The organism is Thermosynechococcus sp. (genome assembly GCF_025999095.1).
In the GTDB taxonomy this organism is placed as follows: domain Bacteria; phylum Cyanobacteriota; class Cyanobacteriia; order Thermosynechococcales; family Thermosynechococcaceae; genus Thermosynechococcus.
Genome location: NZ_AP024678.1, coordinates 1,308,855 through 1,364,560 on the forward strand (window position 1 = coordinate 1,308,855; position 55,706 = coordinate 1,364,560).

Annotated in this window: 55 protein-coding genes, 3 tRNA genes, 3 pseudogenes and 1 riboswitch (2 of these 62 cut by a window edge); of the genes and pseudogenes, 32 read left to right on the forward strand and 29 right to left on the reverse strand. The window is 53.6% G+C overall.

The window, feature by feature from the left end; genetic code table 11:
* Positions 1 to 190: pseudogene (locus tag Q0W94_RS12280) on the reverse strand (META domain-containing protein); its annotated part reaches 704 nt to the left of the window's first position; the annotation flags it as partial.
* A 77-nt stretch (positions 191 to 267) separates the two neighbouring features.
* Positions 268 to 1,827, reverse strand: a complete 1,560-nt coding sequence (locus Q0W94_RS06400; RefSeq protein ID WP_297756853.1) for a glycoside hydrolase family 3 N-terminal domain-containing protein — start codon at positions 1,825 to 1,827, stop codon at positions 268 to 270.
* Positions 1,828 to 2,178: 351 nt separating this feature from the next.
* Here Q0W94_RS06400 and Q0W94_RS06405 point away from each other — a divergent pair, with 351 nt between their 5' ends.
* Positions 2,179 to 2,322: a hypothetical protein gene (locus Q0W94_RS06405; RefSeq protein ID WP_297756855.1), complete on the forward strand. Its 144-nt coding sequence runs from the start codon at positions 2,179 to 2,181 to the stop codon at positions 2,320 to 2,322.
* A 750-nt stretch (positions 2,323 to 3,072) separates the two neighbouring features.
* Here Q0W94_RS06405 and sat read toward each other — a convergent pair.
* Positions 3,073 to 4,269: a sulfate adenylyltransferase gene (gene sat, locus Q0W94_RS06410; protein ID WP_297756857.1), complete on the reverse strand. Its 1,197-nt coding sequence runs from the start codon at positions 4,267 to 4,269 to the stop codon at positions 3,073 to 3,075.
* Positions 4,270 to 4,335: 66 nt separating this feature from the next.
* Here sat and Q0W94_RS06415 point away from each other — a divergent pair, with 66 nt between their 5' ends.
* The 3 genes from Q0W94_RS06415 (at position 4,336) to Q0W94_RS06425 (ending at position 9,257) form a co-directional block, all read left to right on the forward strand.
* Positions 4,336 to 5,262 carry an alpha/beta fold hydrolase gene (locus Q0W94_RS06415; protein WP_297756859.1) on the forward strand — a complete coding sequence of 309 codons (927 nt, stop codon included), beginning with the start codon at positions 4,336 to 4,338 and terminating at the stop codon, positions 5,260 to 5,262.
* A gap of 55 nt (positions 5,263 to 5,317) precedes the next feature.
* Complete coding sequence (locus Q0W94_RS06420; RefSeq protein ID WP_315863052.1) at positions 5,318 to 6,748, forward strand: sodium/glutamate symporter; 1,431 nt, start codon at positions 5,318 to 5,320, stop codon at positions 6,746 to 6,748.
* A gap of 82 nt (positions 6,749 to 6,830) precedes the next feature.
* The gene (locus Q0W94_RS06425; protein WP_297756862.1) at positions 6,831 to 9,257 is read left to right on the forward strand and encodes a sucrose synthase; all 2,427 of its coding nucleotides are present in this window, start codon (positions 6,831 to 6,833) and stop codon (positions 9,255 to 9,257) included.
* 57 nt (positions 9,258 to 9,314) lie between these two features.
* Here Q0W94_RS06425 and Q0W94_RS06430 read toward each other — a convergent pair whose 3' ends face one another.
* Complete coding sequence (locus Q0W94_RS06430; RefSeq protein ID WP_297756864.1) at positions 9,315 to 9,959, reverse strand: response regulator transcription factor; 645 nt, start codon at positions 9,957 to 9,959, stop codon at positions 9,315 to 9,317.
* Between the two features lie 50 nt (positions 9,960 to 10,009).
* Positions 10,010 to 11,698: a diguanylate cyclase gene (locus Q0W94_RS06435; protein ID WP_297756866.1), complete on the reverse strand. Its 1,689-nt coding sequence runs from the start codon at positions 11,696 to 11,698 to the stop codon at positions 10,010 to 10,012.
* Between the two features lie 274 nt (positions 11,699 to 11,972).
* Here Q0W94_RS06435 and Q0W94_RS06440 point away from each other — a divergent pair, with 274 nt between their 5' ends.
* Positions 11,973 to 13,004 (forward strand): chlorophyll a/b binding light-harvesting protein, encoded by a 1,032-nt coding sequence (locus tag Q0W94_RS06440; RefSeq protein ID WP_297762383.1) that lies wholly within the window; start codon positions 11,973 to 11,975, stop codon positions 13,002 to 13,004.
* A gap of 67 nt (positions 13,005 to 13,071) precedes the next feature.
* Here Q0W94_RS06440 and Q0W94_RS06445 read toward each other — a convergent pair whose 3' ends face one another.
* From Q0W94_RS06445 to Q0W94_RS06455, 3 genes are all read right to left on the reverse strand, one after another.
* Positions 13,072 to 13,290 carry a hypothetical protein gene (locus Q0W94_RS06445; protein WP_297756868.1) on the reverse strand — a complete coding sequence of 73 codons (219 nt, stop codon included), beginning with the start codon at positions 13,288 to 13,290 and terminating at the stop codon, positions 13,072 to 13,074.
* Positions 13,291 to 13,292: 2 nt separating this feature from the next.
* Positions 13,293 to 13,946 carry a DUF3318 domain-containing protein gene (locus Q0W94_RS06450; protein WP_297756870.1) on the reverse strand — a complete coding sequence of 218 codons (654 nt, stop codon included), beginning with the start codon at positions 13,944 to 13,946 and terminating at the stop codon, positions 13,293 to 13,295.
* Positions 13,947 to 14,003: 57 nt separating this feature from the next.
* Positions 14,004 to 14,077: transfer RNA gene (locus tag Q0W94_RS06455), tRNA-Pro, on the reverse strand.
* A gap of 875 nt (positions 14,078 to 14,952) precedes the next feature.
* Here Q0W94_RS06455 and rsmD point away from each other — a divergent pair.
* The 4 genes from rsmD to Q0W94_RS06475 all read left to right on the forward strand — a co-directional run bounded on the left by rsmD (position 14,953) and on the right by Q0W94_RS06475 (position 17,653).
* On the forward strand, positions 14,953 to 15,501 hold the full coding sequence (rsmD, locus tag Q0W94_RS06460; protein ID WP_297756872.1) for a 16S rRNA (guanine(966)-N(2))-methyltransferase RsmD: 549 nt from the start codon (positions 14,953 to 14,955) through the stop codon (positions 15,499 to 15,501).
* A gap of 203 nt (positions 15,502 to 15,704) precedes the next feature.
* On the forward strand, positions 15,705 to 16,667 hold the full coding sequence (locus tag Q0W94_RS06465) for an aldo/keto reductase (protein ID WP_297756874.1): 963 nt from the start codon (positions 15,705 to 15,707) through the stop codon (positions 16,665 to 16,667).
* A gap of 21 nt (positions 16,668 to 16,688) precedes the next feature.
* Positions 16,689 to 16,865, forward strand: coding sequence for a hypothetical protein (locus Q0W94_RS06470; RefSeq protein WP_297756875.1), 177 nt, complete (start codon positions 16,689 to 16,691; stop codon positions 16,863 to 16,865).
* A gap of 2 nt (positions 16,866 to 16,867) precedes the next feature.
* Positions 16,868 to 17,653, forward strand: coding sequence for a cobalt-precorrin-6A reductase (locus Q0W94_RS06475; RefSeq protein WP_297756877.1), 786 nt, complete (start codon positions 16,868 to 16,870; stop codon positions 17,651 to 17,653).
* Here Q0W94_RS06475 and ilvD read toward each other — a convergent pair.
* Genes ilvD through Q0W94_RS06495 form a run of 4 tightly spaced genes read right to left on the reverse strand, consistent with a single transcriptional unit; the run spans position 17,616 to position 20,632 of the window.
* On the reverse strand, positions 17,616 to 19,298 hold the full coding sequence (ilvD, locus tag Q0W94_RS06480) for a dihydroxy-acid dehydratase (protein ID WP_297756878.1): 1,683 nt from the start codon (positions 19,296 to 19,298) through the stop codon (positions 17,616 to 17,618). The two genes, Q0W94_RS06475 and ilvD, sit on opposite strands and share 38 nt — an antisense overlap.
* Before the next feature lie 41 nt (positions 19,299 to 19,339).
* Positions 19,340 to 19,858 (reverse strand): stage II sporulation protein M, encoded by a 519-nt coding sequence (locus tag Q0W94_RS06485; RefSeq protein WP_297756880.1) that lies wholly within the window; start codon positions 19,856 to 19,858, stop codon positions 19,340 to 19,342.
* Positions 19,810 to 20,334 carry a hypothetical protein gene (locus tag Q0W94_RS06490; RefSeq protein ID WP_297756882.1) on the reverse strand — a complete coding sequence of 175 codons (525 nt, stop codon included), beginning with the start codon at positions 20,332 to 20,334 and terminating at the stop codon, positions 19,810 to 19,812. The genes Q0W94_RS06485 and Q0W94_RS06490 overlap by 49 nt, the downstream gene beginning before the upstream one ends.
* The gene (locus tag Q0W94_RS06495; RefSeq protein ID WP_297756884.1) at positions 20,324 to 20,632 is read right to left on the reverse strand and encodes a hypothetical protein; all 309 of its coding nucleotides are present in this window, start codon (positions 20,630 to 20,632) and stop codon (positions 20,324 to 20,326) included. Before Q0W94_RS06495 ends, Q0W94_RS06490 begins: the two co-directional genes overlap by 11 nt.
* Before the next feature lie 86 nt (positions 20,633 to 20,718).
* Here Q0W94_RS06495 and Q0W94_RS06500 point away from each other — a divergent pair, with 86 nt between their 5' ends.
* Positions 20,719 to 21,066 carry a hypothetical protein gene (locus tag Q0W94_RS06500; RefSeq protein ID WP_297756885.1) on the forward strand — a complete coding sequence of 116 codons (348 nt, stop codon included), beginning with the start codon at positions 20,719 to 20,721 and terminating at the stop codon, positions 21,064 to 21,066.
* A gap of 2 nt (positions 21,067 to 21,068) precedes the next feature.
* Here the strand turns inward: Q0W94_RS06500 and mtnA are convergent, their stop codons facing one another.
* The 3 genes from mtnA to Q0W94_RS06515 all read right to left on the reverse strand — a co-directional run bounded on the left by mtnA (position 21,069) and on the right by Q0W94_RS06515 (position 23,715).
* Positions 21,069 to 22,139: an S-methyl-5-thioribose-1-phosphate isomerase gene (gene mtnA / locus Q0W94_RS06505; protein ID WP_297756887.1), complete on the reverse strand. Its 1,071-nt coding sequence runs from the start codon at positions 22,137 to 22,139 to the stop codon at positions 21,069 to 21,071.
* A 93-nt stretch (positions 22,140 to 22,232) separates the two neighbouring features.
* Positions 22,233 to 23,180 (reverse strand): asparaginase, encoded by a 948-nt coding sequence (locus Q0W94_RS06510; protein ID WP_297756889.1) that lies wholly within the window; start codon positions 23,178 to 23,180, stop codon positions 22,233 to 22,235.
* Between the two features lie 43 nt (positions 23,181 to 23,223).
* On the reverse strand, positions 23,224 to 23,715 hold the full coding sequence (locus Q0W94_RS06515; protein ID WP_297756891.1) for a CGLD27 family protein: 492 nt from the start codon (positions 23,713 to 23,715) through the stop codon (positions 23,224 to 23,226).
* Position 23,716: 1 nt separating this feature from the next.
* On the opposite strand from Q0W94_RS06515, the gene Q0W94_RS06520 reads away from it, so the two are divergent.
* The 12 genes from Q0W94_RS06520 to pgl all read left to right on the forward strand — a co-directional run bounded on the left by Q0W94_RS06520 (position 23,717) and on the right by pgl (position 34,766).
* Complete coding sequence (locus tag Q0W94_RS06520) at positions 23,717 to 23,869, forward strand: hypothetical protein (protein WP_297756893.1); 153 nt, start codon at positions 23,717 to 23,719, stop codon at positions 23,867 to 23,869.
* Between the two features lie 30 nt (positions 23,870 to 23,899).
* Positions 23,900 to 24,514: a precorrin-8X methylmutase gene (locus Q0W94_RS06525; RefSeq protein ID WP_297756894.1), complete on the forward strand. Its 615-nt coding sequence runs from the start codon at positions 23,900 to 23,902 to the stop codon at positions 24,512 to 24,514.
* Positions 24,495 to 25,046 (forward strand): ribosome maturation factor RimM, encoded by a 552-nt coding sequence (gene rimM / locus Q0W94_RS06530; RefSeq protein WP_297756896.1) that lies wholly within the window; start codon positions 24,495 to 24,497, stop codon positions 25,044 to 25,046. The genes Q0W94_RS06525 and rimM overlap by 20 nt, the downstream gene beginning before the upstream one ends.
* Before the next feature lie 200 nt (positions 25,047 to 25,246).
* Positions 25,247 to 28,117: a translation initiation factor IF-2 gene (infB, locus tag Q0W94_RS06535; protein WP_297756898.1), complete on the forward strand. Its 2,871-nt coding sequence runs from the start codon at positions 25,247 to 25,249 to the stop codon at positions 28,115 to 28,117.
* A 67-nt stretch (positions 28,118 to 28,184) separates the two neighbouring features.
* Entirely contained in the window at positions 28,185 to 29,105 is a 921-nt protein-coding gene (locus Q0W94_RS06540; protein WP_297756900.1) for an ABC transporter substrate-binding protein, read from the forward strand.
* A gap of 117 nt (positions 29,106 to 29,222) precedes the next feature.
* Positions 29,223 to 30,194, forward strand: a complete 972-nt coding sequence (egtD, locus tag Q0W94_RS06545) for an L-histidine N(alpha)-methyltransferase (RefSeq protein WP_297756902.1) — start codon at positions 29,223 to 29,225, stop codon at positions 30,192 to 30,194.
* Positions 30,195 to 30,265: 71 nt separating this feature from the next.
* Positions 30,266 to 30,862 (forward strand): ATP-dependent Clp protease proteolytic subunit, encoded by a 597-nt coding sequence (locus tag Q0W94_RS06550; protein ID WP_041428943.1) that lies wholly within the window; start codon positions 30,266 to 30,268, stop codon positions 30,860 to 30,862.
* Between the two features lie 46 nt (positions 30,863 to 30,908).
* Positions 30,909 to 31,343: a hypothetical protein gene (locus Q0W94_RS06555; protein WP_297756904.1), complete on the forward strand. Its 435-nt coding sequence runs from the start codon at positions 30,909 to 30,911 to the stop codon at positions 31,341 to 31,343.
* 10 nt (positions 31,344 to 31,353) lie between these two features.
* Positions 31,354 to 31,827, forward strand: coding sequence for a Tic20 family protein (locus Q0W94_RS06560; RefSeq protein WP_297756906.1), 474 nt, complete (start codon positions 31,354 to 31,356; stop codon positions 31,825 to 31,827).
* A gap of 63 nt (positions 31,828 to 31,890) precedes the next feature.
* Entirely contained in the window at positions 31,891 to 32,007 is a 117-nt protein-coding gene (locus Q0W94_RS06565; RefSeq protein WP_011056917.1) for a photosystem II reaction center protein I, read from the forward strand.
* Between the two features lie 68 nt (positions 32,008 to 32,075).
* The gene (locus Q0W94_RS06570) at positions 32,076 to 34,028 is read left to right on the forward strand and encodes a DUF3769 domain-containing protein (protein WP_297756908.1); all 1,953 of its coding nucleotides are present in this window, start codon (positions 32,076 to 32,078) and stop codon (positions 34,026 to 34,028) included.
* 12 nt (positions 34,029 to 34,040) lie between these two features.
* Positions 34,041 to 34,766, forward strand: a complete 726-nt coding sequence (pgl, locus tag Q0W94_RS06575; protein ID WP_297756910.1) for a 6-phosphogluconolactonase — start codon at positions 34,041 to 34,043, stop codon at positions 34,764 to 34,766.
* Here pgl and mutY read toward each other — a convergent pair.
* A complete protein-coding gene (gene mutY, locus Q0W94_RS06580) occupies positions 34,763 to 35,869 on the reverse strand; it encodes an A/G-specific adenine glycosylase (RefSeq protein ID WP_297756911.1) in 1,107 nt (368 codons plus the stop codon). The genes pgl and mutY overlap by 4 nt on opposite strands.
* 3 nt (positions 35,870 to 35,872) lie before the next feature.
* Entirely contained in the window at positions 35,873 to 36,199 is a 327-nt protein-coding gene (locus tag Q0W94_RS06585) for a DUF760 domain-containing protein (protein WP_024124133.1), read from the reverse strand.
* A gap of 183 nt (positions 36,200 to 36,382) precedes the next feature.
* On the opposite strand from Q0W94_RS06585, the gene deoC reads away from it, so the two are divergent.
* Entirely contained in the window at positions 36,383 to 37,036 is a 654-nt protein-coding gene (gene deoC, locus Q0W94_RS06590) for a deoxyribose-phosphate aldolase (protein ID WP_297756914.1), read from the forward strand.
* On the opposite strand, the gene Q0W94_RS06595 is transcribed toward deoC, so the two are convergent.
* On the reverse strand, positions 37,037 to 38,377 hold the full coding sequence (locus Q0W94_RS06595) for a TldD/PmbA family protein (protein ID WP_297756916.1): 1,341 nt from the start codon (positions 38,375 to 38,377) through the stop codon (positions 37,037 to 37,039).
* Between the two features lie 228 nt (positions 38,378 to 38,605).
* On the opposite strand from Q0W94_RS06595, the pseudogene Q0W94_RS06600 reads away from it, so the two are divergent.
* Both Q0W94_RS06600 and Q0W94_RS06605 read left to right on the forward strand, forming a co-directional pair.
* Positions 38,606 to 38,842 (forward strand): annotated as a pseudogene (locus Q0W94_RS06600) (hypothetical protein); the annotation flags it as partial.
* Positions 38,843 to 38,856: 14 nt separating this feature from the next.
* A complete protein-coding gene (locus tag Q0W94_RS06605) occupies positions 38,857 to 39,492 on the forward strand; it encodes a ribonuclease H-like domain-containing protein (protein WP_297756919.1) in 636 nt (211 codons plus the stop codon).
* Here the strand turns inward: Q0W94_RS06605 and Q0W94_RS06610 are convergent.
* From Q0W94_RS06610 to Q0W94_RS06620, 3 genes are read right to left on the reverse strand one after another with little or no spacing between them, the layout of a single operon-like run.
* Positions 39,457 to 40,227 (reverse strand): PD-(D/E)XK nuclease family protein, encoded by a 771-nt coding sequence (locus tag Q0W94_RS06610; RefSeq protein ID WP_297756921.1) that lies wholly within the window; start codon positions 40,225 to 40,227, stop codon positions 39,457 to 39,459. The two genes, Q0W94_RS06605 and Q0W94_RS06610, sit on opposite strands and share 36 nt — an antisense overlap.
* Positions 40,228 to 40,230: 3 nt before the next feature.
* Complete coding sequence (locus Q0W94_RS06615) at positions 40,231 to 42,291, reverse strand: zinc metalloprotease HtpX (RefSeq protein WP_297756922.1); 2,061 nt, start codon at positions 42,289 to 42,291, stop codon at positions 40,231 to 40,233.
* Between the two features lie 18 nt (positions 42,292 to 42,309).
* On the reverse strand, positions 42,310 to 42,690 hold the full coding sequence (locus Q0W94_RS06620; protein WP_315863109.1) for a DUF2237 domain-containing protein: 381 nt from the start codon (positions 42,688 to 42,690) through the stop codon (positions 42,310 to 42,312).
* A gap of 128 nt (positions 42,691 to 42,818) precedes the next feature.
* On the opposite strand from Q0W94_RS06620, the gene clpS reads away from it, so the two are divergent.
* From clpS to Q0W94_RS06635, 3 genes are all read left to right on the forward strand, one after another.
* Positions 42,819 to 43,103: an ATP-dependent Clp protease adapter ClpS gene (gene clpS / locus Q0W94_RS06625; RefSeq protein ID WP_297756925.1), complete on the forward strand. Its 285-nt coding sequence runs from the start codon at positions 42,819 to 42,821 to the stop codon at positions 43,101 to 43,103.
* A gap of 108 nt (positions 43,104 to 43,211) precedes the next feature.
* Positions 43,212 to 44,927 (forward strand): diflavin flavoprotein, encoded by a 1,716-nt coding sequence (locus Q0W94_RS06630; protein WP_297756927.1) that lies wholly within the window; start codon positions 43,212 to 43,214, stop codon positions 44,925 to 44,927.
* Between the two features lie 63 nt (positions 44,928 to 44,990).
* A tRNA-Leu gene (locus Q0W94_RS06635) sits at positions 44,991 to 45,072 on the forward strand.
* 22 nt (positions 45,073 to 45,094) lie between these two features.
* Here the strand turns inward: Q0W94_RS06635 and Q0W94_RS06640 are convergent.
* Positions 45,095 to 45,523 (reverse strand): annotated as a pseudogene (locus Q0W94_RS06640) (SufE family protein); the annotation flags it as partial.
* A gap of 209 nt (positions 45,524 to 45,732) precedes the next feature.
* Positions 45,733 to 45,878: riboswitch (cobalamin riboswitch) on the forward strand.
* Positions 45,879 to 46,152: 274 nt separating this feature from the next.
* Between Q0W94_RS06640 and metE the strand changes: the two are divergent.
* Together metE and Q0W94_RS06650 are read left to right on the forward strand one after the other, a co-directional pair.
* Complete coding sequence (metE, locus tag Q0W94_RS06645) at positions 46,153 to 48,429, forward strand: 5-methyltetrahydropteroyltriglutamate--homocysteine S-methyltransferase (protein WP_297756928.1); 2,277 nt, start codon at positions 46,153 to 46,155, stop codon at positions 48,427 to 48,429.
* Between the two features lie 301 nt (positions 48,430 to 48,730).
* The gene (locus Q0W94_RS06650) at positions 48,731 to 49,186 is read left to right on the forward strand and encodes a hypothetical protein (RefSeq protein WP_297756929.1); all 456 of its coding nucleotides are present in this window, start codon (positions 48,731 to 48,733) and stop codon (positions 49,184 to 49,186) included.
* 106 nt (positions 49,187 to 49,292) lie between these two features.
* Here Q0W94_RS06650 and Q0W94_RS06655 read toward each other — a convergent pair.
* The 6 genes from Q0W94_RS06655 to Q0W94_RS06680 form a co-directional block, all read right to left on the reverse strand.
* A tRNA-Val gene (locus Q0W94_RS06655) sits at positions 49,293 to 49,366 on the reverse strand.
* Between the two features lie 29 nt (positions 49,367 to 49,395).
* Positions 49,396 to 49,884 carry a Ycf51 family protein gene (locus tag Q0W94_RS06660; protein ID WP_297756930.1) on the reverse strand — a complete coding sequence of 163 codons (489 nt, stop codon included), beginning with the start codon at positions 49,882 to 49,884 and terminating at the stop codon, positions 49,396 to 49,398.
* Positions 49,884 to 50,369: a Fe-S cluster assembly sulfur transfer protein SufU gene (gene sufU / locus Q0W94_RS06665; protein ID WP_297756931.1), complete on the reverse strand. Its 486-nt coding sequence runs from the start codon at positions 50,367 to 50,369 to the stop codon at positions 49,884 to 49,886. The genes Q0W94_RS06660 and sufU overlap by 1 nt, the downstream gene beginning before the upstream one ends.
* Positions 50,370 to 50,412: 43 nt before the next feature.
* Positions 50,413 to 50,823, reverse strand: coding sequence for an MAPEG family protein (locus tag Q0W94_RS06670; protein WP_297756932.1), 411 nt, complete (start codon positions 50,821 to 50,823; stop codon positions 50,413 to 50,415).
* Between the two features lie 3 nt (positions 50,824 to 50,826).
* Entirely contained in the window at positions 50,827 to 51,699 is an 873-nt protein-coding gene (locus Q0W94_RS06675) for a 6-carboxytetrahydropterin synthase (RefSeq protein ID WP_297756933.1), read from the reverse strand.
* A gap of 93 nt (positions 51,700 to 51,792) precedes the next feature.
* Positions 51,793 to 52,848, reverse strand: coding sequence for a phytoene/squalene synthase family protein (locus Q0W94_RS06680; RefSeq protein WP_297756934.1), 1,056 nt, complete (start codon positions 52,846 to 52,848; stop codon positions 51,793 to 51,795).
* A gap of 503 nt (positions 52,849 to 53,351) precedes the next feature.
* Here Q0W94_RS06680 and Q0W94_RS06685 point away from each other — a divergent pair.
* Positions 53,352 to 54,002 carry a hypothetical protein gene (locus Q0W94_RS06685; protein ID WP_297756935.1) on the forward strand — a complete coding sequence of 217 codons (651 nt, stop codon included), beginning with the start codon at positions 53,352 to 53,354 and terminating at the stop codon, positions 54,000 to 54,002.
* Between the two features lie 36 nt (positions 54,003 to 54,038).
* A complete protein-coding gene (locus tag Q0W94_RS06690) occupies positions 54,039 to 55,442 on the forward strand; it encodes a serine/threonine-protein kinase (protein ID WP_297756937.1) in 1,404 nt (467 codons plus the stop codon).
* On the opposite strand, the gene Q0W94_RS06695 is transcribed toward Q0W94_RS06690, so the two are convergent.
* Positions 55,408 to 55,706 carry the 3' portion of a GNAT family N-acetyltransferase gene (locus Q0W94_RS06695; RefSeq protein WP_297756939.1) on the reverse strand. Its footprint extends 193 nt past the window's final position, so the window shows 299 of its 492 coding nt (coding positions 194-492); its start codon lies off the right edge, out of view; its stop codon occupies positions 55,408 to 55,410. The genes Q0W94_RS06690 and Q0W94_RS06695 overlap by 35 nt on opposite strands.

A 55,706-nucleotide genomic window follows, 5' to 3' on the forward strand; every position in this document is an offset into this window, starting at 1 on the left:
GACAGCGGTTCAACTCACTGGCATCCGGATTGCCCCGCGGGGGAATTAGGAGAGGAAGGCTGGGATTCCAGTTACGCAGCGGTTGATCGAGCCAAGACTGGGGAGCGGCAAAACTCATGGGGGCGATCGCTAGGGTTGTGGCAACTGTGTAGAGAGTCGCCAAGCCAACCACCGTAGGAAACTTCATCATGGCACCAAATCCTAGGGGGGTCTCTCTAGGGACGTGAAAGCAGTATAGGGGTTCCCTGTGGATTGCCTCACAAAAGATCAAGAAACCTTTAGTAAGTATGCCAGCGCCAGACCTTGGGCAATGCTGTAGTGTCCATAGCTAAAGACGCGGGGCACCTCGAGGTGAAGCCACTGGGTTATCTCCCGGTAGGCATAGGGACTACCATAGACCACCAGACCCGCCAGTTGATTTTGGGTTTGCAGTTGTTCCAGGGTGGCGATCGCTGGCGCACTTAAACCCGCTTTGCCGCGGAAAGGATTGCCGCGACTAAACACCTGCACTAAGGTCGGCGCCTTGGGCAAGGCCTCAATCATCGTCAGGGGTGTTTGCTGATCAATCACCAGTCGTTGGCTAAATCCCCAAGTGGGAGGTAGGGTGAGGGCTGGAGAGGTACGGCTTAAAAAACTCGCCTGGAGGGCATCATCCACAATCAGACAATTGACCCCAGAGGTCACTGCTGGCAAGGCGGGGCCGGCACGCTCAAGACTCTCTTGGGCAATAGTGGTGGCCACCTCAACTGCTGGTGTGGTTTGGAAATAGTCCAACTGCAATGCCAAGGGCTGAAGGCGATCCTTGGCAGCTTGGATGCGGGCTACGGCAGCCTGAATGCGTTCAGAAGGAATCCGCCCTGACTCAACGGCAGCAACCACTGCTTCAATCGCTGCTGGGGGATCTGCGGGCATGAGCAAAATATCGGCACCGGCTTCTACGGCTTTGACGGCGGCTTCGGCGGTACCGTAGGCGTTGGCGATCGCCCCCATGACGAGGGCATCGGTGACAATTAGCCCCCTGAACCCCATCTCTTGGCGCAAAATTCCCGTGAGAATTGGGGGAGACAGGGTGGCGGGCCGCTCGGCATCCAAGGCAGGTAGGTGGACATGGGCACTCATGACGGCATCCACCCCTGCAGCAATGGCAGCAGTAAAGGGCGGCCATTCAATGGCTTGCAGGCGATCGCGATCGTGGGGCAGCACGGGTAGCTCTAAATGGGAATCCGTTGCCGTATCCCCATGGCCGGGAAAATGTTTTGCCGTTGTTAGCACTGGATGGGTACGCGCCCCTTGGATGAAAGCGGTTGCCAGAGCACTCACAATGTCTGGCTCCTCGCCAAAGGCACGCACATTAATCACTGGGTTCGCGGGATTGTTATTCACATCCACCACTGGGGCAAGCACCCAATTTAACCCAATGGCTAAAGCCTCAGCTGCGGTGTGGGCTCCCATTGCCCTAGCAAGCTCAACCGCCCGTTGTGGATTCTTTTTGGCAATCGCTCTCAAAGCCGCCGGCGGCGGAAATTGCGTCGCACCACTGAAGCGTTGGCCGACCCCCTCCTCAATATCCGCTGCAAGTAATAGTGGAATCGTCGCCCAAGATTGAAGCTGCTGACAGCGTTCTGCCACTTCGACGGCACTGCCCCCCAAGAGAATCACCCCCCCTACTCCCCAGTCTTTAATCCAGTGTTTTAGGGTATTTTGAGGTGGTTCCCAAGCGGGATATTCAATCTGGCGATCGTAAAGATAACCACTGGCTCGCACAACCACCATTTGCGCCACCTGTGAGCGCAGGGAAAGATCAGAAAGAGGGGGAATAAATGTCATGGGTGAAATCTCATTTAGAACAGAATTTAACAAATCAATAACTTCCTTATTCAGGATATAAAAAATTGTCTCAAACTCTCTCAGGCAACGGGTCTGATTTTTTATACTAAAAGTACAGCCTTTAGAGTCCTTTTCTATGTATGGGCGGCAGGAGGAAAAACGATCCTTCTCCTATAGGAGCCTTCGCTGTTGGGAGTGTGTTCCAGTTATGGGAAAAGGGCTTTACCTAATAGCCCGGAGGCAACGTCCGATCCCGTTGTTCCAGTAGAGCAAGTTTCAAGTTTTTCCTGCGGTGTTCACTCATTCAGCCAAAGGCTGAAGCCTAAATCACTTTACTTTAGGAGTTGACCTATGTTAAGAGCAATACGTGAGAAACTGCAAAGTATGATGGTCTTTTTGATGGAGGCATTTGGGCGCATCTTTACCCCGCGCGATGATCACTATCCTTCCACAGGGGCACAGCCCTTCACGGGGACACCCTCCCGTAAGAGCTAGTTGCCGTCTTCCCCAAGAAGAACCCCTGGAGAGTGTTTACAGGTAAACCTAACCAGTACAGTTCTGCATCAGCTCCGCCATAGTGGCAAGCAGGGGCGGGTGCAGTTTTTTATGAGCTGGGGGCGATCGCCCCAACTGTTAAAAGCAAAGATAACGTTCGGTCAGGAAATCCCACCAAAAGGGCGCAACCCCTGAATCTAACGGTATATTGCAGAATCAGTTAAGGAACATTTCAGATATTGAATTTTCAGTTAACATTTGAGCATTCCCAAGGGGCTATGCTAACTTAAGAGTAGGCACAGAAAGGAAGGTTAGCGATAAGAGTGAACTTAAGGCTTGTGCCTCCCAGTCCTTGAGTTCAGGATAAAGCAAAGTTACTCCAAGATGAATCTCAATCCTGTCTTGTGGGTAACATCAAAATTAATCCTGTGAGCTTCAGCGTTGTCTATTTGTCCTCTCGCTTTATCCAACCTTATCGTTGATGTGGTTACTGCCGAAGTCCCCATGCTGTCGTCCATGGGAGTTAAGGCAAAGCTAGGTAACCTCCCAATATCCAGGGTCGTCAACGTTGACAGCAATCCATTACCTAGTGTCCATGCTCCAAGCCTGATCGGTTCAGATCGTTGACTGGGGATTGGATCGCCAGCTAGAACCACATTTTGTCCACTTAGTTGTCGAGTTAATTCGTTCTTGCTCATGTTGTTAGGGGTCTTGCTGCCGTCAGCTTGACCCCCTCGTTTTATTTTTAGGCTATGGCGTGGGTTGCGGTTGTCGCATGGCGCGGGCCAGTTCTGCTGCGACTTCTGGCCGCGAAAACTCTGGAGGCGGCAATTCGCCTCGGCGCAGCATTTCCCGTACCTTAGTCCCTGAGAGGTGAATGCGCTCTTCAGGTTTGCTGGGACTCGTTTTACTGGTGGCCATCGACTGAGTGCGGGTGCAGTAGAAGGCATGCTCAAACTTCAAGGGAATAATGCCCAAGGCCGCTGGATCAAATTCATCAAAGATATGTTGGGCATCGTAGGTGCCGTAGTAGTCTCCCACGCCAGCGTGATCCCGACCCACAATGAAATGGGTACAGCCATAGTTTTTGCGGACGAGGGCATGGAAGATCGCCTCCCGTGGCCCTGCATAGCGCATGGCTGCCGGATTGATCGCTAGAATCACTCGATCCTTGGGGAAGTAGTGCTCCAACATAATTTCATAGCAGCGCATCCGCACATCGGCGGGAATATCATCCTCTTTGGTGGCGCCCACGAGGGGATGCAAAAAGAGGCCATCAACGATTTCCAGGGCACATTTTTGGATATATTCATGGGCACGGTGGATCGGGTTGCGGGTCTGAAAACCAACGATCGTCCGCCAACCTTTTTCGCGGAAAAGGGCACGGGAATCCACTGGATCAATGCAGTAGTTGGGAAATTGGGGATGGGGATGTCGCTCTAGGAGCCAAATGGGGCCTGCAAGGTTGACGTCCCCCTGTTGATAGAGCACCTTGACGCCGGGGTGTTTGTCCTCTTCGGTGCGATAGACACAGCGAGCCTCACGGCGTTTGTCATAGGTATATTTTTCGGTGAGTTCAAGAACTCCCAAAAACTGACCCGCTGCGTTATCTAGGCGAATGGTTTGGCCAATTTCTAAGGGAGCCGCCACCTCAGCACTGACAGAGAGGGTAATGGGAATTGACCAAGGCAACCCATTGGTCAGATACATTTCTTCGACAACTCGCTCATAGTCGGCCTGTCCCATAAATCCCGTCAGAGGGCTAAAGCCACCAATGGCAATGAGTTCCAAGTCAGAGACAGCGCGCTCATCGAGGGTCACGCGGGGCAATTGATCGGCGCGAGCCAGCCAAGCCTGTTTTTGTTCGGGGGACAGAATACGATTGACAAGGATACCGCCGTGGGGGGCGATCGCGTCCTTTGTTTGTACCGTTGCTGATGGACTCAAGGTCGAACTCCTTTTGGGTCTCGATGAATCTGTTGCAAAACTTCATAAGATAGAAGTCATTATTGGATGAATGGGTACAGGAGACAACGGGTGGAGCCCTATCGCTATGGCATCCAGCGGGAGTGGTGCTGGCGGGGCTGGCAGAGTCGCTATAGCTTCTGGCGACCGGCTTTCGCGGGGCAAAGGGGCTCTCCCGTGATCTTGCTGCACGGCTTTGGTGCATCTCTACGGCATTGGCGCTACAACTTGCAGTCTTTAGGAAACTACCAGCCAACCTATGCCCTCGATCTCATGGGGTTGGGGGCAGCAGAAAAGCCCATTGCTGACTATGGTGCTGAATTTTGGGCGGCTCAGGTTCATGCCTTTTGGCAAGGAATGGTTGAGCAACCAGCGGTAATTGTTGGCAACTCCATTGGGGCCTTAATTGCTCTCACCTGTGCCTACCGCTACCCGCAGATGGCGGCGGGGGTGGTGATGCTAAGTTTGCCGGATCCAGCGCTGCGCGAAGAGGTGATTCCCAGGGCGATCGCCCCCCTTGTGAAGGCAGTTGAGCAGGTCTTTACCGCTCCCTGGCTGCTGCGGGCACTGTTTTACACGGTTCGCCGCCCCGCCATTGTCAAGCGCTGGGCCCAACTGGCCTACGCCAATCCCCGCTGTGTGGATGATGAACTATTAGATATTCTGCTTACCCCCGCCTATGACTGCCAGAGCGATCGCGCCTTTGTGCAAATTATTCGCGCTATGAGCCGCACAGACTTTGGACCCAGTGCCAAAACGATGCTCAAGACTGTGGCCCAACCCCTATTGCTGATCTGGGGCAAACAGGATCGCTTCATCCCGCCAATACTGAGCCGCCAGTTTCAACAGGTCCAGCCAACACTAGAAGTGGTGGAGCTAGATCACAGCGGCCACTGCCCCCACGATGAACAGCCCGATCGCGTCAATGGCCTACTTTTGGATTGGTTGCGCCGCCACGACCTTTTGAGGGGTTGAGTCCTGCTGTTGCAGGCTCTATGATCACGGCAATCTTTAGGAGTTGGCGCTGCCGATGTTTAGGCTGATAACAGTTTTTTGGGCGTTTATTTTCATGGGTGTTTTGCTGCTGTTGGGGCGAATTGTGCGGCAGCGTTGGGCACTCATGAGATCCCTTTATATGCCCAGTTCAGTGATTGCGGGCCTCTTGGGACTCATCCTTGGCCCTACGGTACTGGGGGCGATCGCCAGCCACATTGCCCCCGACTCGGGTTTGGTCAATGGCCTTTTTGCCGAAGATATCCGTGAAGTTTGGCAACAGTCCCCGAGTATTTTCATCAACATTGTTTTCGCCTGTCTATTTTTAGGGGAGATCATCCCTAGCCCTCGGGAAATTTGGCAGAAAGCCTCACCGCAGGTCGCCTTTGGTCAGATTCTGGCTTGGGGGCAATATGTTGTGGGTTTGCTGCTGACTTGGCTGGTTCTCACGCCCGTATTTGGCATGGATCCGCTTGCTGGTGCCCTGATTGAGATCACCTTTGAGGGGGGGCATGGAACTGCCGCTGGGATGGCCGATACCTTTAGGGAGTTAAACTTTAGCGCTGGTGCTGATATGGCCTTGGGCTTGGCGACGGTGGGTTTGGTCTCTGGGGTGGTTTTTGGGGTGGCACTGATTAACTGGGCACGGCGCACAGGACGGCTCCAGATTCAACCCTTGGCAGACTTCAAAGCGCAGGAGAATCCAGACCCCCATCCCCACGATGACGCAGAAACACGGCAGCGGCGCCAACAACTGCTGCGGGAGTTACTCATTGATCCTTTGTCATTAAATTTCTGTTTTGTCGGCTTGGCGATTCTTGTGGGCTGGGTGATTCTCGAAGCCCTGCGGCTCTTAGAGCGTGTCACCTGGGGACACACGGGTTTGAAGCTCATGGCCTATGTGCCCCTATTTCCCTTGGCTCTCATCGGTGGCATTATTGTGCAGTTAATCTTGACCCGTTGGCGCAAACAGTACCTAATTAGCCGGCCACTGATTAGCCACATTGGCGGTGTGGCTTTGGATGTGACGATTATTACCGCCTTGGCCACCCTCTCTTTAACCGCCATTGGTGAAAATCTCATTCCCTTTATCCTCTTGAGTTTGGGGGGAATTGGTTGGAATCTCTTTGTCATGCTCTATTTAGCGCCGCGAATTTTGCCCATGTTCTGGTTTGAGCGCGGGATTGGTGACATGGGGCAATCGATGGGGGTGACATCTACTGGATTATTGCTGATTCGTATAGTAGACCCCCACAATCAATCGGGGGCACTGGAAAGTTTCGCCTACAAGCAAATTCTCTTTGAGCCAATTGTCGGGGGTGGGTTGTTTACTGCTGCAGCACCGATTTTGATCCGCAATTTTGGCGTGGCACCGGTGCTGGGACTGACAAGTGGCCTATTGCTGTTGTGGCTGTGGTTTGGTTTTTGGAACTATGGCCAAATCCGGCGATCGCTGGTGCAAAATTGACCCTATTCAGGGAGAAACCTAGAATAGAAACGACTTGAGCCCCTGCGCCGTCTCAAGTAAAAGCCGTGTTCTGAGTTTGCCGATGACCTCTGTGCTCCTCAAATCCGTTGTTGAAAGTGATGAACGTGCCGATCTGCGTCAGTTTTCACGCCTCCTGCAACTAGGAGAAAAACGTTATCTCCTGCGCAATGATATTCTGGATGCCTTTGCAGATTACTGTCGCGATCAAAAGCGACCTGTTCCCCCACCCTCAGAGTCGCGCCTCAGTAAGCTGGTGTTCTATACCCAAGAGATCATTGTTGACAACGAAAGTCTCTGCTGGATTATTCGGCCACGGATTGCGCAGCAGGAGGTGTGTCGGCTGCTGGTGGAGGATTTGACAATTGTGCCGATGACGATCCCAGAGCTATTGGATCTGCGCGATCGCCTTGTCAATCACTACCATCCCAACGAGGGGGATGTTTTTGAAATTGATGTCCAGCCTTTCTATGACTACTCGCCGATCATCCGCGATGCCAAGAATATCGGTAAGGGGGTGGAATTTCTCAATCGTTACTTATCTAGTAAGCTGTTCCAAGACCCGCGCCAGTGGCAGCAAAACCTTTTTACCTTTTTGCAAATTCACCGCTACAACGGCTATCAACTCCTGATTAATGAGCGGATTCGCTCTCCTCAACACCTCTCAGAACAGGTGAAACAAGCTCTCGTAGCCCTCAGCGATCGCGCCCCCGCCGAGGCCTATAGTGAGTTTCGCTTTGAACTGCAAAATCTCGGCTTTGAACCGGGTTGGGGCAATACTGTCGCCCGGGTGCGGGACACCCTAGAAATTTTGGATCAACTCTTGGACTCTCCCGATCACCAAGTGCTGGAGGCCTTTGTCTCGCGGATTCCGATGCTCTTTCGCATTGCCCTGATTTCTCCCCATGGCTGGTTTGGCCAAGAGGGGGTGCTGGGGCGACCCGACACCGGTGGGCAGGTGGTCTATATCCTCGACCAAGTGAAAAGCCTTGAAAAACAAATGCGGGAGGATTTAGAACTGGCAGGGTTGGGGGTACTGGAGGCACGGCCTAAAATTATTGTCCTGACTCGCCTAATTCCCAATGCGGAAGGGACGCTGTGCAACCAACGCCTAGAGAAAATCTACGGTACCAATGATGCTTGGATTCTGCGGGTCCCCTTCCGGGAATTTAATCCCAAGGTGACGCAAAACTGGATTTCTCGCTTTGAAATCTGGCCCTATTTGGAAACCTTTGCCATTGATGCGGAGCGAGAGTTGCGAGCCGAGTTTGGCCATGTCCCCGACTTGATTATTGGCAACTATTCCGATGGCAACCTGGTGGCTTTCCTCTTGGCGCGGCGACTAAAGGTTACCCAGTGCAACATTGCCCATGCCCTCGAGAAATCTAAATACCTGTTTAGCAACCTCTACTGGCAGGACTTGGAGGATAAGTATCACTTCTCGCTGCAATTTACGGCGGATCTGATTGCCATGAATGCCGCCAACTTTATTATCAGCAGTACCTACCAAGAGATTGTGGGCACACCCGATAGCATCGGCCAGTACGAGTCCTATCAGTCCTTTACAATGCCCGATCTGTACCATGTGGTCAATGGCATTGAACTCTTTAGCCCGAAGTTTAATGTGGTGCCACCAGGGGTAAATGAACAAGTTTACTTTCCCTACTACCACTATACGGAGCGACTAGAGGGCGATCGCCAGCGGTTGGAGGAACTGCTCTTTACCCTTGAAGACCCGCAGCAGATCTATGGTTACTTAGAGGCTCCTGAAAAACGTCCCCTCTTTTCGATGGCACGGCTGGATCGGATTAAGAACCTCACCGGCCTAGCGGAAGCCTTTGGCCGCAGCAAAGCACTGCAGGAGCACTGCAACTTAATTTTGGTGGCGGGCAAGTTGCGCACCGCAGACTCCAGCGATCGCGAGGAAATTGCCGAGATTGAGAAGCTCTATCAAATCATTCAGCAGTACAACCTCCATGGCAAAATTCGCTGGCTAGGGATTCGTTTACCAAAAGCAGATTCCGGGGAAGTTTATCGCATCATTGCCGATCGCCAGGGGATTTTTGTCCAGCCTGCTTTGTTTGAAGCCTTTGGCTTGACGATTCTAGAGGCAATGATCAGTGGTTTGCCCACCTTTGGTACGCGCTTTGGTGGCCCTCTGGAAATTATCCAAGATGGGGTGAATGGCTTTTATATCAACCCAACCCACTTAGAAGAAATGGCCGAAACCATCGTCCGCTTTCTGGAGGCTTGCGATCGCAATCCCCAGGAGTGGCAGCGGATTTCCAAAGCCGGTATCGAGCGGGTCTATAGCACCTACACTTGGAAAATTCACTGCAGCCGCCTGCTCTCCCTTGCCAAGATCTACGGCTTCTGGAACTTCTCTTCCCAAGAAAACCGCGAAGATATGATGCGCTACATGGAAGCGCTGTTCCATCTACTCTATAAACCCCGCGCCCAAGCCCTACTGGCGGAGCACATGCAGCGGTGACACAGGCTAGGTAGAGCAGCTCAGGTATTTGGGAATGCCGCTCATAAAGAGCGCGGGTCACACATAATGATAATCGATTGCCCAGCGAGCCAATTCCGTGCGATTGTGGCAGCCCGTTTTCCCTAGCATATTGCTGACATGGCTTTCCACTGTGCGCTGACTCACGTGTAGCTCTGCAGAAATTTCACGATTTGACATTCCCCGGGCGACATATTGGAGAATTCGCGTTTCTGTGGGGGTGAGTTCGACACCAGGGGGGGGTGTGGGTCTAGGGGGGGCTTGTCGTCCTTGAGCCTCCCGCAGGCGCGCCGTTTGTTTGAGGAGGGCTTGGATTTGGGCTAGGAGTTCATCCGGTTCAAAGGGCTTGACCAGGTAAACATCACCGCCGGTTTGCAACCCCTTAATGCGATCGTGGGTTTGCCCCTTAGCTGAGAGAAAGAGCACTGGCAACCAACTGAGGTGTGTCTGTTGTCGCACCGCACTGACAAAGCTATAGCCATCCATCTGCGGCATCATCACATCACAAATAATTAAATCTGGAGTGTGTTGCCGAAGAATTGCCAGCCCTTCATTGCCATGGGCTGCGGTGAGCACCCGATATCCCTGCATCTCAAGGTAATCCTTCACCAAGAGCACAAGGTTGCGATCGTCATCTACCAAGAGAATGGTGGCGTTTTGTCCAGGGGATGCCTCAAAGGTCATACATTTAGGACAGTCAACGGTGCTGGTGCAGGGTTTTACTGAGAATAAGCCTACTCCTTTAGGATATCCTCTTGGGAGGAGGCATTGGCAAATTCTGGGGGCATTTCCTTTAGGGCCGTCATAATTTGAGAACGTCCTGCTGCCTTAGCGGCATAGAGGGCATCATCCGCCGTCTTCACCAGTTGCACTAAGCTCTTCCCATGGGTGGGGAATTGACTAATACCGGCACTAAAACTCACCCTAAAGCTATCGTGATTGGGCGCATAGAAGGTATGGTTGCGCAACCGCTGCAAGCAGATGGCAAGGCGGTGTTTGGCCACCTCAAGGGAAATGCCATACAGGGCAATTAAAAATTCCTCGCCGCCCCAGCGAGCGACAACATCCTCCAGGCGCAGGGACTGTCGCAACATCCGAGCGGTAGTCACCAATACCTGATCGCCGACATCGTGACCGTAGGTATCATTGATGCGTTTGAAATAATCTAAATCTAAAACGGCAATGCAAAGGGTTTGCTGTTGGCGGCTGGCAAGGGTTAAAAAGCGTTCAATGTCTTCTGTGGCTTTACGCCGATTGCTGAGTCCTGTGAGGGGATCGACCTCTGCTAAGCGTTTCAGAAGGCGGGTGCGCTCTAGGCGGTTAATGATCCGGGTGATTAGCTCAGGGCCGACAATGGGTTTATTGACAAAATCATCGGCACCGGCAGCAAAAAGTTGGGTGACAAAGGCTGGGTCAGTGGTTGCCGTGAGAAAGAGAATGGGCAACTGATTCCAACGGGGATCATTGCGCACCACTTGGCAGAGTTCTAGGCCGTTGATGCCCGGCATTTGAACATCAAGAATCACCAATTCGGGGTTGGTGGTCTCTAGGACATCCCAAAATTGATCGGGATCTTGAAGTGAGGTGACGCTCATTCCCCAAGGTTCCAAGAGGCGTTTTAGGATGGCCAGGGTGACGGCATCATCATCCACAGCCAGAATGCTGGTGGAGGTGATCTCTTGGGGTTGGAGTAACTGTTCGAGAGTCTGCAACAGCCGCTCGACATCAACGGGCTTACTTAGGGTGATCCGCGAGCCAAGGCGAATGGCGGCGAGGCGATCGCGCCACGTGTCACGGGCAGTAAACACGAGTGCGGGGATGGGCGGACGATGTTGTCGCAATTGCTGTAAAAACTCGCGGGTGGTCACCTCATCGGGCATGACTTCCGGATTGAGAATCACGGTATTGGGCCAGCACTCCTCAAGGAAAGTATTCACGAGGGGCCAGCTATCTATGGCCACATAGCGAAAACCACCATCAGCGGAGTGCTCCTCAAGGGAGCGAATTAACTCGGCGTCGTTGTCAATGTGGAGCACAAGGGGCAACCCGGAATCTTGGTTCTGCTCAGGCTTAGGGGTGGCGATCGCGCTTAGGAGTTGCTGCACAATTTCCAGGAGGGCTGCCGCTGAGCAGGGATAGTGACAATAAATGACTTGGGTATCTGGCTGGGTTGGCGAATCCTTACGCGTGAGGATCAAAATGGGTTCCTGAAACCGGCAATCGCGCACTTTCTGGCAAAAGACCTCAACTGGTGTGCCCAAATGGGACTCATCCCCAATCAAGAGGTGGTAGCGATGACTGGCTAGTAAGCTCCAGAGGTCCTCGGATCGGGCAACCACATCCACCCGATGATCGGCAGTGGTTAGGATCGAAACCAATGTGGCCGCCGTGGCCGCATTCTCGTGATAAAGCAAAATGGCCATACCTAGCCGCCAATCGCCTGTCGTTATTACTCTACTGCCTTACCTTCATATTCCTCAACCTTCTGAAAGGACAATACCGCTCGCCATTAGTTACATATCTTTATATTTGCATTCTTGTTAGATGCTACTAATTCTCAATAATGCTGCTATACTAAGCCCAGGGTTTGTTGAGATTAATACTCAATAATCCTGATGTTGACGTCCACTCTATCTATCAAAGGAGGACAGGATGGCGATCGCCAGTGAATCTCCCACCCCTGTGACGGCTGCCGGCTTGCAAACCTACGGGCAAGCCAACGTCAAGTATGATTGGTGGGCCGGTAATGCCCGATTTGTAAACCTCTCAGGGTTATTCATTGCCGCCCATGTGGCACAGGCAGCTCTGACCGTATTCTGGGCAGGCGCCTTTACGCTCTACGAAATTTCCCAATACAACCCCAATCTGCCTATGGGAGAACAGGGCCTGATTTTGCTGCCCCACCTAGCAACGTTGGGCTTTGGCATCGGCGAGGAGGGTAAAGTTGTGGATTTGTACCCCTACTTTGTGATTGGAGCAGTGCATCTGATTTCCTCTGCTGTCCTAGGTGCCGGTGCGCTCTTTCATACCTTTCGGGCCCCTCATGATCTCAGTACAGCCACTGGTCGGGCCCGTCGCTTCCACTTTCGCTGGGATGATCCAAAACAACTGGGCATTATTTTGGGACATCATCTACTCTTTTTGGGGTTCGGTGCCCTGCTGTTGGTTCTCAAAGCAACCATCTGGGGTGGGTTGTACGATGCCAATTTGCAAACGGTACGCCTTGTCACCCAGCCCACGTTGGATCCCTTTGTCATCTATGGCTATCAAACCCACTTTGCCAGCATTAATAGTTTGGAAGACCTAGTGGGAGGGCATATCTACATTGCCATTTTGCTGATTGCAGGTGGCGTTTGGCACATTCTTGTACCGCCGCTGACTTGGGCACGGAAGGTGCTGATGTTTAATGCTGAAGCGATTCTCTCCTATTCACTGGGGGGCATTGCCTTGGCGGGGTTTGTGGCCGCCTACTTCTGTGCAGTGAATACACTCGCCTATCCCGTCGCGTTTTATGGACCACCCCTAGAAGTCAAGCTGGGAATTGCGCCCTACTTCGCAGACACCATTGAATTGCCCCTTGGCCAGCATACTCCCCGTGCGTGGCTAGCCAATGCCCACTTCTTCCTTGCTTTTTTCTTCCTCCAGGGTCACCTTTGGCACGCCCTGCGAGCCATGGGATTTAATTTCAAACAGTTGGAAACTTTTCTCAATCCAGCTATTGAAAATTAATTTCAATAAATTCCTGCTAGCTACCTCCCTACCCTCGATCGTCCGGATCGAGGTTTTTTGGCGTCACTTAGGGAAGACTGTCATTCTTCTGGGAGCGCTGGACACCCTTGAGCTGTCCCCCAATCTGCGGCAAGAAGAAAAGCAAAAAGGCAATTTGAGCCGTAAAGACCCAGCCATAGTACCGCAGCACTGGATGTAAATCCCACTGGGCCATAAACCCTAGACTGGCCACTGTCCATAGGAGAATGATGGTTGGCAGCAGCCGTTGGCGTTTTGGGCGAGCCATGACTAGGATCCTGCTGGAGTGTCATTTTGCATGGCCTGCATGCGAGCCTTCGCTTTGGCCGCACTCTTTTTCAAGGCTTGCAGGCGCAGCTCATAGCGTTTGCGTTGGCGACGATTGGGGGCCTGTTCAATCAAGAGCTTGAGGGCACTGCCAAGGCTTTTGTAGGCATTGGGTAGGTCATAGCCAAAACGTGTCGCAAGGGCGATCGCTCGCTCATCAGCGGCAATAGCTTCCTTGAGAACCTTTTCACTATTATTGCGCTGGTAAAGCCGCCAGCCCGAAAAGCCACACAGCCCAAGGGCAAGGAGCAGTAGTAGGCCATCTTGTACCCAAAGTTCTCCCACAGCACCCCCCAGACCGATCGCCAGTGCCGCCATTTCCCAGCCATCGCGAGGAATCGTGTCATTTTGAATGCGGGCAACCTCATGCCAAAAGAGGAGGTTGCGCTGATCCTTGGCCAATTGATCCCACCGTGCTAAATCAATTTGAATTTCCACCTCATCCTTGCCAATTTCCTCGCAGGTAATGAGGGGAGGATTCACCCCACTCGCTGGTTCGATCATCACCCAGCTTTGCAGCTCTGGTGGCAAGAGAGACTTGAGACGACGCAATTCTGCTAAATCAGAACGGGCAACTGAGGATGCAGCCGAGGTCATAGCACAACACAATCCTAGGGTATTTCTTACCTATCTTAACAGTTGAGTGCTGACCAATCGGGATGACAGGATTTGAACCTGCGACCCCTTCGTCCCGAACGAAGTGCGCTACCAAGCTGCGCTACATCCCGATAACTTATCTAAGATAGCATTTGCTGGCTTTTTCCTCAATTGAGCAGGGGAGATTGTGCAGCAGGGGAATTTAGTCCAGCTTTAGTCCAATGTTCAAATAACGATGGTTAAACCCCGCTCCCCATGCTGGTTCTCCAACCTTGCGGTTGGCACAGTAGGGCAACCCAGACCCGTCAAGCACATCCGATGCGCTTCTTTAGGCTCTCTTGCCCTCGCCGGCTAATGCTTCTACAGCTGAGCGAAAGGCAGCACGGCTTCAGCAGGACAACCTACCGCGAAGCACTGATGGCCAAGGAGAAGCGCATCCCCCTCTCAAGGGTGCTCAGAGTTTGAGATCACCTTAGATTGAGGGTTTGCCTTGATTCGTTTTGGTTACCTCCTCCCAGACCATTGCTCCCCTAAGACAGCTCTAGGGCACCCGCAAGGCTCTCTTCTCTGATTTCCTTAGCCCCTTCCCGAATAGTATCTCCTATGAGATTTTTAATCTCATTAAAAGACTTGTTATAAGTTTAATTATCTTATTTAAGATATTAAATTCTTACCAACGCAAGCAGGAAGCTAGTAGCTCTCTGGAGAAACAACAGCGTTTTCCCTCAATAACACTCAATGATTGGCACACGGGGGCAGGGTCTTTTGTTGATGGATTAGGTCAGCCACCGATGTGTCCAAATCAAAGTAGCTCCAACCATGAAGTCAACACCCCCAGACAACAGGTGCCGCTTGAGAAAGTGTCATGTGTCGCTCCACAGCTCCCCAGATGCCCAGAGTATTGTTGAGTTAGTGAGGAGTGATTCGCAAACAAAAGTCCTAGGGTCGAAACACGGCAAGACTCCTAGGGCTTTTTATTTTGGGCTAAAGCCGTTACCCTAAAAATATGCCTCTGCGAATTTCGGGCCAGCGCTCGCTGAAAACCCTTCCCGGTCACAGTACCCGTCCCACCAGTGCCAAAGTTCGCCAAGCAATTTTCAATATCTGGCAGGGGCGCTTACAAGGGTGTTCCTGGCTCGATTTGTGTGCTGGCACCGGGGCAATGGGGGCGGAAGCCCTACTTCGCGGCGCCCAGTGGGTAGTTGGTATTGAGCAGTCTCCCCAAGCCTGCCAAGTCATTCGTGACAACTGGTCAGCCCTTGCCCAACCCCATCAGCACACCCTGGTTTTGCGGGGGGATGTGTGCCAGAGGTTGCCTCAAGTCCCTATTGCGGAGTTTGACTTTATTTATTTTGATCCCCCCTACAATAGCAATCTATATCTACCTGTTCTCCAGGTGCTTTGGCAGAAGGAGTATCTCAGTGCTAGGGGGGAAATTGCCGTTGAGTGTCGCACAAAAAATCCCCCAGATTTAGAGGCGATGCTGGCGATCGGCTGGCAGCAGCAACGCATTAAAACCTATGGCAGCACAATGGTCATTTTCCTGAGCCGTTAGAATGATGAGCGGCTTTTAGCCGCCAACACTCGCCCCTGAAAAAGCCCTATCAGTTGCGGGAGATTGCAGATCGCGGTAGAGTGACGATGGAGTTTTGCAGGGCAAGATTGTCGTTACTACACTTCAGGGCAAATACATCAACTCTATGGCAATGTTCCCAATATGCCCCAAGACTCCTACGTTTGGGTTGATTCAATGGTGGTATGCAAACCCGTTCCCTTGGTCGCACAGAGATTCAAATCACCCCCCTCATTCTTGGCACGTGGCAAGCGGGCAAGCGTTGGTGGGTTGGCATTGACGATGAAGAGTCCATTCGCACCATCCGCACGGCGGTGGAAGCGGGGATGACCACGATTGACACGGCTGAGGTCTATGGGGAGGGTCATTCAGAACGAATAATTGCCACGGCGGTTGGTGAGTTGCGCGATCGCTGTGTCTATGCAACGAAAGTTTTCGCCAACCACTTGCGCTACAAAGACGTGATTGCCGCCTGCGAGCGATCGCTCCGTAACCTCAACACCGACTATATTGACCTGTACCAAATTCACTGGCCAGCGGGCTCCTTTGGCTCAGAAATCGTGCCCATTGAGGAAACCATGCAGGCAATGGTGGAGTTGCAAGCCGCCGGCAAAATCCGGGCTATTGGGGTCTCCAACTTCTCCCGGGCCCAGCTGGCTGAGGCGATGCGGTATGGACGCATTGAGAGCGTCCAGCCCCCCTACTCCCTCTTTTGGCGCTGGGCAGAAGCAGAATTAATTCCTTTTTGTATTGAGCATGAGATTACGGTTTTGGCCTATTCTCCCCTTGCCCAAGGGCTGCTGACGGGGCGCTTTGGTCCGGGTCACCGGTTTGAACCCGAAGATAACCGCTCTAAAAACCAACTCTTTCAGGGGGAAACCTATGCCCGTGCCCTTGAAGCGATTGAGTTGATGAAACCCATTGCCACCAGTTTAGGCACAACGGTAGGGAACTTGGCATTGGCTTGGCTTCTGCATCAGCCGCAAACCTGTGCCATTGTCGGTGCCCGCCATCCAGAACAAGTCCTAGAAAATATCAAAGCGGCCGATCTTCAATTGGATAGGTCTATTTTGGCCATGCTGGATGAAATTAGCCAGCCAGTCATTGCCACCCTTGATCTGGAGAATCCAGTAATGTGGAAGTGGTAGTTCAGAGTTACCCCTGGGTTTATGGAACTCCTTGTTTTTACCACTATTGTCCTCTACCTCTTTATTGCCCTGCGCTTTTGGCAGGGTTTTCATCGCACCTATTACACCCAATCCCGCTTTGTCCTCAGCGTCCTCTGGTTGCCGCTGCTGTTGAATAAGTCCTACCGTCAGAACTTTCGCCGTGCCCTCCTAGGATAGGTGTGGCTTGCTCCCTGTGGTTAATTGGTGGTACCCAAGAGAGCCGCTGGATTGCTGAGTGCATCCTTGGCTATGGCATCCGCTGTTGGGTAACCGTGACTACCCCTGAGGCTTGCCAGCTTTATGCCCCCCATCCTCTCCTGCACTGCCATGTTGAGCGCTTTGCCCCCCAGGGGGCCCGTGAGTTTATCCGCCAGTGCTCTATTCAAGCAGTTGTGGATGCCTCCCATCCCTTTGCGGTGGAAATTTCCACCCTTGCCATGACCATCAGTGCAGAACTGGGGTTGCCCTACCTGCGCTTTGAGCGCCCGGCCTCTCCCTGCACCACTGGTCTGGCTACGGATTTGCCATCGCTGCTGCGCAGCAATCTTTTAGTGGGTGAGCGGGTGTTGCTGACCCTAGGGGTCAAACACTTGGCAGCCTTTGCGCCCCTCCACAGTCAGGCGACCCTCTTTGCTCGGATTCTGCCCACCGTGACAGCCCTAGAAGCTGCCTTGGCGGCGGGGTTCGATCGCCAGCGGTTAGTCGCCATTTTCCCCCCTGTGTCGCGGGAGCTAGAGCGTGCCCTCTGGCAACAGTGGCAAATTACCACGGTGGTCACCAAGGCCTCGGGTACCGAGAGTGAGCAGATCAAGCAAACCCTTGCCCATGAACTGCAGGTGAAGCTGATTACGCTGCAGCGCCCGCCGATGGTTTATCCCCGGCAAACGAGCGATCGCGCCGGTATTGAGGCCTTTTTAGCAGAACTGCTCACACAAAGCGATCGGTCACCGCCCCCAGACTACTAGAAGACACTAGTTTGGCATATTTGGCCAACACACCACGGGTATAGCGAGGGGTAGGGGGCTGCCATTTAGCCCGCCGCGCCGCCAGTTCTTCCTCACTGACATTGAGTTGTAGGAGCCGCCGATGGGCATCAATGGTAATCGAGTCTCCCTCCTCCACAAGGGCGATCGTCCCACCCACTGCCGCTTCCGGCGCCACATGACCGACGACCATGCCATAGGTGCCTCCCGAAAAGCGACCATCGGTAATGAGGCCAACACTATCCCCTAAACCCGCACCAATAATGGCAGAGGTGGGAGCCAGCATTTCCCGCATCCCGGGACCACCGACGGGGCCTTCATAGCGAATGACAATGACATCGCCGGGGTTGATCTTGCCCGCCAGAATGGCGTCAAGGCAGGCTTCCTCGGAGTCAAAGACGCGGGCAGGCCCGGTAATTTGGGGATTTTTCACCCCGGAGATTTTGGCCACAGCGCCCTCGCTGGCTAAGTTGCCCTTGAGAATGGCCAGGTGACCCGTGGCATACAAGGGTTGATCAAAAGGACGAATCACATCTTGGTTGGGGTTGGGGGTATCGGGCACATCCCGCAGCCGCTCGGCAATGGTTTCTCCAGTAATCGTTAGGCAATCCCCGTGGAGCAATCCGGCATTGAGGAGCATTTTCATTACTTGGGGAATGCCCCCTGCCCGATGTAGATCTGCGGTGACGTATCGCCCCGACGGCTTGAGATCGCACAGGACGGGGACTCGCTGGCGAATGGTTTCAAAGTCATCGATAGTGAGGGGGACTTCGGCGCTGTGGGCGATCGCCAGAAAATGCAGCACGGCATTTGTGGATCCCCCCACAGCCATAATCACACTGATGGCATTTTCAATGGATTTGCGAGTAATAATGTCACGGGGGCGGATATTTTTGCGGATTGCCTCCACCAGCACCTTGCCCGCCAACTCAGTACTGTCAGCTTTTTCGGCATCCTCCGCGGTCATCGTTGAGGAATACATTAAACTCATGCCCATTGCCTCAAAGGCCGAGGACATCGTATTTGCTGTGAACATCCCGCCACAGGAACCCGCCCCCGGACAGGCATGGTGTTCAATGGCATGGAGCGTTGCTTCATCCATTTTGCCGGCACTAAACTGACCCACGGCTTCAAAGGCGCTGACAACCGTAAGGTCTTGACCCTGCCAATGACCGGGCTTAATCGTACCCCCATAGACAAAAATGGCCGGAATGTTCATCCGTGCCATGGCAATCATCGCGCCCGGCATATTCTTGTCACAGCCACCGATCGCTAGCACCCCATCCATACTTTGGGCATTACAGACGGTCTCAATCGAATCAGCAATGACATCCCGTGAGACCAAGGAGTATTTCATCCCTTCAGTGCCCATGGAAATACCATCGCTGACCGTAATTGTGCCAAACAACTGCGGCATCCCTCCCGCGGCCCGAATGCCTGCTTCGGCGCGACTGGCCAGGGCAGCAATCCCCATATTGCAGGGAGTAATTGTGCTGTGGGCACTGGCCACCCCCACAATGGGCTTGTTAAAATCCTCGTCGCCAAACCCCACGGCTCGCAGCATGGCTCGGTTGGGGGTGCGTTGAATGCCTTCTGTGATGATGCGACTGCGCCAATTTTCTGCCATAGTGTTCTCGCGATCGGCCTAAACGTCAATAAAGAATTCTTCTATTTTCTCTCACCTGTGGGCGATCGCTCTATGGGCCAAGCCAAATAAAACACTAAAGCAGCAAACAAACCGAGACCGGAGAGATACTTCACACTGTTGGGAATCAGGGGATTGGGCGACCAAAAGCCCTCAATAATACCTGCAATCACCAGCAGTGGCACAATTCCAAACATGAGTTGCGCCGCCAAGGCACCATTGCGTTTCAAGGCACTAGGGCGAGGGTAGCGCCCTGGCAAGAGAATTGCCTGCCCCAACAACAGACCGGTAGCCCCCGCCAGCAAAATCGCAGGCAACTCTAAGGCACCATGGGGACTAACAAACGCCCAAAAGGGATACGCTAGGCTGTTTTGCGCCACAAGGGCAGCGATCGCTCCAATGTGCAGAGCGTTGTTCCAAAGGATGTAGAGGGTTCCCAGGCCGCCCAGGAGACCTCCTGCGACCATTGCCAAAGCCACACTCAGGTTATTCGTCAGAATGGCACTGGCGGCCAAGGGCTCAATCCCCACAATTGATCCCATCCGCAGCTTGCCCTCCTTTTCCACGAGGGAGAGGATTCCACGAGGGAGAGGATGTCTGGGGGCACCAGCAGTTCCAAAAACTGGCGATCGCGCCACCCATACCACCAAGCGATCGCCGCGGCCACCAGAAACACCCCCAAGGCCAAGGCCGTATAGACCCATGTTTGCTGCACAACCGCCGGGAAGCCCCGCTGCAAAAAACACCACACCTTGCGCCCATCGTGGGAGTGCTGACCCTGATAGATCTGACTGTAGCTTCGCAAGGTGAGACCCTGCAAATAGTTGACGATGCTACTGCCCAAGCGGCGAGTTTTCGCCCGCGCTAAATCGGCACTGACAAGGCGGTACAGCTGACTGAGGCGGCAAATTTCCGCTGCTGACAAGCCCTGAATCCCCTCAAGTTCGGCACGGTTGAGCAGTTGTTCTCGCTCTAGCCACTGGGGCTCCTGCCGGATCAGCCAGCGTTCAACCTTCATGGGGATCGGATGCCTCTTGAACCAGTCCCAAAAAGGACTCTAGACGCTTACGGGGAATGTAGGGCCAGCCGCCATTGGTTTCAATATCCCGCAGCAGTTTATAGAGGGCTTGGCGATTGGTGGGCAACGCTGCCTGAAACTGATTGTCACAAATTTCACGGTGCAATTGCTCCAAAAGTCGCAGCAGTGCCAATAGATCATGGACATTTCCATTGGCTTGGGCCGCTGCCATCCGGATACGTTCAGCCAGGGCATTCAGGTCGGTTGTGGTCAAAGGCGAGGGCGAGGAAGAAATCATTTTCCTATAAAGGTTTTTGAACTGAGAATAACGATGTTGTAGCACAGTTGCTACGATCGTGTTAGCAAAGAAAGAGGTTTCTAACAATGTTGCGGACCCATGTCGCCCTTGTGGGGGCAGCTACCTTGAGCCTAGGTCTGGCGATCGCGCCCCCGGCCTTCGCAGAACAGGAGGTGGAAGTTGCTCGCGACAGGAGGGGCCATGTTTACACCGTTGATATGGATTCCCGTCAGTTCTATACCAATGAAAATGGCATTGCCCAAGTGGATTTTCACCTCTCGACCCGCGGAGATGATTATTGGCACCCGGCAACCGCCTCCTGCGATCCCTACGATGTAAAAAGTGAGTACTACGGTTGGGAGTGGGACGGTAGCAAAAGTTATCCGCCGGGCACAATCGCGGGTGATATTGCCCGGGCGGTCTGCAATCATTAGTTTTAGTTTGTGCGGGCAGCGCCGATGGCTTGAGCAAGCTCAGCGGGGGCAAAAACCCCTTTCTCGGTGACAATGCCGCTAATTAGGGAAGCCGGTGTGACATCAAAGGCCGGATTGTAGAAATCCACCCCGGCGGGCGTAATACGGCTAAACCCCACCTGATAAATTTCTTGGGGATGCCGCTCCTCAATGGGAATTTCAGCGCCAGTGGCAATGTGGGGGTCAATGGTGGAGAGGGGCGCCGCCACAAAGAAGGGAATCCCGTGGGCCTTGGCGGCCAGGGCAACGCTGTAGGTACCAATTTTGTTGGCGGTATCTCCATTCAGGGCAATGCGATCCGCCCCTACGACCACTGCATCAATCATCCCCCGCTGCATACAGTGGGCGGCCATGGTATCGGCAATCAGGGTGACGGGAATGCCCTCTTGAACGCACTCCCAAGCAGTTAACTTAGCCCCTTGAAGCCGGGGACGGGTTTCATCGGCATAAAGCCGCTCTAAGCGACCCGCCGCCCAAGCTGCACGAACCACCCCTAAGGCTGTTCCATAGCCTGCTGTCGCCAGCGCACCCGCATTGCAGTGGGTAAGGAGGCGCAATTTCTCGGGAGTTTGCGGCAGAACTTTAAGGCCGTTTTCACCAATGGCTTGACAGGTTTGGACGTCTTCACGGGCAATGGTTTGTGCGGTTTCAAGGAGGTGTTGCTGCAGTTCCTCAAGGGTGGCGGTGGGCTGTTGGGCTGCTCCTAGCATGCGATCGATGGCCCAAAATAAATTCACTGCCGTGGGGCGGGTTTGGCGCAATTCCGAAGCAGTATGCTCAAGGTGGGCTAAGAAGCCCTCGCGATCGCGGCCCCTGTATTCGCGCGCTCCCAAGACCATGCCAAACGCTGCTGCCACCCCAATTGCTGGTGCGCCCCGGACAATCATCGTCCGAATGGCGGTGGCCATCTCCGCCGCGGTGGTGATGTCCTTGAGTTCATACTGTTCTGGCAAGCGGGTTTGGTCAATTAATTGCACGCGATCGCCCGCCCACACCACAGGAGAGATGGTTCCAACATTTGCTGTGACAGCCACAACAGCCTCCGTAGGTTTATCTAAATCGACTACTCATCATAGCCTAGGGCAAAAATTCACTTTAACCGCTGACCCGCGGCAGCCAATCAACCCCTAAGCAAAGGTTAGTTCACCATTGACCTCGAGGCGGGTAAATTGGTTGGGAATCAGAAACTGCTCCCCCAAGGCCTCCGCCACACTGGGGGTAATCCAGCCTAGTTGCTTCAACAGTTGAATAGCAACGGCATATTTGGCACGCTTGGCACCGTCACTGACCTTGATGGCTAATCCCATGCCTTCCCCCACCCGCCCCACACATTGAATCCCCTCAGCTCCAGACTTACTGAGAATTTCCCCCTCCGTGAGGCGCATCAGCTCACTATCAAAGGCACCGGGGCCTGCAACAAAATCAGGGTGGTGGGTCATGGCACGAACGACGCGCTCCATTGCCCAGTCATTGCCAGAGGCGAGTTGGCCGTAAAGGGTAGCCATCTGCACCAGTTGCATTAAGTACGTGGGCGCCCCACAGTCGTCGTGGGCACAGATAAACTCGGCGGCGGGCATCTTCAGCAGTTCCGCCACCTTGGCGAGGATGAGCGTCTGAACGGGGTGATTTTTGTGGAGATAGGTTGCCAATGGCCAATTGCGCCGTTGACAAACCGCTAGCATCCCCGCGTGTTTACCCGAACAGTTGTGCTGAAGTGCCCCTTGGCGACCGGGGGGAACGGGACATTGCAAGGCGGTGGGATCCACATCGGCGCGCCAGAGGATGTTAAAGACTTGGCGCACTTGCTCAATACGACCTTGGTGGGAGCTGCAGATAATCGCCAGGTCGCGATCGCCCAAATCAAACCGCTCCATCGTTCCCGTTGTTGTCACTGCCAAGGCTTGAAAGGGCTTGAGGGCAGAGCGGATAAAAGCAGCAGTTTCAGCATTTCCCGCAAGGGCAAGAATCCGCCCGCGGGCATCACAGACAACGGCATGGGCATGGTGGCGCGACTCAACAATCCCTTCCCGCAGTAAGTAAACATCGAGGGCAGGAGCTTGGGTGCGTTTGGACATCGGTTCGGTCATGCGGGTAAGTGAGCAACAATATCGGCAGCAGCTACAGGAGTGCCCAACCAAGGGCAAGTCCCAAAGAAAAGATCACAAGCGCCAAAAACGTCACCTGTAACCGTTGCAAAATCGGGCGCAACTCATAGGTATAGATCAGGCGATCTTGAGCCAATTCAGCTTCGGGTTTTTGCCATTCTTGACCGTCATACCAACCCGTTTCCTCATAAACCACGGTGGGACGTTGCAGGCGATCGCCCACGTAGGCCCAACCCAACACAAGGCGCAAAAGAATGAGTAACAGCAGGAAATTGGCTCCTAGGGCAGCGGCCAAGACGGTGTGAAAGGGTGCTTCTTTGAGAGAAAAGCTGGCGATCGCCACCGGTCCACTGACTAGCCAAGCCATCCCCCACAGCAGCAGCAAACGCCGTTGAAAACGCGGGCGCGGCCAACTCGACCATGCAAAAAACCAAGAGGCTTTGAGGTCACGATATTCGTTAATTGGTCGTTGATCTGCCGGAACGGGACAGAGAATCTGAGACACAGTGGCACAAGTTCAAGGACGCTGTTTCCAGCATACCAGTCTCGCTGAAATCGTGGATCGCCCCAGTGTGCATGAAATTGGGCGATCGCCCCTTACACTAGAGGATGGCAACCCCACCCTGCGTCTAGCGGGGAAAACTTTGCTGCTATATTGATTATTCCCTCATTCCCTTGCGGCACCTTGGATGGAATGGCACCATTTTGATGTTGCGCAGTTACGCCTGATTGACCAGTTGCTGGCTGGGCATCACCTGAGTCCAGCCCAGTACGATATTACGCGCCGTGTGATTTATGCAACGGGGGATTTAGAATACCTGAATTTGATTGTCTATTCAGAGCAGGCTCTGCAATCTGGTGTGGCTGCCCTTGCTGCCCATACCCCGATTGTGGTGGATGTGACGATGGTGCAGGTGGGGGTGCTCTCCTACACCCAAAACACCTTTGGCAATCCCATCTACTGTGGGGCAGAAACCTTCACCCGGCCGCAGCAGGAAAAGTCGCGCATCGCCTTTGGTATTCAAACCTTGGCACGACGGCATCCTACGGCTATTTTTGTTCTCAGTAGTGATCATTCAGCCCTAGAACCCCTCCTGACCTTGGTGGAGGCTCAGGAAATTCGCCCCGCCTTAATTATTGACGCTGCCCCCAATTTTCTCCCCCCCACCTTGGATCGCCTGCAAAACTCTTGGGTACCCCACATTGCCATTAAGGGGTGCAAGGGGGGCGTGAGCGTTGCCACAGCAATTGTGAACGGTTTACTGAAGTTGGCTTGGACGGCCTATGGTGACCCCCTTCCCTGAGGCGAATGAGTGGCTCTGTATTGGTCAAATCGTTGGTGCCCACGGCCTGCGGGGCGACGTCAAAGTCAAGCCCTTGAGCGATTTTCCCGAACGCTTTACCGTGGCCGGTTGCCGTTGGTTGCGATCGCCCCGCCAGCCCCAGCCCTATGCGGTTACCCTCCTACGGGGCCGATTTTTACCCCGTTCCCAACAGTTTGTGGTTACCTTTGCTGAAATTAGCGATCGCACCGCCGCGGAGGCGCTCAAGGGGGCAGAAATGTTAGTCCCCGCCAGCGATCGCCCATCCCTTGCGGCGAATGAATACCACCTCATGGATCTGATTGGACTGGCGGTCTATCACCAAGGTGAGCAGGTTGGCGCAGTAGTGGGCTTGGTCAATGCGGGCAACGACCTACTGGAAGTGCGGTTACTCAACCCTGCCCCAGAAGCCCGCCAATCGGTGTATATTCCCTTTGTGCCAGCCATCGTCCCGGTGGTTGATCTGGCCGCCCGCAGAATTGAAATTGATCCCCCCTTAGGGCTGTTGCCCTGATCAATCCCTACCAAAATCGTTAATAATAGGAATACTTGTATTTTTGTAGTCCCGACTCTTGAGATTATTGTTCAGTGAGTTGCCCCAACCCATCCCCTAAAGTCCACTAATTCCACCTTGACGGTAGTCTTTACCTCAGCGATCGCGATCGCCCTACCGTTTGCCCCTTCATAGAGATTTCAGAGCCTTTGAGAGACAGCATGAGTATTGGTAAAGTTCGCATCTATGACCTATCAAAAGAACTCAACCTAGATAATCGGGATTTATTGGCGATCTGTGAACAATTGGGGATTCCCTACAAAAGCCACAGCAGCACAATTTCCGATGCCGATGCCGATCGCATTCGCGACGCTGCCAAAACCTATCAACCCCATAGCGCCTCTCCCCATAAAGTTTCCAAAACACTGCCCCCTGTGAAGAAAGCCCCAGCCCCCCAAAAAAACCAGCAAATTGTTGCTGTGCACACCCAAGCCCGCTCTGAGACACCAGAAGCGCCCAAGCCCCAATTACAACAGCCCCCCGCTCGCCCCCAAGCACCGCAAGCGCCTAGCCGGCCTACCCCCCCTGCGGTTGCCACCAAGCCAGTGGAACCTGTGGCCCCCAAGCCCCCTACACCCCCCGCAAAACCCGAACCGCCGCCATCACGTCCAGCGCCTACCTTAGTTCCCCCGCCGGCGCGCCCCACCAAGAAAGAGGAAAAAGTCGCTGCGGCTCCCCCGCCCCGGCGGGAGCTAAAGGACCCCCCCAAAAAAGAAAAGGGGGCGATCGCTCCCGCGAAACCCAGGAGTCAAGATCGCATTGAAATTGTCCAGCGGGCCGTTCCCCCTGCCCCCGTCAAGCCCCCAGAAATGGCGCCCAAACCAGCTTTACCAGAGCTACAACCGCCACCCAAACCCGTGCGGGCAGCAAATCCGCCAAAGCCCGTCACCGAAACCGTTGAGGTCCTCGATGACAAGTCCGTTAGCAAAGTCATCAAAGACCGCCACCGGCACAAAGACTTTGATGATGAAGAGAACAAGCGGAAATCCTCCCGCGTCGTCAAATTGCGCGAAGACATCATTGACGAAGAGGAAGAACTCGAACTCACCAGCCGCTTGGTGGGGGTACACCAAGTCACGGTTGATGTCAGCCAATCCCTGCAACGGCCACCCAAGCCTAAGGTTTCCCGTCCCGCCCGCCCCGTTACACCAGCGGCAAAAACTGAAAAAAGCAGCGAGAAAAAACAATCCCGCCATCGCGATCGCCGTCAGGAAGAACCAGCGGCAGCACCCCCTCCCGATCACATTACAATTGAAGGCCCGCTGTCGGTGCAGGAATTAGCCACTTTAGTGCGTCGCCCCGAGGCAGAAATCATTAAAATTCTCTTCTTTAAGGGAATTGCCGCCACCATCAACCAGACCCTTGAGATGGAAACGATCGAACTTGTGGCCAAGGAATTGGGGATCACGGTGGCAACGGCACAGCACAAAGTCGAGGCCACAAAAGTCACTGAAATGCTGGATTCGAGTGACCTTGATCACCTAGAGCGGCGGCCGCCGGTGGTCACGATTATGGGTCACGTCGATCATGGCAAAACCACCCTCCTCGATGCCATCCGCAATGCCAAGGTTGCCCAAGGGGAAGCAGGCGGCATTACCCAACACATTGGCGCCTACCACGTGGACGTCGAACACAACGGCGAGAAACATCAGGTGGTCTTTCTCGATACCCCCGGTCACGAGGCCTTTACCGCCATGCGGGCCCGGGGGGCACGGGTCACCGACATTGCCGTTCTCGTCGTTGCTGCCGATGATGGCGTACAACCGCAAACTATTGAAGCCATTAGCCACGCCAAGGCAGCCAAGGTTCCGATCATCGTCGCCATTAATAAAATTGATAAAGAGTCTGCCCAACCGGAGCGAATCAAGCAGGAACTGACTGAATACGGTCTAGTGCCCGAAGAGTGGGGCGGCGACACGATTATGGTGCCCGTCAGTGCCCTGCAACAGCAAAATCTCGATACCCTCTTGGAGATGATCCTCCTTGTCGCCGAAGTGGAGGATCTCTACGCCAATCCCAATCGCCCCGCCAAGGGCACCGTCATTGAAGCCCACTTGGATCGGGCACGGGGACCAGTGGCCACATTGCTGGTACAAAACGGTACACTGCGGGTCGGCGATATTCTGGTGGCGGGTGCCTGTTTTGGTCGGGTTCGCGCCATGATTGACGATCGCGGGCAACGTGTCGAGGCAGCAACCCCCTCCTTTGCCGTCGAAGTCTTGGGGCTATCAGATGTCCCGGCGGCGGGAGATGAATTTGAAGTCCTCAGCGATGAAAAAGCTGCCCGTGCCCTTGCAGAGGAGCGAGCCGCTGCCCAACGCCAATCCCGCCTTGCCCAGGCTGCCGCGGCCCGGCGGGTCTCCCTCACCTCCCTGTCTAGTCAAGCCCGCGAAGGGGAACTCAAGGAACTCAATCTCATTCTCAAGGCTGACGTTCAGGGTTCGGTCGAGGCGATTTTGACGGCCCTCAACCAACTGCCCCAAGATCAAGTGCAGTTGCGGGTTTTGTTGGCGGCCCCTGGCGAAATTACCGAAACCGATGTTGACCTTGCCGCCGCCAGTAGTGCCGTCATCATTGGCTTTAATACTACCCTCGCTTCAGGAGCACGCCAAGCGGCGGAGCAGCACAACGTGGATATCCGCGAATACAACATCATCTATAAGCTCCTTGATGATATTCAAGGGGCAATGGAGGGGATGCTGGAACCCGAACTGGTGGAGGAAGAACTGGGTCAAGCAGAAGTGCGAGCTATCTTCCCCCTCAGCAAAGGAGTGGTGGCCGGCTGTTATGTCCTCAATGGCAAGCTGGTGCGCAACTGCAGAGTACGGGTGCTGCGCCAGCAAAACACCATTCACACGGGCATTTTGAGTTCCCTCAAACGCATGAAGGACGATGTTCGCGAAGTTGCGGCTGGCTACGAGTGTGGTGTACGCTTGGATGATTTCCAACAATGGCAAGTAGGAGATATTATTTACGCCTTCCAAACGGTGACAAAACGCCGTAATCTTGGCAGTGGTGGTGATAGAAACTAAACTGGAGCAGCGTTGATCCGATACAATAACCCTGAATTCATGCTCAGCCTGATGCAAGGACAGCACTATGCAGTTGCGCCGCCGCACCTTTTTGCGTTGTGTAGCGCAGGGAATGGGCGCGATCGCCATCGCTACAGGCAACAAAGCCCTCCTCACGGCCTGTGCCGGCAATATCAGCTCAACCCCTGAAACCTCAACTACGGGCACCGTCTCCAATAATGGTCTCCTCAACCCCGGTACATTAGCTTGGGGCGCAGACGACATTGACGGTGCTCCCTACGTTTTTTACGATCCTGTTCAGCGGAGCAAACTCGTTGGTTTTGAGGTGGACATTGCTGAGGCGATCGCTCGCTTGATGGGGGTGAGGTCGGTTTTTGTTGCCTGTGACTATGGTCAACTCTTTGCTAGCCTTGCCGCCAATCGCTTTGACATGATTCTCAACGGTTGGGAAGTCACTGCCGAGCGCCAGCGCATCCAACTGTTTTCCCAGCCCTACTATCGCTATGGTCAGCAGATTGTAGTTCGAGCAGCCGATACCCGTTTTCAACAATACACCGCCACCGGTGAAGTCACCCTTGCCAATCTGGCTGGCATGACCGTTGGCACCGGCGTCGGCTACAAAGCCCAAGTCTTGCTTGAGGAGGCCCCCAATATTCAAACCCGCACCTATCGGAGCGCCCTAGACTGTTTTGATCAGCTTGCTCAAGGACGACTGGATGCTCTACTGATCGACTTCCCACTGGTGGCCTACTATGTGTTGGGGGTAGGCCCTGGGGCGACGCCCAATCCCGACTTGCGTCCAATTGGCGCCCCCATCTTTTTGGATAACTATGTGATTGCGTTTAATGCCAATAGTCCCAAAGCAGCAACCCTCCAAGCAGAAGTCAACCAAGCCCTCGACATCCTCAAAAAAGACGGTACATTACGGCGCATCTATGAAAGCTGGCACCTATGGAATGACCAACAGGCGCAAATCGGCATTGTTTAAGGGATGAGGGCAATACTTGCGGATGAGTGGGCCCACTGGGTGGTGAAGGCGAGCCTCAAAGCAGCGGCTAGAGACTAGAATAGTCTAAGACTTAGACATTCTGGAGCCGCTCTTTCTGTGAGCGATCGCCTACACCTGACCCACTTAGTCAGTCTCACCACAGAACAGGACGGCCAAGATGTCATCCGGGGTCTGACTCAGAAACCCAAGTCGCTTCCCTCCTACTATTTCTACGATGCTGCGGGATCGCGCCTTTTTGAACAAATCTGCGGGTTGCCGGAATACTACCCTACTCGTACAGAATTGGGCATTTTAGAGACCGCCGCCGGGGCGATCGCCCAACTCACGGGCCCCTGTGAACTTGTGGAACTGGGCAGCGGTAGCGATCGCAAGATTCGTCTCCTTCTGTCGGCCTATGCTCAAAGGCAGCCCCACCTTTATTACCGTCCCATTGATGTCAGCGGCTCGATCCTCAAAACCAGCGCCACGGCGCTTCTTGCTGATTATCCCCAGCTGAGTATTTATGGCCTTGTCGGCACCTATCAAGTAGGCTTAGAGCACCTACCCCCGCCCTTAGCACCCCGCCGTTTACTCTGCTTTCTCGGTAGTACCATTGGCAATCTCTCCCCCAGCGAATGTCAGGCCCTCTTTCAACAGATACGTCGAGTTCTTCGGGAAGGGGATTATTTGCTGCTGGGCGTGGATCTCATCAAAGACCCGAGCATTTTGCTTCCTGCTTACAACGATGCCCAAGGGGTGACGGCTGCTTTCAACCGCAATATCCTACATCACCTTAACTGGCGCTTTCAAGGAAATTTTCAGCCCGCAGCCTTTGCCCATCGCGCCATCTATAACCCGATTGCCCAACAAATTGAAATGTATCTGGATTCACAACAGAGGCAAACCGTTACCTTAGCTGCCCTCGATGTTCAGTGCACTTTTGCTGCCGGTGAACCGATTCTCACCGAAATTTCCCGCAAGTTTGACCTTACGGCCCTTAGGGAAGCATTAACCACCGCCGGATTTCGATGGGTCACTGCCTTTACTGATCCTCAGCAGTGGTTTGCCCTCTGCCTGTGCCAAGGGTAGAGCGAAGGCTCTAAGAATAGGTTAGAATCAGGGAGAAAAGCGGCGTTGATAGCTCAGCGTGGAAGGATCCTATGCCCATCGGAGTACCCAAAGTCCCCTACCGGATGCCCGGTGAACCCTACACCCAGTGGATTGACATCTATAACCGTCTCTATCGCGAGCGGATTATTTTCCTGGGTAAAGAAGTGGATGATGAGATTGCCAACCAAATTGTGGCGGTGATGCTCTACCTTGACTCCGAAGATCCGGGCAAAGACATCATGCTCTACATCAACTCCCCGGGTGGCTCCGTCACTGCTGGTATGGCAATTTACGACACGATGCAACATATTAAATCCGATGTCGTCACTATCTGTGTAGGTCTGGCTGCCTCGATGGGGTCTTTCCTCCTTGCAGCTGGTACCAAAGGCAAGCGGTTGGCACTCCCCCACTCCCGCATCATGATTCACCAGCCCTCTGGTGGCACCCGTGGCCAAGCAACGGATATCGAAATCGAAGCTCGCGAAATTTTACGGGTACGACGGCAACTCAATGAGCTCTATGCCTACCATACGGGTCAGCCCCTGGAAAAAATTGAGCGGGATATGGATCGCGACTTCTTCATGTCCGCTGAGGAGGCAAAAAACTACGGCCTGATTGATCGGGTGATTGAAGAGCGTGCTAACTAGTCTGCCCAAAGGGGTTATCTAAGACGTTATTGAGGTATTGAGGCTTATGATGTTGCGATCGCCGAAGCGTGCCATTGACATTGGCCTATCGCTGGGCAGTCTCCCTCTTCTTTTGGGTACCCTGATTGCGATGGCAACAGCTCAGCCAGTGCGTGCCCAGGGTGCTAGTCTGCTGCCGCCAGAGATGATGAAAACCACAGTTGAGCAGATGAGTGATGCCCTTGCAAAATACGTATCAGGGGCTAGTTGCGCCGATATTGCCCAGTTGATCCAAATGCTTCCCACCAATAGCAGCAATCCAGCGCCTGATCCTAGCTCGATTATTGGTGCGCTCATGCTCTCAATTAAGAACAGCCCTGAGCTTCAATTCATCATTGCCTCGCGGGTAGGACCTCCCTTGATTAGTAAAACCATGGAATGCAACATGATTTCCCCCGACCTCCTACTGAAGGTGATGAGTCAATCCCCCTCTACACCCTAAGGAGCAGTCTATGAGTTGGCGTGCCACCACCACTGTGCCGGATCGTATCTTTGCCAGTTTAGCCTATCTACTACCCCTTTTCTACGTCATGCCCTTTGGCGGCTTTTTATTTGAGCTATTTCCGCCGCTGCAAGCATTAGTCTTGGTGGTACTGCCCGTTGCCTTAATCTACTCAATTCCCTTTGCGGGGCTACTCGTTTTTATGCTTCTGTACCTGCTGGTGGTACGCAACAACCGTGTGAGTCTCTTTATTCGCTACAACACAATGCAAGCACTGTTGATGGGGATTGTGCTGTTTATTGCCCAACTGCTAATAGAACTCCTTGTCCGCATTGCTAGTTTTGACCTGTTAATTAAGGTGCTCTTCAACTTTATCTTTATGGCCACAGTGATTGGCGTTGTCTATGGGGTGGTGCAGTCTGTGCGCGGCATCTATGCCGAAATTCCCACACTCTCAGATGCCACAAAAAGCCAAGTGTTTTAGGGGATGCGAGGAAGTCCCTCATCCCGTATGATCAGAAGTTGACGCTACGAAAAACACAACATCATGGAAACACTCAAAATTACCGTTTATATCGTTGTCACCTTCTTTGTACTGCTGTTTGTTTTCGGGTTCCTCTCGGGTGACCCAGCGCGTAACCCCAAGCGTAAGGATCTCGAGTAATCCTCGCCAAAGGGGGCAGGCATCGGGTAACCTAACCAGGCAGTGGTCGTGAGGAAGTTTGACCGTTGTTGTTCTTACCCCTTTTTGCTAGTCTGCCCCCCCCTACACCACCCGCAGAATTGACGGCGGTTAGCGGCGCCTCACAAGCAGATCTACTTGGAACAACGGTAGTCCCTGATCTAAGCAATACAACACCGATCAGCCCTGAGCCAACACCTGATTTTACAGCCCCCCTTCGCCTTGGGCAGGCAAATGCTGCAACCTCGGTTGTCCGTGATCAACCCTTAGAGGTGACAGCCGATCGCCAGGAGTTTGACCTGATGCGGCGGTTGTTTAATGCCATTGGCAATGTTTTGCTGCGATTCAAGGAAGCCGAACTCACCGCTGATCGCATTCAAACCGATATTGACGCCCAAATTCTGGTGGCAGAAGGGAATGTGACAATCACGCGCGGTGATCAGGTCCTACAGGGCGATCGCTTGGAGTACAACCTCAGACTGGATCAAGGCTCTCTCACCAATGCCCGCGGGGTGGTCAACACCGCCACAGTGGATCAAGATCTGAATCTAACGCGTTCCCCTGATCCGCCGGCCCCTGGGCCACTTCCCGGCTTCAGCGCCCAGAATCCAACTCTTCAAGCAGAAGCGACGGAGACCTTCGATCGCCTGCGCTTTGAGGCGGATCGCCTGGAGTTTGATGGTCGCCGCTGGTTTGCCACTAATCTACGGATCACCAATGACCCCTTTAGTCCGCCAGAACTGGAAGCACGGGCACAGCAGGCCATAGCCGAGCCCCTCACCGCCGATGAAACCCTACTGCAGGTACAACGAGGCAGGGTTGTTTTTGACCAGCGCCTAGCTTTACCCATTGTCCTGCGGCAATTTGTTGTGGGTCGTCCCTATGAGATTCTGCCCTTTGAGTTTGGCTATGATGAGCGAGACCGAGGCGGCCTGTTCCTTGTCTATCGTTACAGAGCCATTAATACCCCCAATACTCAAGTCACTTTCCTGCCCTCCATTTACTTAGAGCGCATCATTAGCAACGACTTTAACTTCTTTGATGCCAACAGTTATGGGGGGGCAATTGAATTGGGCCACCGGTTTACCCCCCAAACCCGCCTACGGGGCTACGGTTTCCTGAACACCTTAGACCCCAGTGATTGGCCACGTACCTCACGGGCAGGAATAGACCTGTTCCACAATTTTGATGCGCGAAACCTGCTGACCGTGTCTGCCATTTACCGCCAGCGCGTCTTTAATCGTTCCCTAGGGGAGCAGGAGATTAGCAGTAGCTTTGGGGGGACGTTCAGTGGCACGCGTCTTCCCTTCTCAAGCCAAAATTTAACGTTTAGCTATCTGCTGGGAGGGCAATACGTCACGGCCGCCAGCGATGATCCATCTTTGCCCCCGCAGCCCAGCCTAGGCCGTCTTCAAGCTGCCGCAAGTCTAAACTGGGCGATGCCCATTTGGCGGGGCACTCCCCTACCGCCAACACAAACCCAAGGCCTGCGCTATAGCCCGCGTCCCGTACAACCCTTCCTACAGTTCTACAGTCAGTTGGGCGGTGTAGCTAACTACTATACCAATGGCAGTACTCAACCTGCATTAGTGGCAGGGGCAGGTTTTCGGGGTCAAGTGGGGCATTTTTCTCGTAATTGGTTTGACTACACCAGTTTTGATGTGGGGTTCACGCAGACATTGAGTCAGCCCTCCTCCCCTTTTCTCTTTGATCGCGTTACTGACTTTAGTGTGCTCAATCTGGGATTGTTGCAGCAGATTTACGGTCCCCTGCGGGCGGGTGCCCAAATGCAGATCAATGTGGATACTGGCACAGTTTTTGATACCGACATTATTGTGGAATATAGCCGTCGCACCTACGGGGTGGTGTTTCGCTATAACCTGGATCGCCAGTTGGCGACGATTCTTCTGCGCATTAATGGTTTTAACTGGCGCGGCAATGCCGATCCCTTTTCCAGTCCTGGCCTGGGTACGGCCACCGATGGTGTGATTCGCTCCAATTAGGAGGATGCCCCGATGCCAACACCCAATGTACATGTTTTTTCGGATTTGGCTGCCCTGATGGCGGCGGCAAAGCAGTTTGTTCTTGAGCAGGCAAGGGGGGCGATCGCCCGCTGCGGCAGATTCACAGTGGCCTTGGCCGGTGGTAACACGCCCAAACCCCTTTACCAGAGCCTTGTTGGTGCGACTACCCCTTGGTCACAGTGGCATATCTTCTGGGGCGATGAACGCTACGTTCCCCATGACCATCCCGATAGCAATGCCGGCATGGCCTTCCAGGCGTGGCTCAACCATGTAGCGATTCCCAGAAACCAGATTTACCCAATGCCCACGGAGGAACCCGATCCGCAGACCGCTGCCGATCGCTATGAGCAGACCCTGCACCGAGTCTTTGGCACCCGCAAAGGGGAGTTTCCTAGGTTTGATCTGATTTTGCTTGGTATGGGGCCCGATGGCCATACGGCTTCCCTGTTTCCCCACACCCCAGCTCTGAGGGTGAGCGATCGCCTGATTGCTGTGGGCAGCAAGGATGGTCAGCCCCGCCTGACGTTTACCGTCCCCCTGATTAACCATGCCCGCCAAATCCTCTTTCTTGTCACCGGTGCTAATAAGCAAACTGCCCTGCGCCATATTTTTGCCGGCACGGGTGATCCCTATCTCTATCCGGCGCGGCTGATTACCGGCAATGCCCTTTGGTTTTTGGATGAGGCGGCTGCTGAGGGTGTCGTTGAAAATGCCTAGGCTGTGGGCCTGCCCCGTTCGTGAATGGCCTGAATAATAGCGGTATTGGCTTTGGGGAAGGGAAACTGCTCCAATTCCTCAGGGGTGACCCAACGGATGGCATCGCATCCCAAAGGCTGGGGAGTGCCTGAGAGGTACTGACAGTAGTAGACATGGAGCGTTACCCGAAAATGGCTATAGGCATGATCAATGTCAATCAGGTGTTCGCCAACACGAATCTCAATCCCCAATTCCTCACGAATTTCCCGCTGAATACACTCCTGAACCGTCTCATTGGGTTCAATTTTGCCCCCCGGAAATTCCCATAGTCCCCCCAATAGACCCGTCGGCGGCCGGCGATCGATGAGAATCTGACCTGTCTCATTCCAAATCACCGCGACGCCAATCTTTTTGTGGGGTAAGGGGGAACGGCTCATTTTACGAGGAATCTCATGGGTTAACCGGTGGCGATGGGCCAAGCAATGGCGCTGCCAAGGACAAGCATGACACAGGGGTTGGCGGGGTGTACAGATCGTTGCCCCCAGATCCATCAGGGCTTGATTAAAATCGCGGGGAAACTGGGGGCACAGCAGTTGTGCTGACCACTGCCACAATTGGGCTTCCACTTGCTGCGGGGGAACCGTGACTGCGTAAAGACGGGCAAGAATCCGCTTGACATTGCCATCGAGGATAGGCTGTGGCTGGTTGAAGGCGGCACTGAGGATTGCCCCTGCGGTACTGCGCCCAATTCCCGGCAATGCCACCACGGCTTCGTAGGTGCGGGGAAATTCCCCTGCGTGCTGGCTCACAATCTGTTGGGCAGCGCGATGTAAGTGCCGTGCCCGTGCATAGTAACCCAATCCCTGCCACACTTTCAGAACCGTTTCTAGATCGGCGGCTGCCAGATCGCCAAGGGTGGGAAAGGTGGCTAGCCAACGCTGGTAGTAGGGGATGACGGTCGTCACCTGGGTTTGTTGGAGCATGATCTCTGAGACCCAGATGGGGTAGGGATCCCGCGTGTGGCGCCAGGGTAGGTCCCGCCCCTGCTGCTGATACCAATTTAAGAGGGCAGAACGAAGGGCAGGTAATGTGTACCCGCCCCCCCTGTCCTGTACCGTTGGCATGGATTATTTGCTGTCTTCCGCTTGAGCTGCTGCTTGGAGCGATCGCTCGAACTCAAGGCGTTGTTCGGCGCCGCGCAAGAAGTAACCGCTCATCATGGCCGAAGCCAACAGACGCCCAAGGTGCTCCCGATTGGTTGTAATGGAAACCTCAAACCCCTCCGGTGGCAAGTAGCCCAGCAGGTTACCAATGTGGCGTTCCATCACAATAGCCATTTCTGGCGACGCGGGACGGGACAGGCGAGCCACCACTTCTGCATCCAAACTTTGCAGATAGTTCCAGAGGGAATCGGCACTTTCCTGAAGGTTGCGAGGGTTCATGGTTGGCTCCATAGAGTGTCCTCCCAAAAGATGGTTGAGCACACAGGTGTGTTTGCCTGTGATAACCTAGATTTAATCTAGCAAGGGTGAATTTTAAGTAGGGGGTGGGAGAACCGATCTCCGCAGGTCTCATTTTCCGCCCTGTTTTTATTATTATTCAAGTACTGAAAATAGGGTTGTGCTTGGAAAATCTCTATGACGGAGCATGATCTGTTTGACCTGGCGCCCTACATTGATCATACCCAGCTGGACCCCTTGGCAACCACAGCGGCTATTGAACGTTGCTGTGGGGAGGCCGAGCAGTGGAAGTTTGCTGCTGTCTGTGTGATGCCCGTATGGGTCAAGATTGCAGCCCAGTTACTCCATCGCACGCCCGTAAAAGTGTGTACTGTCATTGGCTTTCCCAGTGGGGCCCACACCAGTGCCACCAAACTCTATGAAGCTCAAGAGGCGGTGGAACATGGGGCTACGGAGTTGGATGTGGTGATTAACTTGGGTTGGCTGAAGGAGGGAAACACCGAGGCTGTCTATCGCGATATTGCCCAAATCTGTGCGGAAACGGGGGTGACGGTCAAGGCAATTTTAGAAACCACGGTACTCACGGAAGAGGAAAAGCAACTGGCGGTGGATATTTGCTTAGATGCCGGGGTGGCCTTCCTGAAAACCAGTACCGGCTGGCGCGGTGGGGCAACGGTTGCCGATGTGCGTCTTCTTAAGCGTCTGAGTCGCGATCGCGTGGGTATTAAGGCCTCTGGCGGCATTCGTACCCGTGAGCAAGCCCTCGAACTCATCAATGCCGGTGCCACGCGTTTGGGCACCTCCCGCAGTCTCGACTTGATGCAAGTCTAGCTATTCACCGGTAATGGCAAGGGGACTCACCCACACTTGGGGACAGCAGCCATAGGGCGTGACTTCCACCTCGCTCCCTAGGTGGAGAATACCTTTGAGCAGGCTACGAATATCTCCGGCAACGGTGGCCGCTTCAATACTAATGGCTTCGCCGTTGCGCAGGAGCCAACCGTCAAAGGGCAAGGAAAATGAGCCTTGGAGCGCTTTAACACCGGCGTGCAGGGCATGGAGTTCATCAACCCAGACCAGTCCATTGGCGCGATCGCCCCCTTCACCCGCCGGCACATCGTAGAAGTAACCACTGACAGTGACTTTTGCCCCCAAGTTGGCATGACCCGTGGGTTGGGTTTGAAAACGGCGGGCAGTACCGGCACTGTGGTAGAGACCCGTGAGAACCCCCTGTTCAATCAAGGGCGTGCGGCGGGTGGGAGTACCTTCCCCATCAAAGAGGGGCTGCCCCACATGCTTAGGATGGCGGGGGTCATCATACACGCTCAAAAGGGGGCTGGCGATCGCCTGATGCAGGGACTCTGGCGTCGAGAGGCTCTGGCGATCCAAGATGTTTTGGGCATTAAAGAGATTGCTAAAGGCATTGAGCAGGCTCAAGAAAGCCGAGGCAGAAAAGAGAACGGGGTACTGGCCAGAGGCAATGGGTTCATAGGCCAAGTGGCGAATGGTTTTGTCGGCCACCTCATCAATGCAACCGGCAATATCCAAATGTTCAAGGTCCGGACTGATGCGCATAGCCCCCGCGCTGCGGGGCTTACGGCCAGCTTCAGCGGTTTTACTGTAGAGGTACAGGGTAGTCGTGGTGGTAGTCTGTTGCCGATCTGCACCATCGCTGTTGAGATAAAAGCGTTCGAGTCGCCGCTGACTCAGACCATTGTAAGGAACGCTGGCGATCGCCGGATGTCGGCTCAGCAGTTCTCGCTCCGCAGCAATCAATTGATCCAAGAGGGTTTTTGCCGAGGCAAGGGGCACCTCAGGCGTCGTTACCGTTGTCTTGTCAAGGGGTGCGCTGGCCAGGGGGCTAAAGTCGGGGATGTCCTCTGTCACCCCAAAGGCACTGGCCTCTTTGGCCATTTCTAGGGCTGTTTCCAGGCCGCGATCGTCCAATTGGGTGGTGCTGGCCACCCCTAAGCGACCTGCTGAGTTCCACACGCGCACGGTAATCCCCGATCGCTGGGAGGCCTTCACCTGTTTGGGTTCTCCCTGCTGCACTTGGACGCTCACCTCATCCACATGGGAGCCACCCAGGTCAAACTTCTCAATCCCAAGGCGGCGGGCAATTGTAGCGACTCGCTCGTGAAGGGTGGATGCACGGGTCAAGGTTACCGTCATGGTGCTCGGTTTAATTAACAAATCTTAAAACTATTCTAACCCTATCCTCGCCACTGTGGGCGATCGCGCCAATGGGCAAAAAATCACCATTTCTCGCTAAGATTTTTGGAGCAAGGTCAATCGCGAGAAAAAACCATGGTGCAACCATCCTTGGGGCTTGATGGTGACGGTGAATGGGCGGGGGGAAAATCACCCCAGTGGTCTGAGCGCCGTGCCCGCCTTGAAGAATTAATCGTAACACTGCGGATTGCCGATGAATTGGCGAGGGGTAAATATTTGATTACTAGTGCAGAATTGGCAGAATTGATGGATGTGCACGCCAGTGCCGTCACCAGTCGCGGTGAAGAATGGGTATGGCGCAACTGGCAGATCTCGCGGGTACGCCGTGAAAGTAATCAAATTCTTTGGCAATTGCAACGGATTGACGTTTCCCAAGAACAGTCCTCAGAATTGCCGCCGCTGTAGTTTACAAGCAAGTTATGCAGCTAGATTTTCCCCTTGAGTGCTTTGACCACGATTTGAGTACCGCCGCCTTGGCGCACTTTCTGAATGCCGATCAGGTGGCCGTGGATACGGAAACCATGGGCCTGAATATCCCCCGCGATCGCCTGTGTTTAGTGCAGGTGTGTGACCCTGAGGGGCAAGTGGCCGTAGTCAAAATTGGCCGCGGTCAGAAAGAAGCGCCCCATCTTCAGCAACTTCTAGAGCACCCCCGCATTACCAAAATCTTCCACTATGCCCGCTTTGATCTGGCCACACTGCGCTACCACTTGGGTATCCGTGTTCATCCTGTCTTCTGCACCAAAATTGCCAGCAAGATTGCCCGTACCTATTCGCCCCGCCACGGCCTCAAGGATTTGGTTTTGGATTTACTGGGGATAGAAATTGATAAATCTGCCCAAAGTTCTGACTGGGGCAATGCCACGGCACTGCGGGAAGAGCAAATTCGCTATGCCGCCAATGATGTCCGCTATCTAATTCCCCTGCGGCAGCAACTAACGGCGATGCTGCAACGGGAAGAACGCTTTGAGTTGGTGCAAAGGGCCCTGAGCTGCCTACCCGCCATTGTGGATCTGGACTTAGCGGGTTACACCCAGGTCTTTGAGCACGGCTAGAAAGGGATCAATCGTTGAAACAAAATTTGGCTGGCGACGCTGGCATCGCTCACAAAAGGCACACCGATCGCAGTATTTCGGAATCTGGGCTGGCGGCACTTGGGGCAGGTTCTGCCCCTGTTGATAGGCTTGCAGCCATTGGCGCAGTTGACTAAGACACTGCTGTAGCATCTGGTGGGTTTGCTCATGCATCGCCTCACTGTAGGGAAAGGTATAGAAATTTTCCCCCCTCTCCCCTTGGGCAAACCAGTAGGTCATAGAAATTTGGCTAGGGCGGTAGGGACTGCTAGCGGCTAAAAGATAACAGTAAAGGCGAGTCTGCCAGTCTTGGGCGAGCTTTTTAGGGGCAGCTGGTCGGGCATAGGTCTTCCAGTCGAGAATTTGGGCTTGCCCTTGGCCAAAAATTACGTAGTCATAAATGCCCACAAGGGTAAACTCCTGCCAGCCCAGACTGCGCGCATGTTCTGCTTCCCCTTGACCTGCAATCATCGGCGGTGGGGTTGCTTGAAAGGCCGCAAACCAGGATTTTAATTCGGGCTGAACCTCAAGAATAGGGCTGACATCGAGTCCTTGAAAATGTTGTTGGAGCAAGCGGTGGAAGTCGCGACCGCGCTTTTGGGCTGCCGTTTGGATTAACTGTGTGGCCTCTGGCAGCATCAAGCCCTCAAGATAGCAGTACTGATATCGCCGTGGACAGGTCTGCAGAAGGCGCAGATGGGCTTGGGAAAGTTCCATGGTCTAGATCCAACCCCATAGTGTCATGATGCCGTAGAGGATCCACAGCGTGGCAAGGGCGATCGCCCAATGGGGGGCTGCCCACAATCGTTTTCGTTGGTGGTCTGGGGAGTGCCACTCTTGGACTTCCACAAAGGGCACGGTACCCCGTCGAAACCAACCGCGAATCACTAGCGATCGCCCCGACAAGGTTTTGAGATAGGCTGGCTCAAGGATTGGCCAAATCGGCCCCCAAGCTCTATGCCAGCAGCGCAACAGAAACAAGCCATGATCCGTCTCCAGCCACAGGTGCTGTCCGAGGCCATTGCGCAAGCCCTTAGCTGCACACAACCTCCCCTTCAGCTCCACGGTGGTACTGTCGAGGGGCAGGGCCGAGGGATAATGGAGGAGTTGACTCAGGGTGTAGGTTTGCGGTTGTCTTAGGGGATAGTAGGCATTGAACCGCAGCAACAGACCTAAACCAATACCAATGGCAATGAAGCCCCGCGCCAGCGTCAACCCATCGGCTAACCACCAAAGGGGAAATGCAACTGGACCCAGCTGCAGGGCAACCTGGCCAATACCTGTGAGTATGAGGGCGATAACAAGGCCGGCGATCGCCCCCCAGAAAGGAGCCAGTTGTTGCCCAGCCCGTTGACAGCGAGGGGAGGAGGCAGAGGGCAGGGAAAGCAGGGGATCCAGTCGCCATTGCCGCGCATAGGTCATCAGGGCTTGCAGGCGCAGTCCAAGGGGACGATGGGAGGAGGTCAAGCGAAACCAATACCGCAGAGGATGGGCGATATCCCACCGGAGCAGTGTTGGCCAATCGAGGGGTTGATCTCCCCACAGGGCGGCTTGGGTGGGGTTTAGGGGCAGAAGCAGGCGCAGGGATTCTAGGGGAGCACCGATCTCTCCTTGGGCACGCACGGTCGTTGCTGTGACTTCCATGAGGCGCAACCAAGCCATCACAAGGGTATTGGGATTCCCCACCAGGGCGGCGGCTTGGCGATCGCTATAGTACTGCCGCAGTTGATTGCTCCAGAAGCAGAGCCATTCTAGCCCCCGAAATAGGAGATAACTCCCCTGACTCAGGAGGGCACAGAGGCCATAAACCGTTCCCCTAAGGAGTCCTTGTTGCCCCTGGCAGCTGTAGGGAGGGGCATGGCGATCGCCCCAACGGCTACACCAACAGTAAACGTCATAGGGCAGTTGCAACAGCAGTACAAGAGGCGTGACTAGGGTATTCAGCCCCAGCCGCAGTTGGGCAATTTCAGTGGCCATTAGAGCCAGCAGTTCCTCGCTAGAGAGCGATCGCAACAAACCTTCGCTGACAATAATTCGCCGCTGCCACCGTCCATAGCTAAAAATCACGGGTGCTGCCGTCAGCAGACAGCCCACTTGGGGACGGGGTTGCCACCATGACCACGGCAAACGCTCCAAGAGCATCACCGTTTCGGGACTATACTTCTCAAGTTCTCCAAGACTAAGGGGACGCAGACCATAACAGGCACGCAATCGCCATGACCACAGCCAACTGCCACCACTGAGCAGCCCCAGCCCCAAGCAACCCACCAAAAACCACGCTATCACCCCCTCCCAGCCCCCCAGGAATGCCAGTTGATCAGTGGCATAACCGAGGATACCAGCAATCACCCCTTGCAGCAGCCAAGCAATTAGCAGCAGTGTTGCCCCCTGGCTCAGCCAGAGATAGATGCGAGGCACCCGCCGCAGTTCCATGGGTGGATTGGAACCCCTTGCCGCCACAAATAAAAGATGGGGGGAGGTCGGTTCCTCATCCCTGTAGCGTTCTAGCTCTGGTAGATGTTTTTGTGCCCAAGCCCGAATCGGTGGCAGGGGCAATCGCGCCAAGAGTTGACACAGATCAATGGCCTCCTGCCATTGGTGAGTGTGGGCATAGGCTTTAATCAGGTGCAGGTGGGCCTTTAGACCTTCGCGGCGTTGACCGTAGCTGGCAATGACTGCTTTGAAGGCGGCGATCGCCAGTTGATAATCGCCGCGATTAAAGGCAGCCAAACCCGCAACATAGCGAGGATCGAGGCGAAAATCAGATTCTGGATCGGGCATATCCAAGTATTCCCCCGCTCACGGTTGCTGCTTACCACCGAGGGCGTGGGCCTTCAAATCCTCGAGGGAGACATACTCCAGGGCACTGGCATGGGTGGCCTCTAGAATCACAGGGGGAGCAACACCTGCTTCAAGGGCTTCACGCCAGCGGGAGGCACACAGACACCAGCGATCGCCCGGCTTCAACCCCGGAAATTGGTAGGCCGGCACAGGGGTCGAAAGATCGTTGCCCCGCGAACGGGTAAATGTGAGAAATTCTGTCGTCATTTCCGCACAGACTACATGGGCACCCACATCCCCTGCCCCTGTGCGACAAAAGCCATCCCGATAGAATCCGGTGAGTGGATTTTGACAGCAGCACTCTAAGGGTGTTCCCAACACATTCATTGCCGTCATCACAGATGTCCCCAAGTCCTTAACTCTCAGTTTAGCCATAGCATAGAAATTTCTTGAATGTCCTGATCGCACCCAATTCCTTTGCCATCGGCTAAAGTAGGAGATAGTACTCTTACCGTTCTATTTGATCTATGCCTAGTGTTGTTCCTCAAGAACGGCAACAGGTTACTCGCAAACACTACCCCAATTACAAAGTCATTGTCCTTAACGATGACTTCAATACCTTTCAGCATGTCGCTGCCTGTTTGATGAAATATATTCCCAACATGACCAGCGATCGCGCTTGGGAATTAACGAATCAAGTCCATTACGAAGGCCAAGCGATTGTTTGGGTCGGTCCCCAAGAACAGGCAGAACTATACCACGAGCAACTGTTGCGAGCAGGCCTGACAATGGCGCCCCTCGAACCCGCATAGGAGTTGTTATTGTAACGCCTATTATCACGGCTATTAAAAACTCTAAACCCAGTTCCCTTTCTTCCTGTGTCAGGATAAAAGGTAGCTTCAAAGATCGAGGAACCGCCTATGGCCGTCACTACGACCAAACGCCCACCCCGCTTAACACTGCAGGTGTTGGACATTGCCCCTGAGACGACGGCAATTCGCTGCCTAGATTGGGATCGCGATCGCTTTGATATTGAGTTTGCCCTTGACAACGGCACCACCTATAACTCGTTTCTGATCAAGGGTGAACGCATTGCCCTTGTGGATACTTCCCATGCCAAATTTGGCGATCGCTACCTCGAGCAACTCTGGCAACTAGTGAACCCCAGTGACTTGAACTATCTCATCATCAGCCACACCGAACCCGATCACAGTGGCCTCGTTAAGGACGTATTGACCAAAGCCCCCCATGTAACTGTGGTGGCCTCAAAGGTGGCATTGCAGTTTCTTGGGGATTTGATCCATCAGCCCTTTAGTCAGCAGCAGGTGAAAAATGGCGATCGCCTTGATTTAGGGAAAGGGCATGTTCTTGAGTTTGTCATGGCACCGAATCTCCACTGGCCAGACACCATCCTCACCTACGACCACGGCACCCAAACGCTTTTTACCTGCGATGTCTTTGGCGCTCACTTCTGCAACGATGATCCCTTTGACAGCGAGCCAGAACTGCTGGCGCCAGATTTCAAGTTCTACTACGACTGTCTCATGGGGCCCAATGCCCGCTCTGTTCTCTCCGCCTTCAAGCGCCTAGAACCCCTGCCACCGGTGCAGCTCGTTGCCACTGGTCACGGTCCGCTGTTGCGCCATCATTTGGATCAATGGCTGCAGTCCTACCGCAATTGGAGCCAAGAACAGGCTAAGGCCGCCACAACCGTGGCCATCTTCTACGCTGCCAACTATGGCTATAGCAATGCCTTGGCAGAGGCCATTGAACGGGGTGCCGCCAAAACAGGGGTGGTGGTTGAAAAAATGGATCTGCTCACGGCTGAACCTCAAGATATTCGTGAACTGACGGAGATTGCCGCTGGGATTATTATCGGCACACCACCCACCACCGCTGTTGCCAAAACTGCCCTCAGTACAATTCTTGCTGCCGCCCATGCCAAACAGGCCATTGGTGTTTTTGAAAGTGGTGTGGCCGATGCTGAACCTGCCTATCCGCTGCTGAACCAGTTTCGGGATGCCGCTCTAGTGCCCTCATTTCCAGTGATTCGGGTAACCAGCCCCCCCACTGATGCCCTCTTTCAAGAGGCGGAAGAAGCCGGTACTGACATGGGTCAATGGCTGTTGCGCGATCGCACAGTTAAGCAAATGAAGGCCCTAGACACTGAGCTCGAGAAGGCCCTTGGTCGCCTCAGTGGCGGCCTGTACATTATCACAGCCCAAAAAGGCACCATTAACAGTGCCATGTTGGCCTCTTGGGTAGCGCAGGCCAGTACCGAACCCTTGGGAGTTTCCATTGCCGTGGCCAAGGATCGGGCCATTGAGTCATTTCTGCATGTGGGGGATACCTTTGTCCTCAACGTTCTCGAAGAGGGGAACTACCAACCCCTGATGCGCCATTTCCTGAAACGATTCCCCCCAGGGGCCGATCGCTTTGCCCAGGTGAAAACCTATCCCGCCAGTAATGGCAGCCCGATTTTGGCCGACGCCCTTGCCTATATGGAATGCACTGTTGTCAGTCGTCTAGATGCCCACGATCACTGGATTGTCTATAGCACCGTTGACAGTGGCCGCGTTTCCAAGCCCGATGGCATGACCGCTGTTCACCATCGCAAGGTGGGGAACCACTACTAAACACTAAGCACTAAACAGGGAGGCGATCGCCCCCGGCGAAAATTGCGCTAAACTAGGTTTGCTGCGGACGTGGCGGAATTGGCAGACGCGCTAGATTTAGGTTCTAGTACCGCAAGGTGTGTGGGTTCAAGTCCCTCCGTCCGCACTTTAGAATCTAATGCAGACTCCTGCAAATAATAAGCAATCGCTTTCTTTTGTATAAATCGAAAAATGTTGTAAAAACCATTCACCCGCGAGGGAGTTAGGCGAATTTCGAGGCCTGTTCGCTGAATAAAATCAGGCTTTAACTGGAGGATTTCTGCCGGCGTCAAGCCATTTAACCCCTCGATTAACAGTCCCACTAATCCCTTAGTGAGCTGGGAGTCGGAATCTCCCTGAAATATCACTCTCCCCTCCTGCAAACTAGCAGTCACATACACTTGCGAGACGCAGCCGGGAACTTTGTTTTCTGGCACCTTTTGCTCCTCAGGGAAAGGGGGTAGGCACTTCGCAAATGAAAGTAGATACTCATAGCGCCGTCGCTGCTCTGGGATCTGTTGAAAACGTTGGACAATCTGCTCAAGACGGGGAGGCAAGGGCTGGCAAAAAGGTGACATGGCGATTGTAGCAATGAGCTGCTGACAGAACGTGAAAATCATTTTCACTTCAATTATACTTTCACGCGCCTAGGGAGACCCCCTGTGACCAGCGATCGGCTGCCTGGGCTAAACTTAAAACCTATGAATGACATTCCCAGATCCTGATTCATCACCCAGAGTTGTTACTTCTATGGGATGTGCTTTGATATCCCCGCTGGGTTATGCTATGGTTCACTTAGTTGCTCGGTTCTGGTGGGGATCAGCCATCAGACGTAAGGGGGAAAGTGCAGTGTGAATCTGCCGCTGTCCCGCAGCTGTGAGGAGAGATATCACTCTCTAAGTCAGAATGCCCGCCGAGTGGTCAACCCGATACGTCAACATCTGCGAGGTACAGATGATGGAAGCAAGCTTTTTTGATTTCTATTACTGTCGAACTTCAAGCTTTGACCCCCCGAGGCCAAATTATCTGAGTTTAACGAACTGCTGCTAGGTAGTAGTGCTGCTGGCGTAAAGGTAGCAACTAGCTTTTTTCCGATTGTTCGCGGATTTTAGTTAGGTATCTGCCTTTGTTTCTGAATGGGGCTGTTTCTGAGTCGGGAAGCAGCGAGTTTTGCCATTGGACTTACACAATTTAGGCTAAGAAAACGATGAACATTCAAACCGCAACCCTGGGCTATCCCCGTATTGGCAAAAACCGTGAGTTAAAAAAGGCACTAGAAGCCTTTTGGAGCAATCAACTGGATGCAGAAGCTTTGCTCAAAAAAGCTCAAGACATTGAATTGCAGAATTGGCAAAAACAGCTTGAGGCGGGCATTGATCGTATTGGTATTGGTGATTTGAGTCTTTACGATTCTGTTTTAGATTGGAGCATCCGGCTTGGCATCATTCCAGAGCGGTACCGCTCTTTTACAGGTCTGGATCAATACTTTGCAATGGCAAGGGGCAAGGATGGTATTCCAGCCCTTGAGATGACTAAGTGGTTTGATACCAACTATCACTATTTAGTCCCTGAAATTAGTGAGTCTTTTCAACCAACCGACTTCAGTGATTTCCTAGAAACTGTTCGTCGTGCTCAAACCCTCCTAGGCGATCGCGCCGTTCCAATCGTGCTGGGGCCTCTCACCCTCCTACGGCTCAGTCGGCTAGAGACGAACCTAGAGCAAGCTGTTTCCTACTTGCGCGATCGCTATCTCATCCTGTTGAAGGAACTCAAAAATCTGGGTGTTGTTGAAGTGCAAATACACGAACCCGCCTTGGTCTTAGAAGATGCTGATAGCTTTAAGAGCTTCTATCAATCAACATTTGATACACTGCGTCAAGCTAACCTACCGATCCATCTTGTAACCTACTTTGATGACCTAGGGGCAGCCTGGCCCTGGGTGATGGAGTTACCTGTGACATGCATCAGTTTAGACTTTACCCGTGGGCAGAACCTAGCCCTGCTGAAACAGTATGGCTTCCCAGCAGATAAGCAATTGGGGGTAGGAATTATTGATGGCCGCAATATTTGGAAAATTCGGCCTGAATTGGTATTGTCAACCTTGACAACCATTCAAAGCATCACCGCCAATATTCGGCTACATCCCTCATCTTCCCTGCAATTTGTTCCCTATGATGCAAAGCGAGAGGTCAAGCTACCAGAGCCTCTGCGACATGTCTTGAGTTTTGCTGAGCAAAAGCTAGATGAGGTAGTCCTCTTGGCTCAGGTGCTCAGCAGCAATGATGGAACCCATCGCGAAATCTTACCGCAAAACCCCGAATTGACAGCCATACAAGCTCAATGGAAAGCCTTTGAGCAATTTAGCCCTGTCAATCCAACGGTGCAGGCGCGGCTGCGCAATCTGAGTGCGCGTGATTTAGAGCGCCCGCTGCCTTACGAGCAACGTCGCCCACTCCAGCCAACCCTGCCGCTCTTTCCAACGACAACGATTGGATCATTTCCCCAAACTGCCGAGGTTAGGCAACTGCGGGTGAAGTTAAAACGGCATGAAATCACCCAAGCCGAGTATGAAGCAGCAATCGATGCGGAAATTGCCAAGTGCATCCGGTTACAGGAGGAAGTGGGTCTAGATGTGTTGGTGCACGGTGAGTTTGAGCGCTCCGATATGGTCGAGTTCTTTGGCCAGCAGCTCTCTGGATTTGCCTTTACAGAACACGGTTGGGTGCAAAGCTATGGCAGCCGCTGTGTACGTCCACCAATTATTTATGGTGACGTTGCCCGCACTCAGCCGATGACCGTTCGCGAGTTTAAGGTGGCACAATCCCTCACCGACAAAATTGTTAAGGCCATGCTGACTGGACCTGTCACTATGATGAACTGGTCATTTACCCGCACTGACATTCCTCGCAGTGAACAGGCAATGCAGATTGCCCTTGCTTTGCGAGATGAAGTTGCGGATTTGGAAGCAGCCGGTGCGAAGATGATACAGATTGATGAACCTGCCCTGCGGGAAGGGCTACCCCTGAAAGCCGAACGCTGGAATGAGTATTTGTCTTGGGCTGTGGATGCCTTTCGGTTAGCTGCTGGTGTTGCCAAGCCTGAGACGCAAATTCACACCCACATGTGCTACTCCCAGTTTGGTGACATCATTGAGCACATCGAGCGGCTAGATGCGGATGTGTTGTCAATTGAAAATAGCCGCAGCAATAATGAGACCCTATTTCAAATTACAGATGCCGGCTACGGACATCAAGTCGGCGTCGGTGTTTATGATGTCCACAGCCCAGCGGTGCCCAGTGTTGAGCAGCTAGTGCAACAGCTCCGAACTTCAGTTGAAAATTTACCCCCTGAACAGATTTGGGTCAACCCTGATTGTGGCTTAAAAACTCGCCGCTGGGAGGAAGTGATTCCATCCCTGAAAAATATGGTAGAAGCCACCAGAACTATCCGGCAAGCGGCGATGCAATCTAAAAATAACGCCTAGACACTCTGTTTCCGCTCCTGGCAAAAGCCAGGTCCCTTAGGAGTATATTCCGGATGTCGGTGAGGAAGGGATGGCCTTTAGGACTGACAATGCCATGCCTTCCCACAGTGATTGAGATGCTGGGCTCAATTCCTATCGATGGCCTACCCTGCACAGTTGGGCTTTTGGTCATCGGTAGGAATCAGCAATATCAACTTCCTAAACAACGGCGATATCTCAGCGAAGGACTGTTATGTCCAGGGGCAATTCTAATCCTGTTGCGTCCAGTGCCAGCCTGAATGACTCTCTCAAGGAGAAACTCATGGATGAACTATCGGAAATGCTACATTGGCAGCAAGCCTTTATTGCCAGGAATTTGTTAGTACTTGGATATAACGCTTGGGCAGGTTACCTATGCGGTGAGCGAGGAGTGGTTATTTGCAGTACCAATTCTCCTGAGTTTGGCATTGCGGGGGAATCTTTCCGAACTCACTTTGTTCCCCGTTCCCGCCTTGCTCCCTTCTTAAATGCTTGGTTAGCCGCTCCTGATACTGTGATTTTGCGCCATCACTTTATGACTGCCCACATTTTGGAAGCCGTGGATTCTTACCATCCAGCTACCGAATTAATATTCCTCTTGCAATCCTTTAATCGAGTAACGTTTTTCTATCTGCGGAATTTACCGATCGCCCCGCCTCAATGTTATGAACAGGTGCGTAGAAATTGGCAAGAGTTTCAGCTAGCTACTTGTCAAGGGCAGTGCCAAACTACACAGTAGCTTTGAATTTGCCTATACCAGAACCAATGAATCTGAATCAGGGCCTAGTAAATAGGTCGCTTAAAAATCCTTCTTTCTAGATTTATTTAAAACAGTTGGCTGGTTATGGACACAACTGGACTCGAACCAGTGACCCCCACGATGTCAACGTGGTGCTCTAACCAACTGAGCTATGCGTCCTTGGACTATCTACTATAGCACACTCCATCCTAATGTTGAAGCAGTTGAACTGTGACATTCTTATCGGCGCGATCGCTCAACGAACGCGTGGCCACCCCTAAAATGACCGGCTCACTTACCCCCGGTTCAGGATGTTGGATAGTACGGGCAATCACGGTCAGGCGATCGCCCCCTCGGCCTAGCCGTCCCAAGGAAAATAAATCATTGGCGGCCTGGACAAGGGTTGCTTCCAGGGTAGGGGGGTCAATGTCGGCAGGAACAGTGATCACCGCTTGAGTGGCACCATTGTCATAGACGAGGGTGTATTTGCCGGCACCAGGCACTGGGGAGTGAACAATCGGCACAATACTCAGGGCAAAAAGTCCGACCGTCACAACACCAAGAAACCCGCTAATACCGACAAAGCGAAAGCGCACACCCCAGCGAAAAACAAAAGCGAGTGCAGTCAAGCCGGTCATGACAAGGGTGGCCATGCCTGCCCAGCGGCTATAGGTGGCAAAATCGGTGGGGGTCAGCACTACTGTTCCTCCTCATTACTGACAAAGCCATTCGCAGGGGCTTGATCTTGTTGCAAGGCTGCGCGGAGGGTATGCCAGGTCAAGGTGGCACACTTGATCCGTACCGGAAACTGAGCCACCCCTCGCATCACATTCAGCTTCCGGAATTCCGGGGGAAACTCAAATTGTCCCTTCATCATGGCTTGGAACTGCTCCACCATTTCGAGGGCGCGACTGACGGGCTGACCCCGCAGAGCATCGGCCATCAAGTCTGCTGAGGCCATGGCGATCGCGCAACCTTCCCCCTCAAACTGAATATCCTTGATGATTGTTTCGCCCTGCGCATTTGTCTGTAGGGCAACAGTTAAATCAATTGTGTCTCCACAGGAGGGATTATGTCCCCGTTGCTGGCGATCCACAGGCTGGGTGCGACCCCGATGGCGGGGTTTCTTATAGTGTTCCAGAATAACCTGCTGGTAGAGGGTGCGAAGATGATCGATAGACATTGAGATTACTCTATGCTTGGTGCATCTACCCCAATAAACTATCTTAAGGGGCTAGGGTGGTAAGACTTTGCCAAAAAAGCGTCAGGGTGGCTGCCGTCCCGACACCAAACATAAGGGAGCGCCCTAAGGGAAAGTTGGCAATGTAGCAAATGCTGTATAAAAAGCGAGCTACGACAAAACTGAGGCTGGCGATCGCCACCGTTGCATTATTCACCCCAGCAAAGAGGGTTAGCAACACCGCCGCCGCAAAAGGCATAAAGGTTTCAAAGCTATTTTCATGGGCCCACACCGCCCGCTGGGCAAAGGGAGGGAGCTTCTCAAAAAGGGCACGGGGAGCCGCCATGTCAAAGCCCGCCTGCAGGCGTCCTACCACAACAAAAATGTAGGGGAAATAGATAAGCAGCGTTGCTGTCAGTAAACTTGCAGCCAGTAGCCAAGGGATATTGCTCAACATCGTCTAGGCTCGCTCCAACACCGGTAGAGCACCACTGAGCACCTCATTGCGAGGGGGCGATTCTTCGCAGAGGATTTCGCAAGAGTTATTGGGACTCTCAATCAACTTCACCCTATGAAGCGTCGCACCCAATTGGCGAATTGGCTCCTGCAACAAATGGGCAATGTAGATGGCGATATTTTCTGCCGTTGGCACCACCGTCGCGAAGTAGGGAATATCCTCATTCAAAAACGTGTGATCCAAGGGTTCAATCACCTGTTCCTTGAGGACTTCCTCCAGCTTGACCAAATCCACAACCATGCCGGTACGGGGATGGATTGCTCCCTTAACCGTAATTTCCACATGGTAGTTGTGGCCATGGCCGTGGGGGCGGGCACACTTGCCATAGATGCGGCAGTTCTCTTCGTAGCTGAGGTCCTGAAGGGCTAGGCGATGGGCCGCACTGAAGTGAGCACCAACAGAAAGATAGGCTTCCATAGGGTCTCCTGTGTAGTCCGCCCAAAGGCGGGGATGTTCAAACAGGCGAATGCGCACAAGGGGTAAATGGGGAAAGAGTCGATCCCAAATCACCCGCGCAATATGCTCAGTTGTGGGTAACGTGGCTTGAAACTCTGGCCACACTTCATTGAGATAGGAAAAATTCAGGGGTTCAATGACCTCACGGCGAATGATGTGCTTGACATCCGATAGGTTTAACACCATGCCAAAGTCATCAACAACCCCGTCCATAGACACAAGCAACTCATAGTTGTGACCGTGGCCAGGAAAGCGACTATTGGCACCAAACCGAGCCAAATTCTCCGCTTCAGACCATTCTGGTAACCAGTAGCGATGACTGGCGGCAAACTCAGCACGGCGGTGGATAATACAATTCATGTCGGGGTATAAAGATTTGCAACAATTCGGCAATCTTCCCCTATCCTAACGGATTCTGGCTCCGCCAACCATTGACTTTTTTGGCACATTTCCCTAAAGTCTCCCAAGGATAAAAGGCTTCTGCCGCACTTGGCCAATTAACCAGCGCAGACTGTGGTTGCTGAGAATAGACAACGGCCCCATCAACATCAGGGACTTGACCTCTGAGCGGCTGATTTTAACGACCCCACCGGGTTGGAGCATGGCGGTTGAATGGGTAAGTTCTCGCAGCGTGGCGTAGGCAAAAAGCAGCGGTAAGACACAAAAGAGACGAATCGGAATCGCCGCCTTGGGTAGGGATAGCAAGTAGGCTTGGGCTTCATCGAGATCGTGCCAAGCCAGGGCAATCAATTCCTGAATGGCTGCATGATTTTGCTGAAGATGTTCAGCACTGAGAATGGACTGATGACTGCTGCCTTGGAGTAGTAGGGATTCATTGGGAATATAGATTGAGTTTTCGTGCTCTGCATCCCAGGCAATATCCTTGAGAATGTTCACCGTTTGGAGCGCTTCGCCAAAAGCAGCACAGCGCTTGAGCAGCACTTGGTATTCATCGGCCCCAATACTGGGGGAATGCTCGTACCAGAGATCCGTCAAGAGATAGCCAACTGTACCCGCAACGTAGTAACAGTATTCTTTATATTCATCGAGGGTCTGAATGCGAATGCCGTTGGGATAGAGGTTGAGGAACTTTTTCATCCCATGTACCATTTCGCTGACCCAGCGCTGGACATGCTGTTGGGACGTACGGGGTAAAGAACGGTAGAGGGCAAAGACGAGTCCCGTATGTTGCACCAGTTGCACATGGGCTGGCTCCCCTTGCACCCCCCGTGCCGTTTCACCATAGCTATGGGCCAGGGCGGGACTGTCAAAACACTCCAGTAGGTGATCCAATAGGGCTGTTTTGGCGGCGATACTGGCAACCGGATCATCCTCAATAGTATCGGCAATGCGACAGATCAGATAGGCCACCAGAACCGCCCGACCCAAATTTCCGGGGAGGAAACGAATACTGAGGGCAAATGTGCGCGAGACTTGGGGGAGTATCTCTTGGCAAAAGCGCTCAGCATCCTTGACGGAAACTGGGCTCTCCAGCACCATTTGAATCATAGGGGGGTTCACTCCTACACGCATTGATCGATCGTTGGGTCAATCCTTGACCGTTCCTCAGGCCAACGCTCTCGGGCAGTCAATTCACGATTCTCCGAAGAGGCCTCGCGATCGCAACCCAGCAGGGAACGAGTTCCAGAAACCCAGAAACAACGATTGAGTAAAGTCTATAGTTATCATACTCATTTTTTGTTTGTCTAGGTGGCCTGTGACAGTTGCCCAGCTTGCCTGAGGGAGAATGGGGGATAGCTCACAATTTGCCAGAACAATAACATACCTTCAACAATTAACAACGGTAGCAAGTTTGGCGGAAAATGCCTTTTGTCTACCCTAGCAGAGGCTTGAGTGTGACACTCTTTCCATTGGTCAGTTTCTCAATTGCCCGCGATCGGCCTATCAAAAGCTAAGCCGTTACTGAACTCGAAAATGTCTACTCCCAGGGTAGCGGGTTGTGTTCACAGAGCAGCAGTAGTACTCCCCATAGAAAAACCCATCAGAGAACAATGACTCCCTGCCTTGTCCTTGTGCCCCAAGGGGCAGAATATCAAGCCGTACAGTGGGGGCTACAGCCCTCCAAGGTGGTGATTGTTCCCATACGAGTGGGGGCTGCTGCTGTGACTACACCGGCACTGATGAGTGCCCTCAGGGAATCCCCTGCGATGGTTCTGATCTTGGGGGTCTGTGGCGGCCTACGTCCTGAGGATCGCGTCGGTGAAGTGGTCGTCTACACCACTTGTCAGGATGAAGCAGGGCAGACGTATTTTTTAGACCAGAGGTTATTAGGGAAATTGGAGCCTTCGTGGCGACGGGTAAAAGGCATCACAACGGCAAAAGCCCTTGCTAAGGCTCAGAAAAAACAAGCCCTTGCGGCTCGCTGGGGGGTGGAGGTGGTGGATATGGAGGGGGTACCGCTGCTGAGGGCTTTAGGGGGGATGCCGGTGGTGATGGTGCGGGTGATCAGTGACGGGGGCGATCGCGACCTCCCCGACTTGAGTCAGGCCTATGATTCGCAGGGGAGTTTACGGCCAGGGGCACTGGCTACCGCCATGCTCCGCAACCCCCTTGGGGCGGCACGCTTGATTCAAGGCAGCCTCAAGGCCCTCAAAGTGCTCGCAGGAATTGCCCCAGAGATTGTTCAGCAACTCACTCGCTAGGATAGGGTTGACCAGCGAGAAAAAGATGCGGCGGAGATGATTGATCAAATTCTGGGCGATCGCTATGAACTCCTGCGCGAACTGGGGTGTCATCGGGGGCGGCGGACTTATCTGGCCTTGGATCGGTACCGCTATGAACAGGTGGTGCTAAAGCTGCTGCTTTTTGGCGGCGGTATGACGTGGGATGACTTTAAGCTCTTTGAACGGGAGGTGGCTGTCCTGCAGGGCTTGGATCACCCGGCTATTCCCCGCTATCTCGACTATTTTGAAATCAATACCCCCGATCTCAAGGGCTTTGCCCTCGTCCAAACCCACATTGAGGCAAAATCCCTCGCCACATGGCAAGCAGAGGGACGGGTCTTTAGTGAAGAGGATTTGCGGCTTTTGGCCGACCGCCTGCTGGATATTTTGATTTATCTCCATAGCCGTCAACCGCCAGTCATTCACCGCGACATTAAACCGACGAATATTCTCTTGGGCGATCGCTCCGGTCATGATCTGGGCAAGGTCTATCTTGTGGATTTTGGAGCAGTACAAACGGCAACCGCAGGCAGCAGCCGAACCGTGGTTGGCACCTATGGCTATATGCCCCCGGAACAATTCGGCGGTAAAACCCTACCCGCTAGTGATCTCTACGCCTTGGGAATGACCCTCATCTATTTAGCAACGGGCACTCCCCCCGCTGAGCTGCCCCAAAAAGAACTGCGGGTTCAGTTTCAACCTTTAGTGTCCTTGAGTCCCCCTTTTAGCCGCTGGCTTGAAAAAATGGTCGCCCCTGCCCTTGAGGAGCGATTTAACTCCGCTACCGCTGCTCGCCAAGCCCTAAAGCAACTGCACAGGTCACCCGAGGGTGCCTCACTGATCACAAAAACACCCCCCTACGGTTCCCGCCTACAGGTGAGGGAAACCCCCGAAGGACTGCTGGTACAAATTCCCCCTGTTGGATTGAATGCCAGTCTATCCTCCCTGATTCGCTTTGCCATGATTTGGAATGGTTTTTTGGTAGTCTGGTACAGCCTAGCAATTGCTTCTGGCGAGTGGCTGATGGCTATTTTTGCCACCGGTCACCTTGCGGTTGGTTTAGGCCTCATTGGCGGTATTCTTTACATGCTCTTGGGGTGGCAGGTGCTGATGGTTACCCGCAAGGATTTGCGTTTCTACGCCCATATCCTGGGTTTCCGCTGGCGTGGCCCCAAAATTCTCCCCCTTGAAGTGATTGAGAAGATTGAATTTCAGCCCTGTGACACGTACCGCGATCAGGAGGGCGATTGCCAAGAGCTGTCGAGCAAACTGGTGATTCGTGCCGGCAGCCAAGGGATTGCACTCACCGAAAACGCCCCTAGCCTGACCTCAAGAGATTTGGAATGGTTGGCCTATACCCTTGGCCGCTATCTGGGGCGACGGGTTACCCAGGCTCGTCAGGACTGCCGAAGTCCTTGAGGACCTCAAGGCGGCAGATACGCCAGTCAGGTAGAACAGTGGCACCCAGGCGCTCGTAGAATTGAATGGCAGGCCTATTCCAGTCCAAGACGCTCCACTCGATACGGCCATAGTCGCGATTCCTGGCCAGCTGTACCAATGCCTTCAGTAAAGCAGTGCCCACCCCTTGGCGCCGATAGGCAGGGAGGACAAACAGATCCTCTAGCCAAAGGCCGGGGCGTGTCAGGAAGGTGGAGTAGGTGGTCAAAAAGAGGGCGTAGCCAA

Bases quoted from the DNA above. Each gene is read 5' to 3' on its own strand.
- Q0W94_RS06400 (WP_297756853.1), bottom strand. From the start codon at position 1,827: ATGACATTTATTCCCCCTCTTTCTGATCTTTCCCTGCGCTCACAGGTG.
- Q0W94_RS06405 (WP_297756855.1), top strand. From the start codon at position 2,179: ATGTTAAGAGCAATACGTGAGAAACTGCAAAGTATGATGGTCTTTTTG.
- Q0W94_RS06415 (WP_297756859.1), top strand. From the start codon at position 4,336: ATGAATGGGTACAGGAGACAACGGGTGGAGCCCTATCGCTATGGCATC.
- Q0W94_RS06420 (WP_315863052.1), top strand. From the start codon at position 5,318: ATGTTTAGGCTGATAACAGTTTTTTGGGCGTTTATTTTCATGGGTGTT.
- Q0W94_RS06425 (WP_297756862.1), top strand. From the start codon at position 6,831: ATGACCTCTGTGCTCCTCAAATCCGTTGTTGAAAGTGATGAACGTGCC.
- Q0W94_RS06430 (WP_297756864.1), bottom strand. From the start codon at position 9,959: ATGACCTTTGAGGCATCCCCTGGACAAAACGCCACCATTCTCTTGGTA.
- Q0W94_RS06435 (WP_297756866.1), bottom strand. From the start codon at position 11,698: ATGGCCATTTTGCTTTATCACGAGAATGCGGCCACGGCGGCCACATTG.
- Q0W94_RS06445 (WP_297756868.1), bottom strand. From the start codon at position 13,290: ATGGCTCGCCCAAAACGCCAACGGCTGCTGCCAACCATCATTCTCCTA.
- Q0W94_RS06450 (WP_297756870.1), bottom strand. From the start codon at position 13,946: ATGACCTCGGCTGCATCCTCAGTTGCCCGTTCTGATTTAGCAGAATTG.
- rsmD (WP_297756872.1), top strand. From the start codon at position 14,953: ATGCCTCTGCGAATTTCGGGCCAGCGCTCGCTGAAAACCCTTCCCGGT.
- Q0W94_RS06465 (WP_297756874.1), top strand. From the start codon at position 15,705: ATGCAAACCCGTTCCCTTGGTCGCACAGAGATTCAAATCACCCCCCTC.
- Q0W94_RS06470 (WP_297756875.1), top strand. From the start codon at position 16,689: ATGGAACTCCTTGTTTTTACCACTATTGTCCTCTACCTCTTTATTGCC.
- ilvD (WP_297756878.1), bottom strand. From the start codon at position 19,298: ATGGCAGAAAATTGGCGCAGTCGCATCATCACAGAAGGCATTCAACGC.
- Q0W94_RS06485 (WP_297756880.1), bottom strand. From the start codon at position 19,858: ATGGGATCAATTGTGGGGATTGAGCCCTTGGCCGCCAGTGCCATTCTG.
- Q0W94_RS06490 (WP_297756882.1), bottom strand. From the start codon at position 20,334: ATGAAGGTTGAACGCTGGCTGATCCGGCAGGAGCCCCAGTGGCTAGAG.
- Q0W94_RS06495 (WP_297756884.1), bottom strand. From the start codon at position 20,632: ATGATTTCTTCCTCGCCCTCGCCTTTGACCACAACCGACCTGAATGCC.
- Q0W94_RS06500 (WP_297756885.1), top strand. From the start codon at position 20,719: ATGTTGCGGACCCATGTCGCCCTTGTGGGGGCAGCTACCTTGAGCCTA.
- Q0W94_RS06510 (WP_297756889.1), bottom strand. From the start codon at position 23,180: ATGTCCAAACGCACCCAAGCTCCTGCCCTCGATGTTTACTTACTGCGG.
- Q0W94_RS06525 (WP_297756894.1), top strand. From the start codon at position 23,900: ATGGAATGGCACCATTTTGATGTTGCGCAGTTACGCCTGATTGACCAG.
- rimM (WP_297756896.1), top strand. From the start codon at position 24,495: ATGGTGACCCCCTTCCCTGAGGCGAATGAGTGGCTCTGTATTGGTCAA.
- infB (WP_297756898.1), top strand. From the start codon at position 25,247: ATGAGTATTGGTAAAGTTCGCATCTATGACCTATCAAAAGAACTCAAC.
- Q0W94_RS06540 (WP_297756900.1), top strand. From the start codon at position 28,185: ATGCAGTTGCGCCGCCGCACCTTTTTGCGTTGTGTAGCGCAGGGAATG.
- Q0W94_RS06550 (WP_041428943.1), top strand. From the start codon at position 30,266: ATGCCCATCGGAGTACCCAAAGTCCCCTACCGGATGCCCGGTGAACCC.
- Q0W94_RS06555 (WP_297756904.1), top strand. From the start codon at position 30,909: ATGATGTTGCGATCGCCGAAGCGTGCCATTGACATTGGCCTATCGCTG.
- Q0W94_RS06560 (WP_297756906.1), top strand. From the start codon at position 31,354: ATGAGTTGGCGTGCCACCACCACTGTGCCGGATCGTATCTTTGCCAGT.
- Q0W94_RS06565 (WP_011056917.1), top strand. From the start codon at position 31,891: ATGGAAACACTCAAAATTACCGTTTATATCGTTGTCACCTTCTTTGTA.
- pgl (WP_297756910.1), top strand. From the start codon at position 34,041: ATGCCAACACCCAATGTACATGTTTTTTCGGATTTGGCTGCCCTGATG.
- mutY (WP_297756911.1), bottom strand. From the start codon at position 35,869: ATGCCAACGGTACAGGACAGGGGGGGCGGGTACACATTACCTGCCCTT.
- Q0W94_RS06585 (WP_024124133.1), bottom strand. From the start codon at position 36,199: ATGGAGCCAACCATGAACCCTCGCAACCTTCAGGAAAGTGCCGATTCC.
- deoC (WP_297756914.1), top strand. From the start codon at position 36,383: ATGACGGAGCATGATCTGTTTGACCTGGCGCCCTACATTGATCATACC.
- Q0W94_RS06595 (WP_297756916.1), bottom strand. From the start codon at position 38,377: ATGACGGTAACCTTGACCCGTGCATCCACCCTTCACGAGCGAGTCGCT.
- Q0W94_RS06605 (WP_297756919.1), top strand. From the start codon at position 38,857: ATGCAGCTAGATTTTCCCCTTGAGTGCTTTGACCACGATTTGAGTACC.
- Q0W94_RS06610 (WP_297756921.1), bottom strand. From the start codon at position 40,227: ATGGAACTTTCCCAAGCCCATCTGCGCCTTCTGCAGACCTGTCCACGG.
- Q0W94_RS06615 (WP_297756922.1), bottom strand. From the start codon at position 42,291: ATGCCCGATCCAGAATCTGATTTTCGCCTCGATCCTCGCTATGTTGCG.
- clpS (WP_297756925.1), top strand. From the start codon at position 42,819: ATGCCTAGTGTTGTTCCTCAAGAACGGCAACAGGTTACTCGCAAACAC.
- Q0W94_RS06630 (WP_297756927.1), top strand. From the start codon at position 43,212: ATGGCCGTCACTACGACCAAACGCCCACCCCGCTTAACACTGCAGGTG.
- metE (WP_297756928.1), top strand. From the start codon at position 46,153: ATGAACATTCAAACCGCAACCCTGGGCTATCCCCGTATTGGCAAAAAC.
- Q0W94_RS06650 (WP_297756929.1), top strand. From the start codon at position 48,731: ATGGATGAACTATCGGAAATGCTACATTGGCAGCAAGCCTTTATTGCC.
- sufU (WP_297756931.1), bottom strand. From the start codon at position 50,369: ATGTCTATCGATCATCTTCGCACCCTCTACCAGCAGGTTATTCTGGAA.
- Q0W94_RS06670 (WP_297756932.1), bottom strand. From the start codon at position 50,823: ATGTTGAGCAATATCCCTTGGCTACTGGCTGCAAGTTTACTGACAGCA.
- Q0W94_RS06675 (WP_297756933.1), bottom strand. From the start codon at position 51,699: ATGAATTGTATTATCCACCGCCGTGCTGAGTTTGCCGCCAGTCATCGC.
- Q0W94_RS06680 (WP_297756934.1), bottom strand. From the start codon at position 52,848: ATGATTCAAATGGTGCTGGAGAGCCCAGTTTCCGTCAAGGATGCTGAG.
- Q0W94_RS06685 (WP_297756935.1), top strand. From the start codon at position 53,352: ATGACTCCCTGCCTTGTCCTTGTGCCCCAAGGGGCAGAATATCAAGCC.
- Q0W94_RS06690 (WP_297756937.1), top strand. From the start codon at position 54,039: ATGATTGATCAAATTCTGGGCGATCGCTATGAACTCCTGCGCGAACTG.